Annotated in this window: 45 protein-coding genes and 1 tRNA gene (2 of these 46 cut by a window edge); 15 read left to right on the plus strand and 31 right to left on the minus strand. The window is 43.2% G+C overall.

The genetic code is table 11. From position 1 onward, the window contains the following. From I2I33_RS09800 to I2I33_RS09845, 10 genes are all read right to left on the minus strand, one after another. A protein-coding gene (locus tag I2I33_RS09800) for a Gldg family protein (protein WP_087420158.1) crosses the window boundary here: on the minus strand, positions 1-1,302 show its 5' portion. Its footprint begins 987 nt before the window's first position; only the first 1,302 of its 2,289 coding nucleotides appear in the window; the start codon lies at positions 1,300-1,302; its stop codon lies off the left edge, out of view. Between the two features lie 12 nt (positions 1,303-1,314). Further along, positions 1,315-2,247: an ABC transporter ATP-binding protein gene (locus tag I2I33_RS09805; RefSeq protein ID WP_087420157.1), complete on the minus strand. Its 933-nt coding sequence runs from the start codon at positions 2,245-2,247 to the stop codon at positions 1,315-1,317. Positions 2,248-2,487: 240 nt separating this feature from the next. Next, complete coding sequence (locus I2I33_RS09810) at positions 2,488-2,742, minus strand: TIGR03905 family TSCPD domain-containing protein (protein ID WP_087420631.1); 255 nt, start codon at positions 2,740-2,742, stop codon at positions 2,488-2,490. Between the two features lie 130 nt (positions 2,743-2,872). Beyond that, positions 2,873-6,058: a prolyl oligopeptidase family serine peptidase gene (locus I2I33_RS09815; protein WP_087420156.1), complete on the minus strand. Its 3,186-nt coding sequence runs from the start codon at positions 6,056-6,058 to the stop codon at positions 2,873-2,875. Between the two features lie 4 nt (positions 6,059-6,062). Then, positions 6,063-8,393 carry a zinc-dependent metalloprotease gene (locus tag I2I33_RS09820; RefSeq protein ID WP_195666797.1) on the minus strand — a complete coding sequence of 777 codons (2,331 nt, stop codon included), beginning with the start codon at positions 8,391-8,393 and terminating at the stop codon, positions 6,063-6,065. Between the two features lie 11 nt (positions 8,394-8,404). Next, the gene (locus I2I33_RS09825; RefSeq protein WP_087420154.1) at positions 8,405-10,822 is read right to left on the minus strand and encodes a zinc-dependent metalloprotease; all 2,418 of its coding nucleotides are present in this window, start codon (positions 10,820-10,822) and stop codon (positions 8,405-8,407) included. Position 10,823: 1 nt separating this feature from the next. Beyond that, entirely contained in the window at positions 10,824-11,789 is a 966-nt protein-coding gene (locus tag I2I33_RS09830; RefSeq protein WP_087420153.1) for a putative zinc-binding metallopeptidase, read from the minus strand. A 2-nt stretch (positions 11,790-11,791) separates the two neighbouring features. After that, entirely contained in the window at positions 11,792-13,255 is a 1,464-nt protein-coding gene (locus I2I33_RS09835; protein ID WP_087420152.1) for a RagB/SusD family nutrient uptake outer membrane protein, read from the minus strand. A gap of 11 nt (positions 13,256-13,266) precedes the next feature. Beyond that, positions 13,267-16,839, minus strand: a complete 3,573-nt coding sequence (locus I2I33_RS09840; RefSeq protein WP_087420151.1) for a SusC/RagA family TonB-linked outer membrane protein — start codon at positions 16,837-16,839, stop codon at positions 13,267-13,269. 73 nt (positions 16,840-16,912) lie between these two features. After that, positions 16,913-18,025, minus strand: coding sequence for a FecR family protein (locus tag I2I33_RS09845; protein ID WP_195666798.1), 1,113 nt, complete (start codon positions 18,023-18,025; stop codon positions 16,913-16,915). A 449-nt stretch (positions 18,026-18,474) separates the two neighbouring features. Here I2I33_RS09845 and I2I33_RS09850 point away from each other — a divergent pair, with 449 nt between their 5' ends. Then, entirely contained in the window at positions 18,475-20,298 is a 1,824-nt protein-coding gene (locus tag I2I33_RS09850; protein ID WP_007840013.1) for a reverse transcriptase domain-containing protein, read from the plus strand. A gap of 99 nt (positions 20,299-20,397) precedes the next feature. Here I2I33_RS09850 and I2I33_RS09855 read toward each other — a convergent pair whose 3' ends face one another. The 6 genes from I2I33_RS09855 to I2I33_RS09880 form a co-directional block, all read right to left on the minus strand. Next, positions 20,398-20,577 carry a hypothetical protein gene (locus tag I2I33_RS09855; RefSeq protein WP_229128257.1) on the minus strand — a complete coding sequence of 60 codons (180 nt, stop codon included), beginning with the start codon at positions 20,575-20,577 and terminating at the stop codon, positions 20,398-20,400. A 79-nt stretch (positions 20,578-20,656) separates the two neighbouring features. Beyond that, positions 20,657-21,208, minus strand: a complete 552-nt coding sequence (locus I2I33_RS09860; RefSeq protein ID WP_087420149.1) for an RNA polymerase sigma factor — start codon at positions 21,206-21,208, stop codon at positions 20,657-20,659. Between the two features lie 340 nt (positions 21,209-21,548). Then, positions 21,549-22,481 (minus strand): ribonuclease Z, encoded by a 933-nt coding sequence (locus I2I33_RS09865; RefSeq protein ID WP_087420148.1) that lies wholly within the window; start codon positions 22,479-22,481, stop codon positions 21,549-21,551. 3 nt (positions 22,482-22,484) lie between these two features. Continuing rightward, positions 22,485-24,326, minus strand: a complete 1,842-nt coding sequence (rpsA, locus tag I2I33_RS09870; RefSeq protein ID WP_124318081.1) for a 30S ribosomal protein S1 — start codon at positions 24,324-24,326, stop codon at positions 22,485-22,487. 181 nt (positions 24,327-24,507) lie between these two features. Further along, on the minus strand, positions 24,508-25,515 hold the full coding sequence (locus tag I2I33_RS09875; protein WP_087420147.1) for an LruC domain-containing protein: 1,008 nt from the start codon (positions 25,513-25,515) through the stop codon (positions 24,508-24,510). Between the two features lie 205 nt (positions 25,516-25,720). Further along, positions 25,721-25,793: transfer RNA gene (locus I2I33_RS09880), tRNA-Met, on the minus strand. A gap of 199 nt (positions 25,794-25,992) precedes the next feature. On the opposite strand from I2I33_RS09880, the gene I2I33_RS09885 reads away from it, so the two are divergent. Then, complete coding sequence (locus I2I33_RS09885; RefSeq protein WP_229128258.1) at positions 25,993-27,381, plus strand: DUF5723 family protein; 1,389 nt, start codon at positions 25,993-25,995, stop codon at positions 27,379-27,381. Positions 27,382-27,440: 59 nt separating this feature from the next. On the opposite strand, the gene I2I33_RS09890 is transcribed toward I2I33_RS09885, so the two are convergent. The 3 genes from I2I33_RS09890 to I2I33_RS09900 form a co-directional block, all read right to left on the minus strand. Beyond that, complete coding sequence (locus I2I33_RS09890) at positions 27,441-30,626, minus strand: UvrD-helicase domain-containing protein (RefSeq protein ID WP_087420146.1); 3,186 nt, start codon at positions 30,624-30,626, stop codon at positions 27,441-27,443. 158 nt (positions 30,627-30,784) lie between these two features. After that, positions 30,785-31,942, minus strand: a complete 1,158-nt coding sequence (locus I2I33_RS09895) for an iron-containing alcohol dehydrogenase (RefSeq protein ID WP_087420145.1) — start codon at positions 31,940-31,942, stop codon at positions 30,785-30,787. Positions 31,943-31,955: 13 nt separating this feature from the next. After that, entirely contained in the window at positions 31,956-32,939 is a 984-nt protein-coding gene (locus I2I33_RS09900; protein WP_087420144.1) for a DUF6340 family protein, read from the minus strand. Positions 32,940-33,215: 276 nt separating this feature from the next. Here I2I33_RS09900 and I2I33_RS09905 point away from each other — a divergent pair, with 276 nt between their 5' ends. Together I2I33_RS09905 and I2I33_RS09910 are read left to right on the plus strand one after the other, a co-directional pair. Next, a complete protein-coding gene (locus I2I33_RS09905; protein ID WP_087420143.1) occupies positions 33,216-34,130 on the plus strand; it encodes a helix-turn-helix domain-containing protein in 915 nt (304 codons plus the stop codon). Then, on the plus strand, positions 34,127-35,752 hold the full coding sequence (locus I2I33_RS09910; protein WP_087420142.1) for an ATP-binding protein: 1,626 nt from the start codon (positions 34,127-34,129) through the stop codon (positions 35,750-35,752). The genes I2I33_RS09905 and I2I33_RS09910 overlap by 4 nt, the downstream gene beginning before the upstream one ends. Before the next feature lie 59 nt (positions 35,753-35,811). Here the strand turns inward: I2I33_RS09910 and fabG are convergent, their stop codons facing one another. Beyond that, positions 35,812-36,558, minus strand: coding sequence for a 3-oxoacyl-[acyl-carrier-protein] reductase (gene fabG / locus I2I33_RS09915; protein ID WP_087420141.1), 747 nt, complete (start codon positions 36,556-36,558; stop codon positions 35,812-35,814). Between the two features lie 285 nt (positions 36,559-36,843). Between fabG and I2I33_RS09920 the strand changes: the two genes are divergently transcribed. The 5 genes from I2I33_RS09920 to I2I33_RS09940 all read left to right on the plus strand — a co-directional run bounded on the left by I2I33_RS09920 (position 36,844) and on the right by I2I33_RS09940 (position 41,296). Further along, entirely contained in the window at positions 36,844-37,293 is a 450-nt protein-coding gene (locus I2I33_RS09920) for a hypothetical protein (protein ID WP_087420140.1), read from the plus strand. Between the two features lie 114 nt (positions 37,294-37,407). Further along, a complete protein-coding gene (gene rhuM, locus I2I33_RS09925) occupies positions 37,408-38,451 on the plus strand; it encodes a virulence protein RhuM/Fic/DOC family protein (protein ID WP_087420139.1) in 1,044 nt (347 codons plus the stop codon). Positions 38,452-38,454: 3 nt separating this feature from the next. Then, positions 38,455-38,919, plus strand: coding sequence for a hypothetical protein (locus tag I2I33_RS09930; protein ID WP_087420138.1), 465 nt, complete (start codon positions 38,455-38,457; stop codon positions 38,917-38,919). Between the two features lie 129 nt (positions 38,920-39,048). Further along, positions 39,049-40,050, plus strand: a complete 1,002-nt coding sequence (gene pta, locus I2I33_RS09935; RefSeq protein ID WP_087420137.1) for a phosphate acetyltransferase — start codon at positions 39,049-39,051, stop codon at positions 40,048-40,050. A gap of 46 nt (positions 40,051-40,096) precedes the next feature. Continuing rightward, positions 40,097-41,296 (plus strand): acetate/propionate family kinase, encoded by a 1,200-nt coding sequence (locus I2I33_RS09940; RefSeq protein WP_087420136.1) that lies wholly within the window; start codon positions 40,097-40,099, stop codon positions 41,294-41,296. A gap of 69 nt (positions 41,297-41,365) precedes the next feature. Here the strand turns inward: I2I33_RS09940 and I2I33_RS09945 are convergent, their stop codons facing one another. After that, positions 41,366-42,526: a DEAD/DEAH box helicase gene (locus I2I33_RS09945; protein ID WP_087420135.1), complete on the minus strand. Its 1,161-nt coding sequence runs from the start codon at positions 42,524-42,526 to the stop codon at positions 41,366-41,368. 349 nt (positions 42,527-42,875) lie between these two features. On the opposite strand from I2I33_RS09945, the gene I2I33_RS09950 reads away from it, so the two are divergent. From I2I33_RS09950 to I2I33_RS09965, 4 genes are all read left to right on the plus strand, one after another. Continuing rightward, a complete protein-coding gene (locus tag I2I33_RS09950) occupies positions 42,876-44,300 on the plus strand; it encodes an MFS transporter (RefSeq protein ID WP_087420134.1) in 1,425 nt (474 codons plus the stop codon). 109 nt (positions 44,301-44,409) lie between these two features. Next, complete coding sequence (locus I2I33_RS09955; RefSeq protein WP_087420133.1) at positions 44,410-45,000, plus strand: LemA family protein; 591 nt, start codon at positions 44,410-44,412, stop codon at positions 44,998-45,000. Between the two features lie 220 nt (positions 45,001-45,220). Beyond that, complete coding sequence (locus tag I2I33_RS09960) at positions 45,221-45,655, plus strand: TPM domain-containing protein (protein ID WP_087420132.1); 435 nt, start codon at positions 45,221-45,223, stop codon at positions 45,653-45,655. Between the two features lie 57 nt (positions 45,656-45,712). Beyond that, positions 45,713-46,486 carry a TPM domain-containing protein gene (locus I2I33_RS09965; protein ID WP_087420131.1) on the plus strand — a complete coding sequence of 258 codons (774 nt, stop codon included), beginning with the start codon at positions 45,713-45,715 and terminating at the stop codon, positions 46,484-46,486. Positions 46,487-46,497: 11 nt separating this feature from the next. Here the strand turns inward: I2I33_RS09965 and I2I33_RS09970 are convergent, their stop codons facing one another. Beyond that, positions 46,498-46,962, minus strand: a complete 465-nt coding sequence (locus I2I33_RS09970) for a YqaA family protein (protein WP_087420130.1) — start codon at positions 46,960-46,962, stop codon at positions 46,498-46,500. Between the two features lie 3 nt (positions 46,963-46,965). After that, entirely contained in the window at positions 46,966-48,030 is a 1,065-nt protein-coding gene (locus I2I33_RS09975) for a DUF2157 domain-containing protein (RefSeq protein ID WP_087420129.1), read from the minus strand. A 96-nt stretch (positions 48,031-48,126) separates the two neighbouring features. Between I2I33_RS09975 and I2I33_RS09980 the strand changes: the two genes are divergently transcribed. Next, positions 48,127-49,266: a M20 family metallopeptidase gene (locus tag I2I33_RS09980; RefSeq protein WP_087420128.1), complete on the plus strand. Its 1,140-nt coding sequence runs from the start codon at positions 48,127-48,129 to the stop codon at positions 49,264-49,266. A 444-nt stretch (positions 49,267-49,710) separates the two neighbouring features. Here the strand turns inward: I2I33_RS09980 and I2I33_RS09985 are convergent, their stop codons facing one another. Both I2I33_RS09985 and I2I33_RS09990 read right to left on the minus strand, forming a co-directional pair. Then, positions 49,711-50,892 carry a clostripain-related cysteine peptidase gene (locus I2I33_RS09985; RefSeq protein ID WP_087420127.1) on the minus strand — a complete coding sequence of 394 codons (1,182 nt, stop codon included), beginning with the start codon at positions 50,890-50,892 and terminating at the stop codon, positions 49,711-49,713. Positions 50,893-51,033: 141 nt separating this feature from the next. Beyond that, positions 51,034-51,576: a Crp/Fnr family transcriptional regulator gene (locus I2I33_RS09990; RefSeq protein ID WP_087420126.1), complete on the minus strand. Its 543-nt coding sequence runs from the start codon at positions 51,574-51,576 to the stop codon at positions 51,034-51,036. Positions 51,577-51,685: 109 nt separating this feature from the next. Here I2I33_RS09990 and I2I33_RS09995 point away from each other — a divergent pair, with 109 nt between their 5' ends. Further along, positions 51,686-52,006, plus strand: a complete 321-nt coding sequence (locus I2I33_RS09995) for a DMT family transporter (RefSeq protein WP_195666800.1) — start codon at positions 51,686-51,688, stop codon at positions 52,004-52,006. Here the strand turns inward: I2I33_RS09995 and I2I33_RS10000 are convergent, their stop codons facing one another. The 6 genes from I2I33_RS10000 to bioA form a co-directional block, all read right to left on the minus strand. After that, positions 52,007-53,815 (minus strand): peptidase U32 family protein, encoded by a 1,809-nt coding sequence (locus I2I33_RS10000; RefSeq protein ID WP_087420124.1) that lies wholly within the window; start codon positions 53,813-53,815, stop codon positions 52,007-52,009. It lies immediately after the preceding gene. Continuing rightward, on the minus strand, positions 53,812-54,501 hold the full coding sequence (bioD, locus tag I2I33_RS10005) for a dethiobiotin synthase (RefSeq protein WP_087420123.1): 690 nt from the start codon (positions 54,499-54,501) through the stop codon (positions 53,812-53,814). The genes I2I33_RS10000 and bioD overlap by 4 nt, the downstream gene beginning before the upstream one ends. 167 nt (positions 54,502-54,668) lie before the next feature. Further along, positions 54,669-55,427 carry a malonyl-ACP O-methyltransferase BioC gene (bioC, locus tag I2I33_RS10010; RefSeq protein ID WP_087420122.1) on the minus strand — a complete coding sequence of 253 codons (759 nt, stop codon included), beginning with the start codon at positions 55,425-55,427 and terminating at the stop codon, positions 54,669-54,671. Then, complete coding sequence (locus I2I33_RS10015; RefSeq protein WP_087420121.1) at positions 55,418-56,068, minus strand: DUF452 family protein; 651 nt, start codon at positions 56,066-56,068, stop codon at positions 55,418-55,420. The genes bioC and I2I33_RS10015 overlap by 10 nt, the downstream gene beginning before the upstream one ends. 151 nt (positions 56,069-56,219) lie before the next feature. Next, on the minus strand, positions 56,220-57,377 hold the full coding sequence (locus tag I2I33_RS10020) for an aminotransferase class I/II-fold pyridoxal phosphate-dependent enzyme (RefSeq protein ID WP_087420120.1): 1,158 nt from the start codon (positions 57,375-57,377) through the stop codon (positions 56,220-56,222). Positions 57,378-57,435: 58 nt separating this feature from the next. Next, a protein-coding gene (bioA, locus tag I2I33_RS10025) for an adenosylmethionine--8-amino-7-oxononanoate transaminase (protein WP_087420119.1) crosses the window boundary here: on the minus strand, positions 57,436-57,671 show its end. Its footprint extends 1,048 nt past the window's final position; only the last 236 of its 1,284 coding nucleotides appear in the window; its start codon lies beyond the right edge, outside the window — the gene reads right to left on this strand; it ends in the stop codon at positions 57,436-57,438.

Raw genomic sequence — 57,671 nt, forward strand, 5'->3', positions numbered from 1 at the left:
TTCTCCCGGTGAATCTTTCCAACCTCCTTGGAAGTAGAAACGCAAATATGCCTTCTGTCCATTCTCCCGTTCAATGACCCGAATAGTCTTATTTCCCTCGGCACTCAAATCTTCAATCTTCCGCATCTCTTCCGGGGATAAGAATATCGAGAAGGGCACACCGTAGCTTTCACTAATTTGCTTCGCCCGCTCCTCGTCGCTCATATCAGGATACTGTTCATCCAGTTCCGTATTATTCGCATTATCATAGAAATAAACATATCTGATTTTCAGATCCGGCTTAAAACGTGCATAAGGACGGAAAGTTTCTTTATCGAAATTAATATGATTGGGCAAAGTACTCCAAAAATCCTTATCCAATAAGTTCGTGTAAGTCGTGATCTTCACCTTTCCATCCAGTAATGCCACGATCTCCTGACTACTTTTACTCAATGAATTACTCTTGGTACGGGTAGAATCATGATATGCCATCAATGCCGGGCGGGAACTCATGTACCCCAACATAATCGACACCAAAAACACGCCCAGATAAATTCCCCAGCGAGTAGTCCAGCTCCGTTTCTGTACCCGATTGATGAGCCGATAAACCGTCCATGTCAAAAACAGGAAAATCACGATCAGGAAATACAACACATCCTCGCTACAAATCAACCCGTAAATAAATTCTTCCGTCCGTCCCCGTATAGACAACCAGTAAGTAATATCCCGCACAAACTCGTAATCCTGCCACACGCCACCCACGTAATTAAACATGGCCAAAATAAACAACGTCCCGAAAGCCGCCATCACTTGATAAGAAGTCAAACTGGACACGAACAAACCAATCGCCGCATATGCACACAGCAACAGGTAAAGCCCCAACATTCCCGTCAACACGTAAGGAAAATCTATATTTTGAATCGTACATACCCCAAAAAGTACGTAAAACAACAAAATACCCATCATGGCCAACCCGAATATCATCAATGCCAAGTATTTACCCAACACGATTTCGGCATTACGCAAAGGAGCCGATTGCAGCAACTTGATCGTCCCGCCACTCAAATCCCGGCTAATCATGTTCATCGTGAGCAAGGGAATATAAAAATACAGGGTTCCCTGTACATTCCCGAAAAGTTGCCCGAAAATACTAGTCACTCTCCACGATTCGTATCCCATGGCCTGCCGAACTACAATATCTTCCAGCATCCCGGACATAATCATCCCAACCTGGTAAGCAAACACCACCAAAAGCAACCAAGCAATTGGTGAATAAAACAAAGACTGTAACTCCGTCTTCGCTATCTTGAATATCATTTTCATAAGCTCTCCTTTTTAGCGGTTCTTACTCTTGGCCGACAATTCGGCAAACACGCTATCCATGGAACTCTTCTCCATACGTATCTCCAACAATTGCCAATTCCGGGTCACACTCGCCTCCACGATCTGGGTAATCGCCTCCCGGGAATCCGAAAAGTTTACCCGGTAATCCATGCCTCCCATACTCACCGCATCCTCCACACCGGAGAGCATCTTCAACTCGTCCACTGGCGGGGCCGATGCCAGACTCACGAATATCGTGTTCGGTACAATATAATTATCAAACTCTTCCACCGTTCCGGCAAAAACGACTTGCCCTTCCTCTATCATCCGGATATAATCACACGTAGCCTGTACTTCCGACAAGATATGCGTGGAGAGAATCACCGTACGTTCCTCGGCAATCTCTTTAATCAAATGCCGAATCTCCACGATCTGATTCGGGTCCAGCCCGTTGGTCGGCTCATCCAGCACGACAAATGCCGGGTTGTGAATAATCGCTTGGGCTATCCCCAAACGTTGCTGATACCCTCCCGATAGATTGCGAACCAACCGTTTGCGGAAATGGCTTAACCCGCATCGTCCCATCACCACCTTAATCGCCTCGGTCACTTCTCCCGTGGGAATACGACGAATATTAGCCGTGAAAGCCAAAAATTCCTCCACGGTCAAATCATTATACAAGGGTGGTTTCTGGGGTAAAAAACCGATATAGCGCTTAGCCTCCACCGGGTTCTCTCTCATACTTACTCCCTTGATGAAAACCTCCCCTTCCGTCTGTTTCAACACCCCGCACATAATGTTCATCGTTGTCGATTTACCCGCCCCGTTAGAACCTAATAAACCGTAAATACCGTTTTCCGTTATCTCAAAATTAATATCCCGAATCGCCCATTGTACACTGTAACGATGAGATAAATGCTCTACCTTAACAATTGATTCTTCCATAAAGTATAGTTTTGAATAAATATTACCACACGTTTTACTTACACTTTATAGAATACCTGAAATAGAAAACGGTACTATTTTCTACCCTTATTTATCCCTGTTTAGGGCTTAGGCTATGCACATCCAAGACATCCAAAAAAGATAAAGACGACACAACTCGGCTGTATCTCAGCTTTGTGTCGTCTTTATCTCTATTTTGTTCAACGTTCTGCCAATTATATCGGTAGAAACACGGTTAAATTACGCCATATTCTCCAAGGCTTGGGCCAACTGATCAGGACATGAAGTTGACTTTCGTCCGCAGCATATTCCCCGCAACCGACGGATGGCCTCATCTTTTTTCATTCCTTTCAACAAGGCCGCCACCCCTTGCGTATTCCCGGCACATCCCTTCTTGAAACCGACTTCCACGATCACATCGTCTTCCAACACAATATGAATCTCTTTCGAACAAACCTCTGCCGAGGGAGTATATGTAATTTCTTTTCTTGCCATAATGACCATCTGAATTTGACGCTGCAAAGATAGAATTATTTCAAGAACCTCTCTTTCCCACGATATTAAAAAAGGAGAAATCCGCTTTACCGGAAATCTCCTTTCACACTTACACGATTCGTATTACAATTTATTCAGCCAGTAAATATTTCGTGAAATAATCCCTTTTCTTCTTTTCGAAATAAGATTTATAAGGTCCTTCAAAAGCATGGCCTTGATTCGGTAAGATCAACAAATCGAAATCCTTTCCTTGCAAAATCAACTCGTTCACCACCCGATACGTGTTAGCCGGATGCACGTTATTATCCACCTCTCCTGTCACCAGAAGTAAACGACCTTTCAAGTATTTTGCCAGTTTCTGATTCGTTTTCACGGTAAACTTATAATCGTCCCCGATTCCTTGATAAGTCTCTCCCCACGTACGATTATAAATACGATTATCGTGATTACCCGATGAGGCCACAGCCACTTTGTAAAAATCAGGATAAGTACAGATTGCAGCAAAAGCCATCATACCACCCCCCGAGTGTCCGAAAATACCTACCCGATTCGTATCAATAAAAGAATATTTACGTCCCAATTGTTCCAATCCCGCCTTGTCATCCGCTAACGCATAATCCCGTAAATTCCCGTACCCGTAGGTAGCGTACGCTTTGTCCCGGAAGGGAGAACCGCCCCGATGTCCGAAACACACCACGATAATCCCCCTTTGTGCCAAAGCCGTATTATTATAACGATCCAGCACGGTAAAATCCGTCCACACGGTTTCCGTTTGTGGCCCCGGATATACTTGCGACACGATCGGATATTTCTTGCTAGGATCAAAATCATAAGGTTTCCACATAATTCCGTAAAGATCCGTTTTCCCGTCAGCCGCCTTCACGGTAAACTGTTCCGGGTACTTCCAACCATACGCCAACAAATGAGAAACGTCCGCTTTTTCCAAAACAGTCAGCAAGCGCCCGTTTATATCACGTACGGAAATTTGTGGTATCGTATCTATACGGGAAAAATTATCCACGATCAGACCTCCTCCCAGATGAACAAACGTGCTATGTGTTGCATTTTCAGGGGTTAACAAGGTCAATCGTTTTCCATTAAAACCCACACGATACAAATAAGTATAATTCGGGTTTCTCCCCTTTTCCTTACCGAACCCGTACAGATAAATCTGTTTTTTCACCGTGTCAATCTTCATTATGCGTCCCGCTGTCCATTCCCCGGAAGTCACCGAATTCAGCAACTTGCCATTACCATCATAGTGATAATAATGTCCCCATCCAGAACGATCGGACCACAAAAGAATATCCTTTCCTCCATTCAACACCCGGCAACTAAATAACTCTTCATTCAGATATGGTTTACTCACTTCATGCAAAATCACCTTTACTTCCCCTGTTTTCGCATCAACCGAGCATAATTCAAATTCATTTCGGGTCCCCTTTTTACGGATGAAAAAGACCCGATCCTGTACATCTGCCACTTTCAGCACTTCCAATAGTTGCCCCCGCCATTTCACCACATCCACCTTTTTAAACATCCCCGTCTTCACGTTCCCGATAAACAACTCCTGTTTTAAAACAGCGGTATCTCCCGGTAATTCGTATTTGTACTCGCTGACTGTCGGTGCCGGTTCCCGAAGTGAATACACCAGAGGAAACATCCGGATATTTCGTTTATCTTCTCTTGTAAGATAAAAAGTCCCGTCATCCGACAACCATTCGGTATTTGCCGTTTCAAACTCGTAATCTTTATCCCCGTCAAAAGTCAGTTGTACCTGTTTTTTTTGCTCTTTATCTTCCAACCAAAGATTATACTCTTTCACGATTAACTCGTATCTCAGATCGGGAGACACCCCATACGGACGAATAGAAGGATATTTCTTGCGTTCAGAAGGAATCAAAGCCCTATTCTTGGCATCAAACACGAATATCTTTCCCCCAACCTCTAATTTAGCTACCAACCCGTTATCATCAAATTCCGGGTTATAATATATTCTCTCTTCTTCCCCCGGCAATATCTCCCGGACCAAACTATCTATAATTCGGTAGTTATATACTTCTCGTTTCCCCTCCTTCGGGTCATAGGCATAATACGCTCTCTCGCCCGGTTGTTTCTCGTAAGAGTACCAAAACAATGGTTTCGTCGGGTGAAAGAAAGGTACAATCATCGTGGAACCAATCTTATCCTTCAGATTCTGCACGTCATATTTCTCGCCCACGTATGCCTCATCCGGATTAAGTAAGGTCTTTAAATAGTTGGCCAAATTAGAGGTTGAACCACCTTGAACCACCTTTCGGGCAATTTCCAATAACTGTTCATGATATACCCCGTTATAGGAAGGGAACCATCCCATCCCACCGAACATGATTTGTTGATTTTCATTGCTAAAATCGGCAACATGATCTTCCAGAAGTCCCCGAACCGTCAAGGAATCATTTAATGCAACCGCTTTCGCCACGTCCATCATAACTACGTAATCATTCTGACAAGGCAGAGGAATTGCCGAAATCCGTTGCCGATAGTACACGAAATCATCCGGATTACGTTCAAAATCCCGAAAATACCAACCTTGTAACACCCATTCCGTCATATCCCGGTAGAGAGCTGTAATTCGTTCATATACTTTTTCTTCTCCTTGTACCCTCACGAAATCCTGCCAATGCTCAAGCAAGTACCGCATATTCGCACTATTGATTCCGCCCAGAGTCCGATCCGCAAACAAGAACCAGTTCTCCGGTTGTAAACGTTCTTCTGGCGAAATTTTATCGAAATACTCCTTCCCCAATCTAAGGCTTTCCCCTTTCTCAAGCAACTGCAATTTCAACTGCACGTACTCCCGTAAAAAATCATTGGAATACTTGCCCGTGGCGTAAGTATCATCCATTGATTTCACCCGGTTATCAGGTTTCATCCCCTTTCTAATTTCGGCCATAAACACATCAGCCGATTTTCCCCCGACAAACTTATAAAGCAACTCACCCTTACCATTCAAAAGTAGGAAAGAAGGATAGGCTCCGATTTTGTACTTATCCGCATATTGCTTCCCATCTTCCGACAGCATATCCAATTTAACATTTACAAAATTGGAATTAAAAAAGTCGGCAACACTATCCAACGTGAAAACCAATGCCGCCATTGTCTTACAAGGGCCGCAATATTCCGTGTAACAATCCACGAAAGCCATTTTTCCCGCGGCAGTAGCCTTATTTAAAGCATCCTGCAAAGTGGACTTTTCAAACTCGATTTCCCTGTTTTGTGACTCTGCCTGACAGTATGCCAACAGTCCTACAAGCAAAAATAAAATCTTTCTCATATCCTTATTGTTTATCAAAATACTCTCGGTTCATTCGCATCAGCATCACCCGGTAATTTTCCCGAGTAAGGGAATCTTGGTGAGTTTCACTCAATTCCTTCACTTTTCTCGCCAGTTCCACGAAATAGGCATGAAGAACTCCCGCAGACTCGTTTCCCAAGCCAAAAGAGATGTTATTCTGTGCCATTGTTCGGGCAAAATCCGAAATGAAATAAGCCTGTATTCCTTGTTTATAGGTAGTAACAGCCTTCCGGGTATCGAAATTTTCAAAAATAACCCGATCAACATAAGCGAATAATTCTTTCGCCGTGAACGCTTTCTCCCCGTATGCACTTTCTGCCGCCACGAGGGAAGTGATGACTTTCGGATCTATAAAATGTTGCGTGATCTTCTCGGCCAATCCTACCATCATGTGGTTTATATCGTATGTCCCCGCTTGTTGCATCTCTTTGGAATGAACCCACTCCGGACGTTGTGTCAAAATTTCTGTCTCTAAATATTGTAAAGCCTTTTCCTGAAGTTCTCTCGGGACATAAATAACCGGAGATTCATTCACTCCTTTTATGACCGGACGAATAGAACGACCTCCCACCAATTTCACAATCTGAGTCAGATAAGTCTGGTATAGTGCAAGCGTTTTCAGCGAGAAATCGGATACACTTTTCCATGTATTCTGATCTTTCGGTAACTGGTTCATCCATTCTCCCAGTTGAGGATAAATCTCCCGTACCGATTCGATGCCTTTCACACTTGCCGACAAAATATCATTTGACAAGAAACCGTCTTGAGCATAGGGGTCCCATTTATCCTCCGGGGCATAGAAAGCCGCCCGCATGGAAGGTAAGGCATCACTATTGCCATAAGCATAGTTAATCGCATCATAATCATACACGGAAACACGAGGGAAAAGATTCTTGACACTTACCCGGTCACCCGGTTGAGCGAGATAATTAAATACCATACCGGAAGTAATTGATGCCGATATTCCATATTTATTCAACCATTTCTCGGAACGAATATTGTCCGGGGTAAAAACGGTATTTCCGGCTTTATTAGGTTTCATTCCCAATACCTTGGCCAAAATCGATGCCAGTTGAACGGTCAACACATCTTGACGTACCCCCAAACTATGAAGATCCTTCCGGATTCTCCCGTCCAGCCACCCACATTGCAAGAAATAAGTACCTAACAATTCATCTGCCATGGCATCCATCACGTTAATTCGGGCACATAATATTTCACCATTCACAGGATTGGTAATCATGGAAGAATTAACATCGCTAAAAGCATTTCCCCAACGGAAAAGAATCGTCCGGTAAGTCAAGGCTGCATCTTTCGCCTCCGAACTATAACGGAAGACATTCTTCCATCCGGCACTCTCGAATGCTTTTTCCCATTGTTGCATGGCCTTCTTAATACTCTCAACAAAAGGAGCCGGGGTGATCGGATCGATGTACACGCAAATCTGATTTTCCGGTTCAATAGTCAAACCTTTCTTCTGTTTTCTCAACTCCTTCACGGGAGCCGAAAGATGCCACCTCTGTATATACTCTTTTTTACGGGCCACGTATCTCTTGGTATCATATTCGGTAATCCCAATTGTTTCAAAACCATAAGCCGGATGGTTGGCTTTCAAGGTCACGGAATGTTCTGGCAGTTGCTGAATAACCATTTCCAATGTAAAAGTAGAGGCGACATCCGATCCCTGTTGCATTTGAGGATTCGCATAATAATCCGACTGGGTACGTGTCACAGAGAAGACTACCCCTTGATCCAAGATCCGGAAACCGTCAATTCCAGAAAGATTAGGATCCGGATGGCTTAATAAACTATAAGAACTCACTTTAAATAACCCACTTCCGGGATTATTCAATTCGTTCGTCAACTCGATAATCACCGACTGCTTATTTTCTCCCCAAGCCACTATCGGCAAGGTAAAATCTACTGGTACAAGTCCTGATTTTCGAATCGCATTCGCCATGCAATAATCTGTTGAATCCGCAGCAACATCCGTAACCCGGTTACGAATCACTTGAACCCGATTGTTTTTCCCGATCGAAAACCGGACAACTCCAGAGGCCTCGGAAAGAAAAGCCGAATATCCCCGCACCACTTGTGTCGTGATCAAAACCTCTTTTTCCATTCCTTCCATCGGAATCTCCAGGTAATATTTATCTCCTAAACGATAAACCGTGTAAAAACCGTTATCTATTTGTAAATCTTTCTGTTCCTTAAACTGACTGAATGTCATCGGTTCTGCATTATTTTGCGCAACAACCGGACGAAACATCAATAAAGTTACTATCAGTAACAAACATACATTCAATACTTTCATTCCTAATATATTTAGTTCAATTCAATCAATGATTTATTCTTTCCGCTCTCCCACAGAGTAATAAAATTATAAAGTGTTTTGTAGTGACTGACCGTCAACGCATCCTGTCCCTCCTCCGAAGCGGTCAACGCATATTGTTTTATTTTCGAAACCAGTTGCTTGATACGAACCCCAACCCCATTTAATAAAGTCGTTGGATTCTCCCCGTTCACGACAAGATCCTGCACGAATCCCTTTTGCAATGCCTTGTCATACCGAGATAATTCTCCATTCCGGCCCTTTTCTTCAAAGAGAGTCACGTACATACGATCCAGCAACTCGTCAATGGTCAAACCATCCGGGTTTAATTGCCGATTTTTATGTAATATCGTATACTTTAATAACATTTTAGTTATCACCTTATTGGCCGGTTCTTGTTCATAATATTCGAAATTAATTCCGGTCTTTTCCATCAAATTAGGCCGAAAAAGCCATTCCGGTTCCCGACACACGTATTCTTCCAAGAAAGCAAGTGCCTCCTCTTCCTTTTCCTTAGGTACAGGTTGATACACCATTAAACTTTCTTCCTCCCTCGTCGGGTTATCCGTGTAACTACCACCCACGTAACGAATCACGTGGTTCACATAATTCTGGTACTGACTCAACACTGAAAGATAGCGTCTTCGTAAAGCGTAATAATCCGGATCACTCGTTTTCGTCCATTCTTCCAGATGCTCCATGATATATTTCAAATTTTTCATTCCCAAGCGATTCGCCTTGATGATGTCATCCCCGCTATCTTCAGATTGTACCCGGGGATCACTATAATCCGTTTCCACGATATAGAACATCTTCGGGTCCTTCCGCTTTGCATCCACCCAAGCACGTAACTTCAAATCGTTTTCCACCAGATTATTTGTCTCCTGAAAACAACGATACCCCCATTCTATCGCGAACTCGTCGTATATCCCGATACGAGGCAATAAATCTTGCGGTTCCAAACCATCTTCCGGTTGTGCCAGATAATTAAAACGTTGATAATCCATAATGGAAGTTCCCAAGCCATGTTCACGGATAAAAGCTTTGCTACGCAAACTATCCACCGGATAGGCCGTACTACCGATAAAATTATGCCGAAGTCCTAACGTATGTCCCACTTCATGAGTCAACACGGTTGCCGCCAGTTCTCCCATTACCTCATGGCTTAGAGGGTATTCTCTTGCACGGGAATCAACCGCTCCACACATCACGAAATACCAACGTTGTAACAAATCCAGAACCGAATGAAATATCGCAATATGCGAGGTAATAATTTCCCCGGATCGAGGGTCAAACACCATCGGACCGTAAGCATTCGGGATCGGGGAGGCTTTGTACGATACTAACGGATAACGAATATCACCTTCACTATATTCAGGGTCTTCTTCCGGCGAGGGGGCTAACTTTCCGTAAATCGCATTCTTGAATCCGGCTTTCTCGAAAGCACCCTGCCACGCATTTACCGCTTTTATAAAATAAGGCACCAAATATTCCGGAGTTGCCCGATCAATATAGAAAACAATCGGCTTCACGGGTTCCACAAGTTCTCCCCGCAAATATTTCTCCATATCCTCCGGTTTCGGCTCCAAACGCCAGCGGGTTGCAAATGCCACTTTTTCCATCTGGTCATTCCGTTTCGTCATCCCATCCAACACGAAGGTAAAATACCCCACCCGATCATCAAACATTCTTTGTCTCATCGGTTTCTCTGGTAAAAGATACCATGACGCCCCCACCTCCCAAAGAGAAGAAGTGTACCCGCCATCCTTCACTTCCCCGTCAACAGCATAACCACGCATGGAACGGAAGTTTATATTTTCCGGGAATGCTTTTACATCCAAAGCATAGGACTGCTCCTGCTGATAACCGCCTAATTTCAAGGCAACCTTCGCTCCTTTCAAGGAGAACAAATCGCAATCACTCAGAAACAAATCGGTAATATCTACCAAATAACTATCGGCAGATTTGGCTTTAATCTCCAAAGAATACATCACGGGAGATATCACATTTTTAATATAATCATCATACAAGGCGGGAGTATCTCCCAGGTAAAATACCTGGGGAGATACAATTTCAATTCTATCCTGATTCTTGATAAAACGAATCAACCGATCATACACGGAGTCCCCGCCATACCCAAAACGAGCATCCGTACTCCGCTCTTTCTGTGCCGTTCCCTTTATGATCGTTACGGCCACCAGAATATCCCGTTCAAGTTTATCATCTGGTACTTCCAGATAATATCTTCCATCCTGCACATAAACATGAAAGAACCCAGCATCTTTCGGGGTATCTTTATGAATAAATTCATCTATAGACACCTCTTTCTCATCCTCTTTCTGAATCACACGATTCCCAGCCCCGCTACTTAATACGTACAGGGAAAACAATATAATCAACAAATATTTCATACTAACGATTTAATTCATTGCCTATTTTTTGCAAATCCATGTTATAATTCTCGATAAAATAATCCCGCACCATATCATACCGCTTTTTCAAAAGACCGTTTACATCTTTTGCCGGATTCAAGATACCATCCCAATTCTTTTCTGTATAATCCCAATCACTATTATATTCCGGAATCCGGGTCAAAAACTCCTCTGAACAGGTAACCATCATTAGCAAAAAACTCTTCCAATCATTTTCTACTGTCACATTATAACTTACAGAACGTGGAACACCTAACTTCCACAAATTCGATGCACTCATATAGCTAATACCATCTGTTTTATAATTTGTAACATCCTCAAATTCTTCTGTTGGTACTGTTTTCTTTCTTCCAATCATACTTTCTACAAAAGTGTAACTCATTTTCCTTCGAAATTCCAATGAATCCACTTTTGTCATCCCCATCACGGCCTCACTACCATAAGACACACATATATTGTCATAATTGTACCACGCCTTTACTTTTTTCCCTTTATAGGTCTGTTTAACAGGTATAGAGGAAAAATCCCACTCCATATACACAGAATCAATATCAGAACAAAGCATAATTTTTACGGGTAAAAATTCTTTCAGGAATTCATCAGAATAAGAAGCGAACCACGCTTTTTGAATCAAATCCACTTGTTGCCCCACATACTCCTCTTCAGCCGGGATTATAATATATCCTTGACTTCCATTGTCTCCTAAACTCCCGTTCATCCATCCGGAGGGAGTCCAGTAAGTATCCTTATCCGTATATTTGTATAACAAACAACTACCATATTGATTATAAATATCCACGATCACATCATCATAATCATGTGTTCCTTGAGGAACCGAATAACTAGAAGTGATTTCCGAAGGTTTCAACTCCTTTTCATTGTAGCAAGAAACGACAAATACTAATTGTAGTAACAGTATTATATAGAGAGATTTATTCCATTTCATAATTATCTGGGATTTTGTTTTAATTTATAATTCCGTTCTATTGCATCGTATGGAATAGGTAGAGCGTATAACAAAGAATTATTCTCCAACACATACTCACGTTCTACCCCTCCGCTATCAATGTATTTATGGGTAACAGACAAGCCAAAACGTTTTATATCAAACCAGCGAAATCCTTCTTCCACACACAATTCCAATCTACGTTCTTTCAGACAAAAGTCTAATAGATCTTGAGCATCCGTTATTTCTTCCGCTACATATGTCCCGGTAGCATACCTAGTTTCTCTCAATGTATTCAAATCATTTAATGCTTGTACTCGATCATTTCCATCCCCTTTCACCTGGAAACGACGGGTTAGTGCTTCGGCCCTGTTTAAATAAGCTTCCGCCATACGAATACCATGATCGCCACCATAGGAAGAGTTGTGCCCTATTTTATTACCATAAGTTCCTTTCACAAGCTGTGAACTAAAATAAACATTACTTCTCAAATCATCTGGGGCATACTGCCCTAATAGTTCAGTTGAGATACTCCAAGGAACTGTTTCTTGATATCCTACTGTCACAAAGTAAATGGCACTTTGAGCCCGAAAGGATTTACTCCCATAACACCAAACAACCTCAGAACTCACATCACTATCATAAATACTTTTATCTGTTCCAGAAAATATTGACAAACGAGAAAGCATCGGACCTTCTTCTATTGCTTTTCCGGCATATTGAATAGCCTTGTCCCAATCCTCTTCACCACCACGGAACAAATAAAAACGGGAAAGCAGCACATAAGCGGCAATATCTCCAACTCGGTACACGCTCTCCGGTGTATAGTTCTCTTCCAATAATAAAGTTGCCTCCAAAAGATCTTTCTCTATTTGGTTATATAACACTTTCAAAGAAGGTCGTTCTGGGAACTCATCTGTCAAATCCATTGTTAACATCAGAGGTACACCTAATGTTACCTCCGGATTTACTCCCGAAACATTATAGGCTTGGCAATAAATCATCGCTAATTTCAAATGATAATACCCGCGCAATAACATTGCCTGCCCCAATAATGCATTCTTTTCCTGCTCCGTTCCGGACACCTCGGAAACGTAGTCAATAATCACATTACATCCTTTAATCTTCTCGTAATAAATCTTCCACGAATTAACATCATCCCCCGGGAATACTTCCCCACCATCAAACATCATTGGGTTAAACGTAAATATCGGAGTCCCGTTTTCATGTTGCGTTCCATATTTATCATTCAACAATCCGTTACATTGTATTTCATCTGTCAATAACATCAAATAATTATCCGATGCAAACTGATAAGGATAAGCTTCCTTGTACATTACTGAGCGTAAATCTTCTATTGAAGATGGTTTTATCAAATCCTGACTCGATTCCTTAAAAAAATCATGACATGAAGAACAGATAAATAGTATCCCCCACAACCATATGTAAAATGAATTCTTTTTCATAATCAGATCAATTAAAAGGTTACATTAAGATTAAATGAATAGGAACTAGTTATCGGTTGCGCACCTGTAGCAACCTCCGGGTCCCGTCCTTTAAAATCCTTACTGGCAATGGTAAAAGGATTAGATATACTTGCCCCCACACTAACATATTTTACCCATAAAAGTTTTGCCAATCGTTCCGGGAAAGAATAACTTAAAGAAATACTATTACACTTTAAAGAAGAGGCATTTACAACTCTTGCATTACTATAATTATACATCTCATAGACATTCGTATATGTTTTCGTATCTGGAAGTAAAATATTTACCACATTTTTATCCGGTAATCCAGGAAATTTTGCATTTGTATCACCCGGTCGCCAACGTTTATTCAATTCGGAAGATAAATTCTCATACTCGGAAGGAAGAGTCTGAGACCCGTAAGCCTCCATCAAAAATTTCTTACCCCCTACCTGCAAATAAAAACTGGTTGACAAGGATAATTGTTTGTATCTGAACGACATGGTTAATCCTCCCGTGAAATCCGGATCCAGTTTTCCAACATACTTCATGTAAGCCGTAGGATCATTTAACGCATCACTACCATCGTGTACATCCAAATTGATAATCGGATAACCGGTCGCCTGATCAATCCCATCACAATCAAACGCCCAAAAGGCTGAGACAGGGTAACCTTTCTTATAATAGTTACCACCAATAGCTGTTTTCCAAGAGAGATTCTGCACCCCCACTTTCGTGATTTCATTATTGTTCTTAGAAGTGTTCACTCCCATATCCCAAGTAAAATTTGCTGTCCGTACCGGTGTAAAACTTACACTTAATTCCCAACCTGAGTTTTCCATACTACCTCCATTCACAGGCATATTCTCAATACCATATTCTCGAGGAACCAGCAAGGAGGTAATCATATCCTTTCCTTTCTTCATGTAATACTCAAAACCGACTCGAATCTTGTTTTGAAATAGTCCCATATCTACCCCATAATTGTAAGAGGAGGTTTTTTCCCAACGTAAATCCTCATAGGGTAGAGAACTAATCTCTAGCAAATCATCTCCTGTATTTGAGTCCGTTAATCCGTTAGTAGTTGTCGGAACCTTCACAATCAAAGAGGGACTATAATTGGTTGCCATATTCCTTTGGTAACCATAACTAAAACGGAAACTCAAATCAGATACAATATTCTGTTTACTAAACCAAGCCTCCCGAGCTACATTCCAACGAAGTCCCCCGGCCCATACCGGATTAAAATTCTCATTAGCATAGCGTCCAAAACGATTGGATGCATCTAATCGGACACTAAAATTCACTACATATTTTCCGTCATAAGCATAATTCATAGTCAAATAAGCCCCCAACTGATTCGTTTTCCGGTCCGTAATTTTACGAGTAAATTCTTTCATCAGATCATTCGCATATTCTGTTTTACTAACCGGATTGATCAATACAGTAGGTACTTGTGCAAACGACTTTCCTCTATATTTCAAATATCCGTATGCAGTGGAAGAAAAACCGGTATTTTTCGCACTACTCAATTCTATCCCTAACATCGTCGTTAAAGCATGTACCCCATTAAATACTTTATCGTAAGAAAGCGAATTTCTCCAATTCCAAGATACCGATTTATTTTCATCCTGACTATACTCCCCACCAACAGGAAGCGGTGAATTTTTATATTCTGCATCAACAGCTTTATATGCACCATAATCATATCTTCGTTTTTTAGCTATATACTCAGTCCGTTCCGTTACCCAGGATTCTCCAATAACAGAGGCAATATTCACGCTTCCCAACATCTGAAATTTCAAAGATTCTGTGAAATCATAATTCAAATTCAGATTCGTATTCAAAGACAAATTCTTATTAGAAGTTCCAGATTCATCCCTTTCGTTGATAATATTAAATAAATAACCACTCTCCTTTTGATAGTAAGACAAATCTCCATCATCTTCGTAAGCAGCAATAGATCTATTGGTTTTCGTGGCATATTCATAAGGACTAACAATTGTAAATCCTTTCGTCGTAGCATGAGAACCGGATAAAGTAAATGAAGCCCTAAACTTTTTTGTCACTGTCATATCCAATCCTACGTTCGCACTGTAAGACTCAGAATCATTTCCAACCGCAGTACCTTTCGTAGAATTATATGACAAAGAGGTGTAATACCGTACATCTTCACTCCCCCCGGAAACCGAAAGTGAATGATTATGACTAAATGGATTACGGAAAAGAATATCGAACCAATCAGTATTTGTAGTCTCCAACTTAGCCACACGTTGCTCAAACTCTTCTCCGGAAATCTCTTTATTCAGATATTGGTTCAAAACTCCCGCATAACCGATATTATTATTCGTCCAAGAAGCTGTTAAACCCCTTTGAAAAATTTCTCGGGATACTTCTACCCTTTCTTTGGAATTCATCAATTCTAATTTATCATAAGTAACCTGTTCTGCCACATTCAAAGAAGCAGAATAAGAAATTGAAGCGGCTCCCGTTTTTCCTCGTTTTGTCTTAATAACAATTACACCATTAGCTGCCCGAACCCCATAAATTGCAGTAGAAGAAGCATCTTTCAATACTGTAATACTCTCGATATCACTAGGATTCAACCACGAAATTGAACTACCTACAAAATTCCGGATATAATCAAAGTTATCTGAATTAATTTCTCCTACACTATTAAAGGTTTGCGCATCAAACGGGAGTGGGTCTTCTTGAATAATCCCATCCACGACCCAAATCGGCTCCTGGCTACCTAACAACGTCGAAGTTCCCCGAACTCTTGTTTTTTGCCGTACCCCGACCAGTCCACTTGTATTTGTGATAACAACACCCGGTAATCGCCCTTGTAATGCCTGTTCCAACGTATTAGTTCCACTGAAATGCAAATCTTCTGCTTTAATAGAAGAAACAGAACCAGCCATTCTGGTCTTATCAAATTCCTGGTAGCCTGTCACAACAACCTCTCCCAACTGAGTCACGTCCTCCTTCATAACAACCGTGTATTCCAACTTATCTTTTTCAAGTTTCAGATACTCGGTCTGCATACCAATAAAACTGACAATCAAAGTATCCACACCTTGAGGAACCCGAATTGAAAAATTTCCTTTGGAATCCGTCACGGTTCCGATGGTCATTCCCTTTAATAACACGGTTACTCCCGGAAGTGGTTCTTTCTTTGAATCAATAACTTTTCCCTTAACAATGACAAACTTGTCATGATCATTTTCAACCTTCCGTTTGATCACCACGATCTCATCCTTCACGTCATACGTGAAACCTTCCTTCTCTAGCACTCTCCTCAACACGGATTCCCAATTCTCCCCGTTTGCAGTCACGGAAATCGGTTTCGCATCTTTAAACAGTAATGAATTATACAGAAAATTCAATCCTGTCTTTTGTTTCATCACTTCCACGAACCTCTCTAATTTCACTTCTTGCAAATTCAAAGAAATAGTGTCTCGCACGGCTTTCGCTCCATATCCCGACAAGCTACCCAATGTCAAGATAAGCGTTAAACTCATCACGTGAAAAAAGCTTCTACATTTTACAAGCCTTTTCCACCTCAAGAATGGATTTTTTTTCATAGATTTGTAAATTACTTGTTAAATGAGATAATGGACATCGAACCTGAGAAATTTGTAGTCCGTTATCTCGTTTTTATTTAAATAGGATCACTTGATTTCCTTCCACCCGATACTTCATATCCCCGGTACGAGTCAAAGCATCGAAAAATACATTTATATCATCATAACGTTTCAAATTGCCCGTAAATGGCAAATCAACCAAACTCTTATCTTGGAAATCCACGGATATGTTATACCATCTTTCCAAAGTTTTCATAATCTCTCCCAAACTCTTCTCCTTGAACACGTAAATTCCATCTTTCCATCCCACGAACTCTTCAACATCCACCTTCTGTTTCATCATTTTCCCATCTTTAGAAGTTACTACCTGTTCTCCCGGTAAAATAACAACAGGCTTCCCCCCCTCTCTCTCAACGCTCACTTTGCCCCTTACCAAAGTTGTATAACTTTCCGGTTCACTCGCATAAGCACTTATTCCAAAGGCTGTTCCCAACACCCGTACATCTCCAAAAGAAGTTTTCACGATAAAAGGTTTTTCGTTTTTTGCCACATCAAAAAATGCCTCACCCTCCAAAACCACTTCCCGACGATCACCGACAAAAGCTACCGGATATTTCAACTTTGTCTCCGCATTTACCCATACCTTCGTCCCGTCATCTAGTTTAATCATACATTCACCACCCCGGGGAACCTCAAGTTTATTATAAACAACCTCTGTCGTTTTTTCTTCACTTTTGTGATAAACAATCTCCCCATTCCTATATTCAATATTCATCCCCTTCTCCTGCAATATTTGTGCGGTTATTTCCTCAACGTGAACCTCCGTTCCATCCGCTAACGTCAATGTAGCTTTTTTCTCCCCAGCCGGAATAATCTTCGAGGCAACCGGAAGTGGAGCGACATTTTCTTTCTTCCCAAAAGTCATCCATAATGTAACACCCAATGCTAACACCCACACGGCGGCAACCACAGCAACCCAACGTACGATTCTGATTCGTCCGGAATGTCCCCTTCTTTCCTTAAACTCACGATAAGCTTTTTTGGAAGAATACTTCGTGCGCCCGTAAAGGGAATTTGACGAATGTCGCTTTGGCAAGCGACTGGGCAAGTGTTTAAAATGCCCATTAACAACCGCTAACCGGAGGGGAAAACCCCACAAGGGAACATAGCACGCTGGTAAAGCCATAAGTCAGCCAACTGTCAGGCTGCGACCGAATGGCAAGTTAAAATGATAGATATGAGGATAAAGCCTGTATTGGTTGAACGATAGTCTGAGCAGTCGTATCCTTGGACAATGACGGAAGACAGTTGAATAATTCTTCGGAATTATGCCGTCATGTTGCGGTACTACACTGATGAGAGGTAGCAGGAGTAGCATAAACTTACCGCAAGGCAACTACCATAAGTAGTAAAGGACGAAAGTCGTATCCGACAATCTATCAAGCCAAATAGTCGTCAAATTTCTAAACGGGGATTGCCTAAACCGGAAAGCCAGTTGTAGGGCTATGGGGTCTGCCCCTGAATATCCGGCATGGCAACGGAGCTTCCATAGTAGTCTGAGCAGGGTAACGCCCTGTACATGGCGAAAGGGAGCAGCTAATTAAGTTTAACAATTTAAAGGAAGATGTGAGAGACATGAGAAATCCAGAAAATGTGTTGAACAGTCTGAGTAAACACAGCGGTAACTTGAACTATAAGTTTGAGCGGCTGTATAGAGTGCTGTTTAACGAAGAAATGTTTTATGTAGCCTATCAGAATATTTACAGCAAGACAGGCAACATGACGGCAGGAGCTGATGGTAAAACCATTGACGGAATGAGCATTGACCGAGTTGAACAATTGATTGATAGTCTAAAAAATGAGACTTATCAGCCTAACCCGTCCAAAAGGACGTATATACCTAAGAAAAACGGGAAAAAACGTCCGCTTGGCATACCCTCTTTTGATGATAAGCTGGTACAGGAAGTAGTTAGAATGATACTTGAAGCAATCTATGAAGGTAGTTTTGAACATACTTCACATGGGTTTCGTCCCAAACGAAGTTGTCATACTGCTCTTATAGATATACAAAAGACATTCACTGCCGTGAAATGGTTTATTGAAGGCGATATTAAAGGATTCTTCGACAATATCAATCATGACGTATTGATTAATATTCTTCGGGAACGTATCGCTGACGAAAGATTTTTGCGGCTTATCAGAAAGTTCCTGAATGCCGGATATGTGGAAGACTGGGTATTTCATAGAACGTACAGTGGAACTCCGCAAGGCGGGATTATCAGCCCAATACTGGCTAATATCTACCTTGACAAGTTCGACAAGTACATCAAGGAATACATCAATCGGTTTAATAAAGGGAAAACGAGAAAAGGCGATGCTCGATACAAGCTATACGAACAGCGGAGATACCGACTGGCAAAGAAACTAAAGAATGAGAAAGATGTAAAGGTAAGGGAACAGATGACCGCTGAAATTAAGCGGCTACGAGAAGAACGGAACAACTATCCGGCACGTAATGAAATGGACAGCAGTATCAAACGGTTAAAATATGTGAGATACGCAGATGATTTTCTGATTGGAATTACCGGTAGTCTGGAAGACTGTAAAACAGTAAAAGAGGATATTAAGAACTATTTGAACGAAACTCTTAAACTGGAACTGTCAGACGAAAAGACGCTGATAACCAATGCGCAAAAACCAGCGAAATTTCTCGGATATGACGTATTTATCCGCAGGAGTAATGATTTACGCAAGGATAAGTTCGGTAGAACGGTTAGGGCATTCGGACACAAGCCTGTCTTGTATCTGAATTTTGAAACGATGCGGAAGAAACTCTTTGATTATAAGGTCGCAAGAATAGCGGTTGTCAATGGTAAAGAGGTTTGGAAATCTATCGTCAGAACGTACATGCTGAACTTGGATGACTTGGAAATAGTCAGTCAGTTCAATGCCGAAATCCGAGGGTTCTATAATTACTACTCAATAGCCAATAATAGCTATGTCATCAATTCTTTCTATCACATTATGTCATACAGCATGTATAAGGTATTTGCGAACAAATACAAATCATCTGTAAAGAAAATACTTCTGAAATATAAAAAGAATAAGGTTTTCCAAGTGGCATATGAAAATAGTAAGGGTAAGACACTTTATCAATCATTCTATCATGATGGTTTCAAACGCAAAAAGGTTGCAGGTAATATTTACTGTGACACTATTCCACGGACAGTTTCTATAACAGGTGGACGTAACAGCCTTATGGAAAGGCTGAAACTCCAAGTCTGCGAATTATGCGGTGCTACCGATAAACTCGAAATGCATCACGTTCGCAAACTTAAAGACTTGAAAGGTAAATCCGACTGGGAAAAGAGAATGATAGCCCGAAGACGAAAAACTTTGGCTGTCTGCTCAAAGTGTCATGCAAAGATAGACCCTGACCGAAGAATCAGACTGAATTAATTAGTGGAGAGCCGGATACAGGGAGACTTGTAAGTCCGGTTCGGAGGCGAGTACTCGGAAACCTATCATAGAAATATGACAAGGCGCTGGGTGCTTAGCCTACTCGTATTCCATAAATTGCTTTTTCAAATAACCACGATCACTCAACTCCTTGTATACATCTTGTAAGGATTGGTCATCCAGCAATTGATCCAATTCCTTTTGCTCCTTATCACTTAAATCTTTTATCAACGACTTTTTGATCAAAGACGCATCATCATATATGTTTTTCTTTTTCATCATCTGTTATCTTCCACATTGTATACTCATAATACACAACTCCCGATTTCAGATGACACGAAAAGACTCTTTTTTTCAATTAAATTAAAAATAAACACACGGAATCTTGCAGTTTTGAACGTAAAGATTTGAATCCTCGACTTTTATGAGTCTTGACTGTATTTACACTTATCCCCAATTTTTCTGCAATTTCATCCCATGAATACCCTTCAATACTCATTAGAATAACCTTCTTCTGTTCCGAAGGTAACGCTTCAATATACACGTACAACTGCCGGGTTACTTCCTCCCGAACCGTTTGAGCATACACATCATCAGCCGTAAAATCACTTTCTGCTCCTATTGAGTTCAATATCGTATCATGAATCTGGTTATTCCGCACAAACACCAACGCATTATTATAGCAAGCCCGATACAGGTAACGAGTCAAATCTTGCATGGAAGCAAATCTTTTGTCAGACCTCCAGATGGCAATAAAAACCTCCTGCACCAAATCCTCAGTACTCTCGGAGCCTTTCAATATCCGATTCACGTATGCACACAATGCCGCATAATAATGATCGTAAAGACTTGCCCAAGCCTTTTCGTTCTTGCGATTTACCCCGGATAAAATCAACTCCTCATCTATCATTTCATCTAAATTTTCATCACCCAAAAAGCAAATATACGAAATAAGATTAAAAATCAAACATAAATAATAACCTCACGGCTTTACTTCCCCCCATATTAAACTAGCCCTACGCCCTAGTCTCCCATCACTCAAGCATATCTCACCCTATAACAAATATACTTCACCCCTTACCCCGAATCCAAACAAAATCGTCTCAAATATCTATTTTATCGAGGATAAATGCAACATGAATACAGGATGAATGCTCCGTGGTCTAAATGAACTATCAATTAAATGTAAAAGGAATCATACTAAAGACTAGACAAGCCTTAGCCCAAAAGCTAGGTAAGTCATGACAACATTACCCCCGTTTCACCGCAGGTAATTCGAATACCGCCCCATCATAACACAAATCCGTATTTGGAAAAATCTCCCGTGCTTGTTCCAGTAAAGGGGTCGGATCGGGATAACGGGACGAAAAATGTCCCAGCAGAAGGTGTTTTGCTTCGGCAAGCATTGCCATTCGCGCTGCTTGTCCTGCAGTACTGTGAAAAGTTTCTTTGGCCAATCCTTCAAACTCGTTCCCGTAAGTTGATTCGTGATAGAGTAAATCAACACCTTGTACGTATTCGGCAAAAGATTCTCGGAAAAGCGTGTCCGTCATGTAAGCATAAGAACGAGGAGCTGGCGGAGCCGTTGTTAAACGACTATTCGCAATCACTTCCCCCTCAGGCGTGATAAAATCCTCTCCCTTCTTCAAACGGTGCATAAAAGCCACCGGAACACGGAAAGCATCAGTCATCTCCCGCTTAATATTTCTCTCCTTCTCTTTCTCGGCAAATAGAAATCCCGTAACAGGAGCCTCGTAACGGTGTTTTAGTGGGAAAGCATGAACCGTCATCATACGGTCCTCGTATATTAAACCAGGTTCACGGTCTAGGTAATGAAATATCAATGGGTAATTCAGCCGAGAGTTCATCACTTTCAGCTGGAACTCGATGATCTCTTCCAAACGCTTGTCTGAATAGATATGTAATTCAGCCCGACGGTTCTGTAATGAAAAACTGGATAATAGACCAATTAGTCCGAAAAAATGATCCCCGTGTAAATGGGAAATAAAAATATGATTGATCTTATTGTATGGCACTTTAAAGCGTCTCAACTGTTGTTGAGTACCCTCGCCACAGTCAATAAGAAAGTACCGCTCAAGTACATTGAGTACCTGAGCGGCAGCATTTCTTTGAAGCGTGGGTACGGCAGAACCGCACCCTAATATAGTCAATTCGAATTTCACAAATTAATTGTTCTTTTCTTCCTCTTCTTTAGCTTCCATTTGGTCTTTCAAAGCAGCCAACTCGGTGATGTCACCTAACGTTGTTTTTTCCAATTTTTCTTTCACTTTCTTCACTGCTTTTTTAGTAGCGCTAGCCTCATCTTTCTTCTTGGCATTATCAACAGCCTTTTGCTCGTCTTCGAAAATACGAGAGTGAGAAAGAATGATTCTCTTGGCACCCTTGTTGAACTCGATCACCTTGAACGGTAATTTCTCGTCAACCTTAGCCTGAGTTCCGTCTTCTTTTACCAAATGGCGAGGAGTAGCAAATCCTTCTACACCGTAAGGTAATGCGATAACAGCACCCTTGTCGAAGATTTCAGTGATCGTTCCTTCGTGGATAGAATCAACAGTGAAGATCGTTTCGAATACATCCCACGGATTCTCTTCCAATTGTTTGTGACCTAAGCTCAATCTTCTGTTGTCCTTGTCGATTTCAAGAACTACAACATCGATCTCAGCACCAATTTGAGTGAATTCTGCCGGATGTTTTACTTTCTTCGTCCAAGACAAATCAGAGATGTGGATCAATCCGTCAACTCCTTCTTCGATCTCCACGAATACACCGAAGTTCGTGAAGTTACGCACGATAGCTTTGTGTTTCGTGCCAACAGCATATTTCTCTTCGATATTTTGCCACGGGTCGTTTTTCAATTGCTTGATACCCAAAGACATCTTTCTTTCATCACGATCCAAGGTAAGAACAACAGCCTCTACTTCGTCTCCCACTTTCATGAAGTCCTGAGCTGAACGCAAGTGTTGAGACCATGACATTTCAGATACGTGGATCAAGCCTTCTACACCCGGAGCGATCTCAACGAAAGCACCGTAATCAGCCATAACTACTACTTTACCTTTCACGCGGTCACCCACTTTCAAGTCTGCGCTCAAAGCATCCCACGGGTGCGGAGTCAATTGTTTCAAACCAAGAGCGATACGTTTTTTCTCGTCATCGAAGTCAAGAATAACAACGTTCAACTTCTGATCCAACTCAACGATTTCGTTCGGGTGATTTACGCGACCCCAAGAAAGGTCAGTGATGTGAATCAATCCGTCTACGCCACCCAAGTCAATGAATACTCCGTAAGAGGTGATATTTTTAACAGTACCTTCAAGTACCTGTCCTTTTTCCAATTTAGAGATGATATCTTTCTTCTGTTGTTCCAATTCAGCCTCGATAAGAGCTTTGTGAGATACAACAACGTTTTTGAATTCTTGGTTGATCTTAACCACTTTGAATTCCATGGTCTTGCCAACATAGATATCATAATCACGAATCGGCTTAACATCGATTTGAGAACCCGGTAAGAATGCCTCGATACCGAATACATCAACGATCATACCACCCTTCGTGCGACATTTAACGTAACCCTTGATAATTTCGTCGTTCTCCAACGCCGCATTAACACGATCCCAGCTACGTAAAGCTCTTGCTTTTTTGTGAGAAAGAGTCAACTGACCTTTCTTGTCTTCTTGAGTCTCAACGTAAACTTCTACTTTATCTCCCACTTTTAATTCCGGATCGTAACGGAATTCGTTCAATGAAATGATACCGTCTGACTTGTAACCGATGTTTACAACGACTTCTCTCTTGTTCATTGAGATAACAGTACCTTCAACAACTTCTTTCTCTACTACAGATGAAAGAGTCTCGGCGTATCTGTTAGCCAATTCTTCTTTTTCAGATGCGGGGATTACATCATCATTTGCATAAGCTTCCCAGTCAAAATTCTCGTCAGCCTCAGCGCTTGTTGTTGCCACGGGAGCAACTTTCTTGGTTTCTTCTTGTGCAAGTTCTACTTGCATTTCTTTTTGTTCTTCTGCCATAATAAATAATAAATGCTTATCTCCTAATAAATTAGACATTATGTTTTTATAACACGGGCGCAAAAGTACAAATAAATATCAACCCACCAAACAAAATGCACTGAAAAATAACGAGAAAAGGAATAAAAAAACGGGGAAAACTCCCCGTTCTAACCTACTATTATAGTTTCACGTTATACAACGAATTCGGACAATATATCAGTCCCTCTTTTCCCATCGGTTCACCTTTCCCTATGGCGTCATAAAAACCTTCTTTGGGAGTTCGGAAAATAGAAATATCTCCTGTTTTCATATAGCCGTCGAAATCATAAATATCAGATATATTCACAAGCTCTTGGGGATATAGAAACCAGTCAACTCCACAACGCTCCCCTTTCTCGTTACAATAGGTATACTCATCATAGATTCTAGTGAATATCAATCCATAAGGTCTTCCTTCTTGATTAAGACATATCGGGTTATTCGTAATAGCATATAATCTTGTCCCGCCATCTACTTCAATGAACCAATTCACGGCACATCTAAGATCATTACTCTGTTTCGCCAACTCTTTCTGGTATTTATATTTACCATTATTAATAATCACCTTTTCTTTGCCGGAAAAAGTATTGATAAATCCCTCTCTCCCCTCAAACAATTCTTTCCGACAATCTTCGGCCACGATTACCTCGTTCACACTCGAAATATTACCATCCATTTTCTCGAATCCCAGCTTAATTTTCTTGGAAGATCCTAAAGCAACTGGCTGAACGGATATCGTGTAATTATTTTCCCGAATACTCCAGTTCACGTGTATGATCAAATCATTATAGTCATAATCTCCTTCCCGACTATCCTCAAAAGCCACGACCTGCCAAGTATTTAACACACCTTGATAATAATTATTCTCATTCTCTACATTTTCAATCGTGATCGGACTATTTTCAGATGCCCGACCCAATTTAGACGCCCAGAAAGTAGGGATCGAAATTGTTGTTGAATAAGTACAAATTGCCAAGGTATCATCATATAACTTGACAATCGAGGCATACCCCTCCGGAACGATGACCTCCATATCCTCGTATGGTTTCAACAGATTCAGATCTGCCTCCGGAGCTTTATACACGTCTTTACCTCTACATGATAAAAACAGTGAAATACAACTCAAAATATACACCACCTTTTTCATACATAAAGAATTATTTATTTTTACAAAGGTATGACTATTCATCCACACAACAAAGAAAATAGCGTATTTTATACATTCCAAAATACAACTATATAGCAAATACAACAACTATTCATTCTCTATCTATTGTCTCACGTGAAAAACGTGTTAGTTTCATATGCTGAATAAAAAAAGAAAGGATCGACTTTCATCGATCCTCATTTTGTAGCGGGAGCCTGACTCGAACAGACGACCTTTGGGTTATGAGCCCAACGAGCTACCAACTGCTCCATCCCGCAATATAAGCAGAACTTCTTTCGTTTTGCGAGTGCAAAGATAGAGTATCTATTTTACATTTCCAAATATCAGATGATAAATTATGCTTTCACTACATTAAAATGAAACAAATAATTAATAATAATCCTTGTCTATTCTAAAATAAAATGACAATTTTGTGTCGTAATAAATATCAAATCAGATTTATAAACGACACTATTTATGAAAAAAAGTTTTACCTTTTTGAAAGTTAGCTGTGTGGCTATACTTTTGTCTATTATGGGAATTTCTGAGGGGCTTGCACAAGGACTTAGAACTTCTTATTTCATGGACAACGTTCCGGCCAGACTTAAAATGAACCCTGCCTTGCAACCCGCCAGAGGATATTTTAATATCCCGGCTATCGGTGCCATCGGATTATCTGCTTCTTCCAACAAATTGAGTATCGATGATTTTATCGACATTATCGAAAACGAGAATGACTTTTTGAATAGCGACAAATTCATCAGTCGTCTGGACAACAAGAACACGATGAATATCGACTTGACGGTGGACATTATTTCTTTCGGTTTTTACAGCGGGAAAGGATTCTGGACCGTAAATTTGGGTGCCCGGTCCATCATTAGTGCCTCCATCCCGAAGAAGATGTTCGAATTTGCCCGTTACGCTAATATTGATCCGGATTCATTCGAAGAACTTAACACACAATACGACATTCGGGATATGGAACTCCACGCAGATATTTTCACTGAAATAGGATTGGGATATTCACGTCCGGTAACAAAGGATTTGACTGTCGGGGGACGTGTGAAAGTTTTGGTTGGACTAGGTAATCTAGACGCTAAAATTGACCAAATCTACGCAAATGTAAATACCAGCGATATTTCAAGCTATCAATCGTGGAAAGTAAAAACCAAAGGACGTTTGGAAACTTCCATGAAAGGATTAGAATTTGGGTATAGTTCAGATGGTGGATATATTGATGATATTGATTTCGATTCGCCCGGTGTATCCGGTTATGGATTCGGCATCGACTTAGGGGCAAGTTATAATTTTCTTGGTTGTATTAATGTATCAGCTGCCATTCTCGACTTGGGATTCATTAGCTGGTCAAAATCATCCACCACGATTGCCACGACTGACAGTGAACACGATTACGGTGATTTCGTGAATATAGACCCAGAACATCTTGAAAATTACGAGGCTGGAGACGTGTTCGACTTCGACTTGATCCAATTCCAAACGGAAGAGAAAACCAAAAGCCGGAGTACCAGTCTTCGTTCAACCTTGAACCTCGGAGCAGAATATACCCTTTTGAATAACAAGCTCGGATTCGGTCTGTTGTCCTCTACTCAATTCACCCAGCCTAAAGCTTACTCCGAATTGACACTTTCAGCAAACTACCGTCCGAGAAACTGGTTCGGGGCAACATTAAGTTACTCTTTCTTACATAGTGACTTTGAAACGCTGGGAATAGGCTTGAAATTAGGCCCTGTTTTCATCGGTTCAGACTATTTGATGACCAAATCAGCAGGTGACGCCAACCGGGTAAATGCCTACTTAGGTGTTAGTGTTCCTCTTGGCAAAAAAAGATTAGACTATCGTAGATAATAAATCTCCGGATATAAAAATGGGAAGTTTCAAATGCAAACTTCCCATTTTTTATGTCCTCACACAGACACTACTTTTCCCAAGGGAACATACCAAATATAACCTGCCACATCGGTATAGCCCATCTGTCGTAATGTTTTACAATAAAAACCAACCTGCCGGATATACGATTTCTCTTCTTTCTGACCGAATTTATAATCCACAACAATGGCTTTTTTTCCATCAACCATAACCCGGTCCGGACGAGCTTTTCCCGAGTTACAGAAAAGTATATCCCGTTCATTAATAATCTTATATCGACCATCAAACCATGCCGAATGGACTGGGTTATTCAAATAAGACACCACCTGCTCCCGGTAATTCTCCCTTTCCACCAAGGTAAGTAAACCGGAATGATACATATCATTTACCGCCCGATCTACATCATCCACCGTCTCGATACGGCGGAATATCTCATGTAACATCTTCCCCTCGTCAACGGCAGAAATCTCTATTGTCTCCGGGTCCGTGTAATCTTCATATTTATACCGGACACTCACCCGCTCGTTCAATTCATAAATCGGATATTCCGCCAGACTTAATGTATGATCGTCTTCTATTTTTTCCTTACCGTCTATCAACTGTTTCTCCCCGATGATCAAGCTCGAATTCTCGGAATTCCATTCCGGTATCCCGCTTGCCTCCAAAACTTGAAAGAAAAAAGCACCAATATCTGACGGTTTCCCTTCTTTCGTTATCTTGGGTGCGTAAGGCAGAACATACAACTCCCGTTCCGCCCGCGTGAACGCCACGTAAAGCAGATTCAAGTTGTCGACATAAGCCTTCACGTGCTCACTGAGGTAATCCTCCCGGAAATGACTATCTGCCAGTTTAGAGGAATAGTTCAATGGTGCATACTCCAAATCCCTAAACCCCTCCTCTCGATTCTGACACCATATCCGGCGCCCGTGACGGGTATCATCAAGATCCCAGGCACAGAAAGGAATAATAACCGTTTTAAATTCCAACCCTTTGGATTTATGTATCGTAAGAATTCGCACGGCATCCACTTCTTCCGAAGTAGATAACACTTTTTTATCCTTTTCCTTCTCCCACCATTCAAGGAAAATAGGAACACTGTTCGTGTTGTTTTTCTCGTAATCAAAGAGAATATCTTGGAAAGCGATCAAGTAAGGCAATTCTTCCATCCTAGCCCGTAAACCGAAAGCCTCGATAATCGTCTCCGTGATCTCGAACAAGGAACTAAATGTCAGTTTCTCCGGCTCCCGTAAAAACGGCAAGTCGATCGTGTCAAGAAAACTCTCGTCCGTACTACCGGCTTTGAAAAGAACATCTTCCCGTGAAGTATCTTCACCCCTGACAAAAGTTCGGTAATTATAAAGCAACACCGTTCGATTCACCGCATCATACGGTTCCACCATGTAACGTAGCACGTTAACAATTAATTCCACGTAAGGCGACGAGGAAACGTATAGCGAATCATTAGATATAAAAGGTATCGGAAAAGGAATATTCTCCCGCTTGTTATATTCTATCAAGTAATCAGCCACGAAAGCACCTTCCTTACCGTTACGCACAAGAATCACACAGTCTTTCAGCTCTCCACCCCGGTACATCGTATCATTGACAACATCCACGACAGAGTTCATGATCTCCGCATCACTCCCCTCTTCTTGTTTTTCCCCACAGAAACGGATCTCCACGTACCCACTTCCTGAACGGCTCACAAGTTGCTCCGGCCGGGAATAGGCTTCTGTGATCGAACGGGAATAAACACTCTCTTCTCCACATTCATTGTCATACAACTCCTTTAATTGCCGTGCAGCCAGGATAAAGAACCGATTATTGAATTCCACGACCTCCTTGTAACTCCGCCAATTATGCTCTAGAATCACGTTATCTGTACCGAAAGTAGCCAAATCACGCTCTACCCCTTCCGCCAACAAACGCCAGTCCCCGTTACGCCATCGATAGATGCTTTGTTTCACGTCCCCCACGATCATAGCCCTTCCTCCCTCGGAAAGCGTGTTCACAACAAGTGGCAGGAAGTTCCCCCATTGCATGGTCGAGGTGTCTTGAAACTCGTCAATCATGATATGCTTGTAGAAATTCCCTGTTTTCTCGAACAGGAAAGAAGTATCATTCCCGGCAATCAGCATATTAAGTAAACGGGTGGTGTCACTCAGTAACATGAGCCCTTTTTCGTCACAATAATCTCTCACCTCCCCGTACAAGTCATTCAGAATCCCCAATTGGTAAAGATTCTTCGAGAGCAAAACCGCAGACACGTAATCCCGAAAATTCTCGTCATAATACTCGACACTTTCCCGCAAGTTCGTATTCAGTTCCGGGTAGATATGCTCAATCAATGTCCGGATCGACGGATCATGCTTTTTGGTCACCCATTCATCCGGATTATCTATTGCTTTTCGGGCAGAATCGGGAATCTTATCCAGACTCTTATCCCGCAATTTGTAAAAATAATTTATAAAACTTCGTTTCCCTCCTTTAAAATCTTCCGCGTGCAATCCATTCTCCTCGATATTCCGGCAAGCAGACAGACCGAACATCTCCATGCGATCCTCGAAACGGGAGATCACACCTTGCAAGAACATCTTATAACCTTTCAGGAATCCTCGATCGTTAAACTTGTCCCTCACATCCTTGTCGAAGAGCATATAACTCTCTCCAAACAACTCCTTCCCCAGCTCCGCGATCTTACTCTTCACGCTCCACGATTTGGCATCCTCCACGCTATCACTCATCAACTCGGTAATCCACGCCCTTAGCTCCTTATCCTTATTCATGCGTTGCATCACTTGATCCACGGCTCGCTGTAATACGTAGTCACTATCCAACTCGACATTATAACCGGGAAATATCCCCAGTTCACGGGTAAACGCTTTGATTACCCGTTGAAAAAAACGATCAATTGTCGTCACGGATAACCGCCCGTAATCGTGCAGAATCAAAGTACGTAACACTCCGGCCCGTTCCCTTACCTGATCGTCTGTCAATTTCAGCGTCCGTTTAAGTTCCTCCCGGTAATCACTCTTCTGACCTTCCGCCAGCTTGTTCAATTCCCGCACGATACGGGATTTCATTTCTTCCGTGGCCTTATTGGTAAAGGTCACCGCAAGCACATTTTTATACTCAGAAGAAACATTGAAAACGATCTTGAAATATTCCATCGTTAAAGCAAACGTCTTCCCCGCACCGGCTGAGGCCCGATATACACGCAACATAGGCAATTGAAAATTGAAAATTGAAAATTGAAAATTAGAGGGATTAATCCAGAACTAAAAGTCGATTTTCAATTTCTGTAAACAAAATAAAATGGAGAATTGAATTTGAAAAAAGACACTTTTGCCATTTTCAATTTTCAATTCTCCATTTTCAATTATTAAAGTCTTGAAGTTAATATCGCTCTCACATTATCCACGTTCACATCATCGATACCACCTAGAGCAAAATCCCCCCGTTCACGGAAACGCTTTTCAATACGGTCGATCGTGTCGATACCCACGCCATAATCAGACAGGCGGGTCTTCACGCCCAATTCATTGAAAAATTGTTCCGTACGGGCAATCGCTTGATCGGCAGCATCGGGCTGATCTGTGTCAATATTCCACACACGTGCGGCATATTGCAACAATTTTTCACGACGTTTAATTTTCGTGGCATTCATCACTCCCGGTAAAACAATCGCCAGCGTGATCCCATGATCCAACCCGTTGAAAGCGGTCAATTCATGACCGATATGGTGAGTTGACCAGTCTTGCGATACCCCGCAGGCAATCAAACCGTTCAACCCCATCGTGGCTGCCCACATGAAGTTGGCCCGATCTTCATAATTCGGTTTCTCGGCATGAATCAACTTCGGTCCCAACTCAATCAAAGTCTTCAAGATTGATTCAGAGAAACGATCTTGAATCTCAGCTTGTTCCGGGAAAGTATAATATTGTTCCATGACATGCACGAAAGTGTCAACCACCCCGTTAGCCACTTGTTTCATGGGCAATGAATAAGTCACCATCGGGTCCAGTACAGAGAATTTCGGGAACACGTGGCGAGAATTGAACGCCAGTTTTTCCAAAGTGGACTGGCGAGTGATCACACCGCCACTATTCATTTCCGATCCTGTAGCCGGAAGGGTCAGTACAGCTCCCAACGGAAGTGCCGCGTTCACCCGTGCGCCTTTTGCCACGATGTCCCAAGGTTCATTCCCCTCGAAACAAGTTGCGGCAGCAATAAATTTCGTCCCGTCAATCACGGAACCTCCTCCTACAGCTAGAAGAAACCCCACGTTTTCCTGTTTTGCCAATTCCACGGCCCGCATCAAAGTCTCGTATTTCGGGTTCGGCTCGATACCCCCGAACTCTACAATATCAAACCCTTGCAACGCATCCATCACCTGTTCGTAGACACCGTTTTTCTTGATGCTTCCACCACCGTAGGTCATCATAACTTTCATCCCTTTCGGAATCCATTTTGCGATCTCGGCAATTTTTCCTTTCCCGAAAAGAATTTTCACGGGATTGTAATAATCGAAATTTCTCATGCTTTAAAATCGTTTATAACTGTTCCATAATTTTGGTTTCATCCTTGATACGTTTCTCTAAACGCTTTATGTAATCCGTAATATATACGGACAAATTGTCATTGATGTTATTTGCTTGTAATGTTTTCAAAGCCGCCTCCAATAAAGCTTTCGCTGACGAAAAGTTACCATCTTTTTCATAGAACCATGCCAAGTTCACCGCGGCACGAGCCGCTACTCTGGGCTTCAGGTTCAAGGCCGCATTCCATATCCGCTGAGCCTCTTCATCATTCTCGTTCTCAAAATGATAGTAACCGAGATTCAACAGACGGTTATTCGTGTAAATCCTACGTTGTTCGGGTTTCCATGTCGGCGTCAAACGTTCCGCGTACTTCACCCCGTTATTGTAGAAAAAATTACATATTATATCATAATTATTTCCCTCGAACAGCGTCTCGTCCACATCGTCCAATTTATGAGTAGTTGCGGAATCCACCACAACACCATCCGGGTCATATAAACGCACGAAAAGATTGGTATCAAGCATCAACCGACTCGCACCATCCAACCCGAACTTACAATATTCCACCGAGAGAACGTATGTTTGTCCGGATATCTTTTCCAATGCGGCAATACCTGCCGGGGAAATCGGTGCAGGAGTATACCCATCCGGAATATATCCCGTGTTCAATCCCAACCCTTTAACCAGTAAAATAGGTTGTACCCCGTTACGTAACCCGTCACGCACCCCATTATAGAAATGATTGACAACCTCGTCCCGCCGTAACCGCAAACTAGCATACAACTGGTACGCGGAGAGAGAATCCGACTCATGCACCAATTTCCGGTCGATAAACAAAATTTGTGCATTCTTGTTTCCGATATTCAGCTCTCCCGGATGCAACACGTCTATATTCAGCACTTTGTAACTACTACATGAGGCTAATAAGCCCACAGTCAAGAACGCCCCGACTATTTTTAGCCCGGCTTTCATCTTATATTTTACACGCCTTTCCATGAAATTACTTGTTTGTTTTATTTTGAGTTTACAAAAAGTGAGCCACAATCACGGCCTGACTTTTCGGCAACCATTCAAATATGATGTTTTAAAAGTAGAAATATTCCGGGAAATAACCAAACGGTCATCGAGAAAAAAGAACTTCCCGGATAAAGCGTATGAATCGTCAATAAATTATTAGTTTCCTTTAGGACGGTATAAATAAACTAAACGTCGGAATACCGTTGGATATATAGTAGATTATTCATTCCTTTGCCTAACTATTTAGATGGAAAAATGAAAGAATCCACGACTATCAACATCAAGGAACTCGCCCGGCGGGTATCCCCGGATTATACCTCGGAAAGTCTAATCATTTATAACCACGTGACCAATGAAAAAGCATTCATTGGAGAAGAAATCAAGAAACAGGGGATCATCGTGACAGAAACCTGTTCTTTCTCGCTTTGCACCCGGGGAGAAACAGAAATCATGATCAACACCCAAAACTATCGTATTAAAAAGAATCACTTGATTGTCGTGCTACCCAAACAAGTCATCAAACCGATTCATACAACACCGGATTACGAAGCGAGGATTATTTTCATTTCGCCAGACTATTTTAAAGAGAAATGTCAAGAAATGATTCCCTTGCGGTTCAAAATGCAATATCATCCGGTAGTCGGACTCAATGAGGATGAAATTAAACTATTGGAATCATATTATTCATTGCTATCTAGGAAAACAGATAAACTGAATCCTCATTTTTCTGAACTAGCCGTACATAAACTAGCACATGCTTTATTTTACGATCTCTACAATTTCGTTTACCGTCATATGCAAGATAAAAATTTCGAGTTATCACACCCCGATAGCATATTCAACCGTTTCATCACCCTCGTTGAAGAATATCACCTCAAAGAACGTGACATTATTTTCTATGCGAACAAATTATGCCTGACTCCTAAATACCTATCATCAGTCATTCATGTTGCAAGTGGAAAATTTGCCGGGGAATGGATCGACTATTACGTGATCACGCTGGCAAAATCCCTACTTGTTTCAAGTACCAAAACCATACAAGAAATCGGTTATAGTCTGAATTTTTCCTCTCCACCCACCTTCACGAAATTCTTTAAACGTATCATGAAGATGTCTCCGCGGGAATACAAGAACAATCAATTAAACAACACAACACGCAAAATATCATGATTGACCAGATAAATTTATTCACTGGCGATGCGTCTATTCGATACAGTATAATATTAAACATTATTCTATTGGCCGCTATCGTCATTCTCTCCCTCGTTTTCTACTTGATAGCACGAAAACGGAAACACGAAAGACTGGTAAAGGAAAAGCAATTAGACACGCAACAAAAGTTCGCTCGTGAACTTCTTGATTCCGTACCGGCTGGATTTATACTATTAGCCCCGAATGGAAGTATCAAACAAGTAAATCATCAGGCCGCAGCCGAACTAGGAGTACAGAAACAAGACATAAAGAATAAAAACATTCGGGAAGTATTTTCAATTTCCCATGAGAATATCAATATTCTGGACGAACTCTTAGGGCGCCTGCAAAAAGACGAGCAGGAAGTTACGCTCCCACCTGACACGTTCATTTACGGGACCATCAACACGACCTCTTTTCTAGCGAAAGGTTATTTCAAAAATGTTATCGTAGAAAAAGGCTCAAATTGTATCATATTCACGTTTCGCAACGTCGTGACGGAACTTACCCAAGAATACGTGTTAAACATGGCTTTACGTCGCACGAAGATATTCCCCTGGTCATATGACACGAAATGTAATCTGATGACTATTGATCCCCGTTATTTCGAACATCTTGACATTCCGGCCGGGGATTGTACGCTGACAAACGAACAATTTGCCCAACTGGTACATCCCGATGACATAGCCGGAGTACTCGAAGCCCTCACACTCCAAGCCCAAGGGAATTTTATCGAAGATCCTGTGAGCTACCGTCTTCATCGGGGAGACGGAAAATGGGAATGGTTCGAGGCTCAATCTTCTTATCTCGGACAAGGAACACAAATTCCTTTCCGGCTCGTTGGCGTCTGCATGAGTACACAGGAACACAAAAAAATTGAAGAAGAATTAACCAAAGCCCGAGACAAAGCACAACAAAGCGATAAACTTAAAAGTGCATTCCTCGCCAACATGAGTCATGAAATTCGGACACCATTAAATGCCATTGTCGGCTTTTCCAATTTACTGGTTGATGGAGATATGGCCTTCAAGAAAGAGGAAATCAAAGAATTTTTATCACTGATCCACTTGAATTGCGAACAGCTACTGGCACTTATATCCGACATACTCGATCTCTCAAAAATAGAATCCAACACGATGGTTTTCAACATAACAGAACAACCGCTTACGCCTTTATTACAAAATATCCTACGAGCCCAACAAATAAACGTCCCGCAAGAGGTAGAATTACTTCTGGACCTTCCTGCAACCGACACGATCATCACGACCGATCCCCTACGCTTAAAACAAGTCATTAACAACTTGATCAACAATGCTATCAAGTTCACCTCCAAAGGAACAGTCACACTCGGTTACAAGCAGAATAACGATCAGGTTTCCATTTTCGTGAAAGACACAGGTACCGGAATTGACGAAGATAAGATAAACCGTATTTTCGAACGTTTCTACAAGGGTGACAATTTTGTTCAAGGAACAGGACTAGGCTTAGCAATCAGCCATACAATCATAGAGCATCTAAAAGGGACAATCACGGTAACCTCCAAAGTTGGAGAAGGCTCCTGTTTCACAATTCAACATCCGGTAAAAAAAATGGGGTATTGAATTTCAATACCCCTACCGTCTCCATCTACGACAATTATAACCAAACTTTTAGGCGGATATTACATATTCATTCCCCCACAAACGTGGATTGTCTGACCTGTCACGTAAGCAGACAAATCAGAAGCCAAGAATACGCATACCTTTGCAATATCTTCCGGAGTACCGCCTCTCTTCAATGGAATTTTAGCAGCCCACTCCTTACGCACGTCCTCGGACAATTGTGCGGTCATATCGGTAATGATAAATCCCGGAGCAACAGCGTTAGCACGAATATTACGAGAGCCAAGTTCTTTGGCCACGCTCTTCGTGAATCCGATAATCCCGGCTTTCGATGCAGCATAGTTTGCTTGTCCGGCATTACCACTCACTCCTACCACGGAACTCATGCTAATAATGGAACCCGATTTCTGACGTAACATAACGGCAGACACGGCTTTCGTGAAATTAAACACAGATTTCAAATTCACGTTGATCACGGCATCCCATTGTTCTTCACTCATACGCATTAACAAGGTGTCTTTCGTGATACCAGCATTATTTACAAGTATATCTACACGTCCGAATTCTTTAACAATCTCATCCACGGTAGCATTCGTAGCTGCGAAATCAGCAGCATTGGAAGCAAACATTTTAGCTTTCACACCCAAAGCGGCAATTTCTTTTTCGGTTTCCTGAGCTATTTCATCATATCTTAAATCGGTGAAAGCGATGTTCGCTCCTTGACGGGCAAATTCCAATGCCACAGCCTTTCCGATTCCTCTTGATGCCCCCGTGATAATGGCGGTCTTTCCTTCTAATAACTTCATAATTACAGTTTTATTTAAACCTAAATTTAAACCGGAACCACTTGTCAAGTGATCCCGCGGCGGGAAAATCCCACCCGATCAAGCGACAAAGTTAGTGATTTAATTCAAACCAAGAAATTATTTTCACTTCGAAAGCATGCCCCCCTTCCACAAAGCGAATCAATTACAGCCATATAAAGCATTACCACGGGAAATAATTGTTTATTCTCCTAAAAAGCATTACACTTGTAGTTACAAGATACACCTCAGGCATTTTATATTACACGCAACCAATAACAATACAACATGAAAAACAAGAACCGACTAAAAACATTACTTTTCTCCCTACTAGCAATTCTATTTACAGGATGCGATTACTGGTGTCAAGACGAGTATCACGTGATTAACAACACGGATGACACGCTCCAGATCATCGTGAATTACGACACGCTCCGGCTATATGGGAATTGGAGAACCGAAGAAAACATGGACACTCGATTGGACGACACCACTCATGTCGTCTACCCCCACACCAAAATAGTAGTGGAAGAAGGATCTGAACTATGCGGCAAATATTATAAACCAGATGATTACAGGTTTGAAGACAATGACCTTCAATTCTGGGGAAAATGGATTCAACATATCTATGCCAATGCAACTCCCGTGGAATACTCCTACTGGAATCCGGAAAAATGGACATTTAAATCCAAACGAAGATTAAGAAAATATGAACTCATCTTTGACAAACACGAATAAAGGGCATAGAACAAGCTTATTTAATCATGGCAGCCTTATTTTGTAATGACTAAAAAGAAAACGAAACGTTTGGAACATTTATTGATATATTAGATTACTAAAATATAGCAAAATATGGGACAAGAAATTCAACTTAACGAACAAGAATACCCACCAACATACACGGCCGATTTTAATCCAACTTTAAATGATATTATCATTTATCAAACAGAAGATGGAGAAATCAAGCTAGATGTAAAGCTGGACAAAGAAACTGTTTGGTTAACACAGGTACAAATGGGCGAATTGTTCCAAAAAGACAGAACAGTCATTGGACGACATATTAATAATATATATAAAGAGGGTGAATTAAAAAAACATATCACATGTGCAAAATTTGCACATGTGGGTTCTGATGGTGACCAAAAATATGAGACTGCACTTTACAACCTTGATGTTATCATATCCGTTGGTTACCGTGTAAAATCAAAACGCGGTACCCAATTTCGTATCTGGGCAAATAAAATATTAAAGGACTATCTAATCAAAGGATATGCTATCAATCAGAAAATACAGTTAGAACGTTATCAAGAACTGAAAGAAATGGTTCATATTCTTGGTCATACAATCAAAAACCAAGAACAGTTAACATCCGATCAATCTAAAGGATTACTAGCTGTCATAACCGATTATGTTTATGCCCTTGATACGTTGGATAAATATGATTATCAGCAACTGACAATAGAAGAAACAACAAAAAATGACAAGTTTCACGCAACCTATGAAAATGCAATGGAAGCCATTCAACTTTTAAAAGGTAAATTCGGTGAAAGTAACTTATTTGCACATGAAAAAGACCAGTCATTCAAAAGTTCAATTTCAACCATTTATCAAACATTCGATGGCATTGAACTATATCCAAGCGTAGAAGAAAAAGCTGCAATGTTGCTCTATCTTGTAACAAAAAATCATTCCTTCAGCGACGGGAATAAACGGATCGCTGCCATGTTATTCCTTTGGTTCATGGAAAATAATGGAATCTTGTATCGTTCCAATGGAGAAAAAAGGATTGCGGATAATACCCTAGTAGCTCTTACGCTGATGATAGCAGAAAGCCACACGGAAGAAAAAGATAGTATGGTCAAAGTCGTCGTAAATTTAATCAATCAAAATAATTAATATATGGAACAAGAAATTCAACTCAACGAACACAACAAACAAGAATATCCACCGATGCACACAGCGGAACACCTACTAAATTCTCAGATGGTCAAATACTTCCATTGTGAACGTTCTTTCTCCGCCCATATAGAAAAAAAGAAATCCAAATGTGATTACCACTTCAAAACGGCACCTTCTGCCGAAGACATTGCCACCGTGGAGCAAGCGGTAAACGACATTATACAACAAAACATCAACGTGGAAGAAATTTTCTACCCGATCGATCAGGTGCCGGCAGGCATCAACCTTACCCGCCTTCCTGAACCGGGTATAAAGACCGTGCGGGTAATTCGTATCGGGGATTACGATCAATGCGCCTGCATCGGACTTCATGTCACCAACACGGCCGAGATCGGCACGTTCCGCATCATCTCGTTCGATTTCAATGATGGAGTATTGCGTATTCGTTTCAAGCTCGGAAAATGAAATAAGAGTAAATAATAAACTTTTCCCCGAAAATGAACTTTTTTGTAATGTCTGCATTACAAATTGATTATTTATTTCTACTTTTGCGCTAACGATTGCGAGTAACTATATATTTAAAATAAAAATATCATGAATCTCCTTGAACAAATCAAAGAAAATGCGAAGAAGTGCAACAAACGGATTGTACTTCCGGAAGGAACAGAAGAACGTACGTTGAAAGCAGCCGACATCTTGATAGCTGAAGGTATTGCTCAAATCATCTTGATCGGTAATCCGGCTGAAATTAAAGCGTTGGCCGAGAAATTCGAATTGAAAAATATCGGTAAAGCCACAATCATCGATCCCGAAAATCACGAGAAGAAAGAAGCGTATGCAGACCTTTTGGTTGAACTTCGCAAGAGTAAAGGTATGACAAAAGAACAAGCTTTGAAACTCGTTCTTGACCCGCTATACCTTGCCACTTTGATGATCAAGAGCGGGGATGCCGATGGTGAAGTTGCCGGGGCAAAAAATGCTACCGGAGACGTGTTACGTCCCGCGTTACAGATCGTGAAAACCTTACCGGGTATGTCTGTTGTATCAGGAGCATTCTTGTTATTAACCAACAAACCGGAATATGGAGAAAACGGCCTAATCGTATGTGCCGACTGTGCCGTACTGCCTAACCCGACCGCGGAAGAATTGGCCCAGATCGCCGTGGCTACTGCCGGAACAGCCAGAGCTATCGCTAAAATCGAACCGAGAGTTGCCATGTTAAGTTTCTCCACCAAAGGATCAGCTAAAAACGAACTGGTTGACAAAGTAGTGAAAGCAACGGAACTCGCCAAACAAATGGCTCCCGACGTGATGATCGACGGTGAAATGCAAGCCGATGCGGCCCTCGTGGCATCGGTAGGTGCCAGCAAAGCCCCGGGCAGTCCCGTGGCCGGTAAAGCTAACGTGTTGATATTCCCGAGTCTTGAAGTTGGAAACATCAGCTATAAACTCGTGCAACGTATTGCAGGAATTGAAGCAGTGGGTCCCGTCCTCCAAGGAATGGCAGCCCCGATTAACGACCTGTCAAGAGGTTGTTCCGTAAGCGACATCGTGAACCTTGTTGCCATCACGGTAAATCAGGCAGCGGCAAAATAGACTTTTATAGACTCAACAAGTATTACCATTTTCAAATTAAATTATAATGAACGTATTAGTTTTAAACTGCGGTAGCTCCTCTATTAAATATCAATTACTTGACATGGCAGGAGAACCGACGTTACTCGCTAAAGGATTGGTGGAAAAGATCGGTTTACCCGTGGGAAGTTTCACTCACAAACCGGAAGGAAAAGATAAATACGTGGTAGAAGAACCTATCGCGGACCATACAGCCGGGATCGATCTGATCTTGAAAGCTCTGGTTGACCCGAAACATGGGGTAATCAAGGCCTTGACGGACATTAATGCCGTGGGACACCGCGTAGCTCATGGAGGTGAATTCTTTGCTAAGAGCGCCCGTGTTGACGAGGATGCCAAGAAAAAGATCGCCGCTTGCTGCGAGTTAGCTCCACTTCACAATCCCGCAAACTTGAAAGGAATCGAGACCATGGAGAAACTGTTACCGGGTATACCACAAGTAGCAGTATTTGACACGTCATTCCACCAAACTCTTCCGAAAGAAGCATATATCTACGGGCTCCCGTACAAATACTACGAGGATTATCGTATCCGTCGTTACGGATTCCACGGAACCTCTCACAAGTTCGTGGCTGAAAAAGCATGTAAAATACTGGGATGGAATATTGAGGAGAAAAAAATCATCACTTGCCACTTGGGTAATGGTTCATCCATAACCGCCATCAACAAAGGTAAATCCGTTGACACCTCCATGGGTTTCACTCCCAATGCCGGTGTGATCATGGGAACCCGTACGGGAGACCTTGACTTGGGAGCATTATTGTATATCTGCGAGAAAGAAGGTTTAAACGCGGCACAGGCAAACGACCTCGTAAATAAGAAATCAGGATTGCAAGGAGTATCTGAAGTTTCTTCCGATTGTCGTGACTTACAGGCTGCAGCTGAATCCGGAAACGACAAGGCTCGCCTCGCCCTTGATATTCTTGCTTATGACGTGAAGAAATACGTGGGTAGCTATGCTGCCGCCCTAAACGGAGCGGATTTGATCGTCTTCACCGGGGGTATCGGGGAAAATGACAGTGAAGTACGTGAACAAGTATGTACCAACATGGAATACATGGGTATTCACTTTGATGTTGCCGCCAATAAAGGCGTTCGCGGACAAGACAAAGTACTGTCTACCGCCGATTCCAAAGTAATCGTGATGAGCATCACCACGGACGAAGAATTGGTTATCGCGACGGACACCATGAATCTAGTGAAATAAGCTATTATTTTTATATAAAAAAAGAACGATCTGCATCACAGATCGTTCTTTTTTATATACGTTCAGTCATCATGCTTGAAAAGACAACCGATTGATTTTCTTGCCAGTTAGAACTTGGATTTCCCGAATCTTAGACTGTTCCTCTTCCGAACAGAACGTCACCGCTGTACCGAAATGTCCCGCACGCCCGGTGCGCCCGATACGATGTACGTATGTTTCAGCCACATCAGGCAGATCATAATTTATGACAATCTCCAACTCCTGAATATCAATTCCTCGAGCTGCAATGTCAGTGGCCACCATCACCCGGATAGCTCCTGCCTTAAAGTTCGACAGTGCTCGCTGGCGTTGTCCTTGTGATTTATCCCCGTGAATCGCCTCACTCTTGATGCCGGACTTCTTCAACAAGCGTGATATATTATCCGCCCCATGCTTGGTACGTGAAAAAACAAGCACCGACTTTTTCTCTTGTTTCAACAAGGAAACAAGAAGTTTCTTCTTTTCCGGTTTCTCCACGAAATAGACACATTGTTCCACCGTGTCAACGGCAGAAGAAACCGGGGTTACCTCCACCCTCGTCGGGTTTGAAAGAATACTTCTCGACAAATTCACTATATCCTTAGGCATCGTTGCAGAGAAGAACAGCGTCTGCCGCTTTGTCGGCAGCATGGGTAACAAACGTCGTATATCCGCGATAAATCCCATATCCAGCATCCTGTCAGCTTCATCCAGAACAAAATGCGTAATCGATGAAAGATTCACGTATCCCTGCCGGATCAAATCGAGCAAACGTCCCGGTGTGGCAACAAGAATATCTACTCCTGCCTGTAACAGATCCGTCTGCGGTCCTTGTTTCACTCCGCCGAATATAATCGCGTGCCTAATCCCCGTGTACTTCCCGTAATCCGTGATATTCTCTCCGATCTGGATAGCCAATTCACGGGTTGGCGTCAGGATTAAAGCCTTAATAACCCGTCTTTTCACAAGACGTCCTTTATTGCCTCGTGTTTCCGAACTTTTTTCCTCCGAACGATCAGCCAGTAAATGTTGCAGGATCGGTATAGCGAACGTCGCTGTCTTACCGGTTCCGGTCTGGGCAATTCCCAGCATATCGCCACCACTAAGAGCCACAGGTATACCCTTCTCTTGTATCGGGGTGGGCTTTTCATATCCTTTTTCACAGATAGCCTTTAAAATAGGCTCTGCAATTTCTAATTCTCTAAATGTCATAATAAATAATTGTTACGTTTAAAATTGCCTCCAGCCATTTTCGATTCGTACATATAAACCTACTCGGGCAAAGAAACTGTCTGAACAAAGAAAGCTTACAAAGGTCAATTCAACGATGGAAAGAGCCGAACGGAATATGTCCGGGAAATACAAAGAAGATAAAGATCAAAATGAACTCACAATGTTTCACGGTACAAAGATAGTTAATATAATTCAGTTTACACCATATTTCTTGGAATAATTGCAAAACCCTTATCTCAATAGCTTATTTCTCAGAAAAAAGAACGTTTACTTCCTTTCATCTGTCGAATTCGTTATATTTGCCAATCAATCACTAAAAACGTAAAAGATGGGTGTGTTTCGTAAATTTCCCCGCACCTTTTGGGTGGCTAATACTATTGAATTATTTGAACGCTGGGCATGGTATGGTTTCTTCATGCTTTTTGCCAATTACCTCACGGGATCATCCGACATGGGTGGTCTGGAATTCACGCAAAGTCAAAAAGGAATCTTGATGGGTGTGGGAACGGGAATACTCTACTTCCTGCCCGTCTTGACTGGGGCCATAGCTGATCGCTACGGTTATAAAAAAGTACTGGCCCTCGCTTTCGTGATCTACACGTCCGCCTTCGTCCTCCTACCCATGTTCTCCACGTTCACGGGAGCATTCCTCATGTACCTTTACTTGGCTCTGGGTGCCGCCCTGTTCAAACCGATCATCTCGGCCACAATTGCCAAGACCACAACGGATGAAACAGCCTCCATCGGGTTCGGCATCTACTACATGATGGTTAACATAGGCGCTTTCTTCGGACCGATGGTCACCCTTTTGTTCAAAGGATCGTCCAACCTCGTGTTCTATGTATCGGCAGGTATTATCGCACTGAACTTCGTGCTACTTCTTTTCTACAAGGAACCCCACCGGGGAGTCGTGCAACAGACTTCTCTCACTCGCACCTTCGGGGATATATTCCGGAATATGTTCAGTATCGTGAAAGACTTGAAATTCGTGGTATTCCTGCTCATCGTGGCCGGATTCTGGACCATGTACAACCAACTCTTCTTCACCCTACCCGTCTTTATCTCGCAATGGATAGACACGAGCGTGTTGTACCATTTTTTTGAAAAGTATATCCCTTTCATCAGCACCAACTACAGTCCGGCTCCGGGAGTTATGGATGCTGAATTCGTGACGAATTTCGACGCCCTCTACATTATTATTTTCCAGATTATCGTGTCAAGTGTCGTGATGCGCATGAAACCCCTTAAATCCATGATTTCGGGATTCCTTATCTGCTCCATCGGAATGGCCCTCACCCTATTCTCACAAAACGTGGTGTTCACGCTTGTGGCGATACTGATCTTCTCGCTGGGAGAAATGGCCGGATCTCCGAAAATCACGGAATATATCGGCCGGATTGCCCCACACGACAAAAAGGCTCTCTACATGGGGTACTCCTTTATCCCCGTCTTCATTGGTAACGTTTTTGCCGGAATTATCTCCGGTGTAGTTTATCAAAATATGGCGGATAAAGTGATGATCACTCGTCAGTTTGTTGCCGAAAAAGGCCTCCATTTACCGGACGGTTTGTCAAATAACGCCTATTTCGAGCATGTAGCCCAACAAGTCAACCTCACCCCTCACGAGTTAACCAACCTACTATGGAACGAGTATTCCCCCTCCAACATATGGATGGTAATACTGGCTATCGGACTAGGCACTACCTTGTTGCTTTACATTTACGACCGGGTGATAAATAAAACTAAAAGATAAAAACTAAAGGATAAAAGTTTAAAATCTAAAATCTTAACATCCTCATTCTGCAGCGGACAATCAATAAAGCATTATATTTGTACTCGTAACACTAAAATAAAAGCAAAACATGAAAAAGAGTTATATTGTAATAGGAGTAATTATCGTCATCGTGATTGGAATCTTCATGTGGTTCAAAGGAAGTTACAATCAGATGGTAACCCGGAGTGAGAACGTATCCTCCCAATGGTCGAACGTGGAAAATCAATACCAACGTCGTCTGGACCTAATCCCGAACCTCGTGAACACGGTGAAAGGCTACGCGGAGCATGAACAGAACACGTTGACCCAAGTTGTGGAGGCCCGTGCAAAAGCCACGCAAATGCGGGTAAACTTTGATCAACTGGACGAGCAAACCATCCAGAAATTCAATAATATGCAAGGCGAACTTTCCTCTGCCCTCTCCCGTTTGATGGCGATCTCCGAGCAATACCCGGACTTGAAAGCCAATGAGAACTTCCGTGACTTGCAAGCCCAACTGGAAGGAACAGAAAACCGAATTGCCGTTGAAAGACGCAAATTCAACGAGGAAGTGAAAGGTTATAACGCCTACATTCGTTCATTCCCCAAAAACATCATCGCCGGGATGTTCGGTTTCCTCCCGAAACCTTACTTTGAGGCTGCCGCCGGTGCAGAAAAAGCTCCGGAAGTTAAATTTTAAACAACTACCCCCACCGGCTCCCCCTGTGTAAGGTGGAGAGACGGACTCAAGGAACGCTATAATGCTACAATATAGCGCATCCTCCCCCTGTGTAAGGGGGAGTTAGAGGGGGTAGTTGAAAAGATAAAAACTAAAAGTTAAAAGATAAAAATAGAAAATCAAAAAGCGTTGGCCTCGTGCGGCTGGAATCTAAAATTTAAAATCTAAAATTCATCAGCTTATGTCTCCCGAAAAAGCTTTTACCCAACAACAAAAAGACGCCATGGTAGCCGCTATCAAGCAAGCGGAAAAAGACACGTCCGGGGAAATCCGGGTACATATCGAAAACCGTAGTAAAATAGACGTACTTGACCGGGCTGCCGACGTTTTTGCCCACTTAAACATGCACAAAACGGCACAAAGAAACGGGGTACTGATCTACGTGGCCCTGCTTGACCATAAATCCGCAATCTTGGGAGATGCCGGGATTAACGCCAAAGTACCTGCGGACTTTTGGGATTCAATCATGAAAAACATGGTTGCAAAATTCAAGGAAGGCAAGATCACGGAAGGTATCTGCGAGGCTGTCATCTCTGCCGGGGAACAACTGAAAGCGTACTTCCCCTACCAGGCTGACGACGTGAACGAACTTCCCGACGAAATTTCCTTTCAGTAAAGGAATACCACAGGTTTGTACGAACAACCTGTTTTCTAATTTGTAACTTATAGCAAAATGATAAAAAGACTCTTCATATTATTCGCCGTCATTGCGGGAACCCTGCTCTCCGTTCATGCTCAGGATATTCCGGAACCCATGACCCCGAAACGCATCGTGAACGACTTCACGGAATTATTCAGCACCCAAGAACGGGCAGCGCTGGAAAAGAAACTAGTAAACTTCAACAATAACTCCTCCACCCAAATCGCCGTGGTCACCGTACCTTCACTCAACGGGTACGACATCAACGACTACGCTGCCCGTCTCGGGGAAAAATGGGGTATCGGACAAAAGGGAAAAGACAACGGTATCGTCATTCTGATTAAACCCAAATCCGGAAGAGAAAAAGGAGAAGTGGCCATTTCCGTCGGTTACGGGTTGGAAGGTGTCGTTCCGGACGTGACGGCCTCCCGCATCATCCGTAATGAAATCATTCCCGCTTTTCAGGCAGACAACTACTACAAAGGTATTGACAAAGCCACAGACGTGCTGATCGACTTGTCAAAAGGCGAATACACCGCGGACGAGTACAAAAAAAAGAATGAAGGCAGTCCCTTCGACATCGTGATCGGGTTCATTGTTTTCGTGATCATCCTGTCACTCATATTCCGGAAACGGGGCGGCGGTGGTTACTCACCCGGTCACACCTCCGGTCGCGGCGGATTCTTCATCTTCCCCATGGGTGGCGGCAGTAGCGGTGGATTCGGAGGATTCAGCAGTGGTGGCGGGTCATTTGGTGGATTCGGCGGTGGTTCATTCGGTGGCGGTGGTTCCAGTGGTAGCTGGTAACGATCACCGGATCAACTGATCCACTCGATAAAACGATCAGCGTACTTGATATACAGTAACACCCACACCAGAAAGCGGGCAAAACGCCCCACGAGCATATAGAAAGCGGACATCTTCGGACGGACACGATAAAATCCGAGGGCAATGGCAAACAGATCTCCCACGATCGGCAACCACGTGAAAAGAGCAAGCCAAACACCGTAACGATCCACGTGTCCTTTCTGTTGCTCCAGCTTTTCCCGTTTCACCTTGAACCAGCGTTCAATCCAGTCCCAGCGTCCCAGCCACCCGATCCAGTACGAGGTCAATCCTCCCAGCCAGTTACCTACCGTGGCTATCGCCAAGCATCCCCACACGTTTCCTCCTAACGCCAACACGCCTACCAACAACACGTCGGCACTCATCGGGATCACCGTCGACGCCAGAAAAGAACCGATAAACAACCCCCAATATCCTAAACTTACCAGTGTATCCATAACTTAATTTATATCATCATTCGGTTTCTTCGGGTCACGCAGAAATTCCAAGTTCCATACCCTCTCTGCTTTACGCCCCAACAACCAGAAAGATACAGCCAGTATAAAAAAGAACAACCCGGCATGCATGACATCCCACAGCAGGGAGAAATACAACGTGTAAATACCCAACAGAAAAAAAGTGATCCCGAACCCACGGGCAACGGCATCATCCCGTTTCAAACCTACAAATATAGCCACTACCGAACCGAAAAGGATCAGCAAATTCCAAGCCCACAACTCCACCTGTTTCGTGGAATACCAGCGAATCCAGCTTTCCGAATTCCCGAATATGGAAAGAAACCACAACGAGATAAACAGGTAAAGCATTCCCACCACGTATGTAGAGTAATCAAAAGTCGTGAACCACTTCTTTCCGGCCAGCAAAAAACGACACGCTACCAGCAATCCCCCGAAAGCCACGTAACGCTGCGGGTAATTCAGGCCTAGAAAATGATTGCCCCAGTCACTCAGATACCCTGTCTCGGCCCCGTACCACGCTCCCAGCGACAACAAGGCAAACACCCACACCTGCACCGACGAAAAGTAAAAGCCCAGCACGGCATAAATCACCGCCGCCAGCAGGAAAAGCAATGAAAAATGCCCGCTCCCGTTATCCATAGCCGCCCCCAAGTAACCGACCGAGACGGCCGTCAGCAACACGCCCAAAAAAAGAATCGTCTCGTTACTGAAAACCTTGTAAGGCATCCGTTTCCGTCGTCGCCAACCCCAGTAATACACCAAGGCTGCTCCCACGGCAAACACGCCGCTGGCCAAAGAATAAGAAGAAAGAAACAATCTTTCAAGCAAATCCATGATCAAATGATCCGCCAACACCGACACCACGGCGATCACCCCGCACACGATGGCAATCCAAAACGAGTACTTCGCCAACTCCTTCCACTCGAAAGAACGCACCGTATAACTTCCCTTCAACCGATCCGCCGTACTCACGTCAATCGTGCCGTCCGCCTCCCATCGCTCGATCACCCGTTTCAACAAATCCCCTTGCGACTTATTTAACTTCATGCCTGCTTTCTTTTATAATTCGACGTAAAGATAGAAAATAAATGTAACCACACGAATAATTAATTATTTTACCTTCGCGGTGTAAATTGAAAAGCTATGCAAGAAGATACTTTTTATCAAATACGCCGCAAACTGCATCAACACCCCGAACTCTCGGGCCACGAAGCACGGACGGCCCGTTTCGTCGAGGATAAATTACAGGTATTCCACCCGACCAAAGTCATTCGCCACGTGGGCGGCCACGGGCTGCTCGTTGAATACTTCTTTTCAGAAAACGGCCCCACTGTCCTGTTCCGGGCAGATATGGATGCCGTCGCTGTACAGGAACCGGACGATATACCCCACCATTCACAAACCCCGGGAGTGGCGCACAAGTGCGGTCACGATGGCCACACGACCATACTGCTCCGGTTTGCTCAAATGTTGTCGGAACACCCGTTAACAAAAGGACGCATACTGCTCCTTTTCCAACCGGCAGAAGAGAACGGTACAGGCTCAAAAGCCGTGCTGGACACGAAAGTGTTGGACTATTACCAGATCGACAAGGCATTTTCCCTACACAACATACCGGGCTACCCGTTGCACGCCATTCTCTGCAAGGAAGGCAGTTTCACGTGTGCCGTGGTGAGCGTTTCCATCACGCTCACGGGAAAAACCTCACACGCTGCCGAACCACAGAAGGGAATCAGCCCTATTCCCGCCATGCTCACGATTGTTGATGAGTTATCACGCTGGAATAACACCGATATGCAATCCGACAACTACTTTCTCTCTACCATAGTAGAAATACACGTCGGGGAAGAAGCATACGGCGTGTCGGCAGGAAATGGTGTGATCCGGGCCACGCTTCGAGCCAAAACCGACAAACTGCTACACCAACACGCCGAGCAACTAAAAAATCTGGTAGCCACCGAGTGCGAACGTACTCCCGGCTTGCAACACGAGATGGAATGGTTGGAACCGTTTTCTGCCAATGAAAACGACCCGCAGTCCGTAAGCCTGGTAAAAAGTGCGGCTATTCGCAATAATTTACCATACTTAGAATTACAGACACCATTCAGCTGGGGCGAAGACTTCGGCTTATTCACACAGCAATATAAAGGAGCCATGTTCGGTCTGGGTTCCGGGGAAAACTGCGCCCCGCTCCACTCCCCGCAGTATGACTTCCCAGACGAAGTGATTGAAACAGGAGCAACCCTGTTTTACACGATCGCCGAAGAAAATCAGGGACTATGATGTAGGCGTGTCTCTCTATACTTGTGCCGTAGTCTCGTTAGTAGGTTAACGATAGGTTAACGATAGGTCAACGATAGGTTAACTACACGAACCGTATTTTTTTAATTGATCTCTTCCTGAAATATACATGAGATATTAAGGAGAGTACGGCACAACATTTCTACAAGTCACTGGCAATAACGAGGGGGGTAACATCCCCTTCCACGGGGGTATCCATCCCCGTTACCTGATGATTGAGTGATTATTAGGTGACAATTAGGCGCTATCGCCGCCTACTCGCCCGCTTATCGCCCGATCATAGCCGCCATTTTAACAGATGACAATTAAAAATAACATGATTGAAAACCCCGTCCTATAGCCCCGTAACAAGGCCATATACAAGCAAGAACAAGATTTCAGGCCATTAGATCCCGAAGAAAACCACTGGATTAGGGATAATCTCACTTATTCCGTTACCGCATCATAGACACCTGACCAGGAAAATCCCCAATAAGCGTTTGTCTCGGTAGGCCATATACTGAGTGGTATGTAAGTTGCAATCCCGCTAAATTTTTCCTCCGGTATTGATATATAATAAAATGGATTCGTTACATTTTTATAGATAACAACCTGATTATCCAAAAAATCACGATACTCCTTGTAAAGTCCTTCTCTTCCCTCAGTCATATACTTCATATATTCTCCCAAGTCAAAAAATCTATCATACTTGGAGTATTCCACCATAGGATAACAATAAACAGCTTTCTGATATATATCAGCCACGTAATCCTTCTTCCCTTGCAAGATCTCACGAGTAAGATCAAATAAATGCTCCATCCCATCCATCTTTATTAAAGCAATCGTACCAAACCGATTAGTGGCATTATACGTGTTATAATAATCCCAAAATTCATCACATACTTTCACCAAATCCTTTTCCAAATTCTTCCCCTTCCCCCAGAAATAAGGCATCACCCGGTTATAAGGGAAACCCGGTGCCGGAAGTTCAGCCGGAGAGGCAATCACGTATTTAGCCTTGTCCCGCAAATCATAAAGCACTTCAATGGAAGACATCAGACAAGCATCGAACAGGATAAATTCCAGATTCTCCTTATTGAAAGGAATTGCCTTTGCCATATCTCGTGTATCCATTTGGCTTGGCCCGGTATAGTCCGTGCCGAAACTCCGGGTCAGCACCGGCTCTGCATATAACATCCGATTACTCCGACCAAATCCCCCTGAAGGAATCCACCCTGAAGCATGTGAACCAAGAATTAAACCATACGAATCTGATGGGTATAAATCCTGCATCTCATTCAATATCTTTTTCAGAACTTCCGGATCCGCAGAATCCATCTCCTCATACGTTTTTAGTACTTGTTTCTCCACCTCTTTTCCTTTAAATCGGAACGTGTAAAGCTCCGGTGCAGCATTGGGAGCATCAAAATAGATCACGATATTCGCGTTATAACTCTTCTTCCAAGCGGACATCATGGAACTGATATTCTTTTGCATATGCCCCGAAAGATTATTATCTCCTGCCAAGTAAACCATCAACGTCCTTGTCTTCTGTGGTTCCACGTTATCTTTCTCGCAGGACACGAGGAAAAAGAAAAGAATCACACCGATATATTGAATAATTCGCATAACTTCCTTACAATAATTACATAAACTTGTGCAAGATAGTAAAAATCACTGATATATTCCCATTTTATCAAGCCTTTCTTTCATGGTTGACAAAATCATACACGGAAAAAACGGGACAGTTTCAGTTCGTGAAACTTTTCGTTACTTCGTTCTGTTTTTAGTGATCGCCCGAATCCGACTCAGATGTTCCGAGGAAATCCCCAAGAAAGACGCAATATGCTGCAACTGCACCCGCCGCAGTATCTCCGGTTTTTCCCGCAATAACTGTATATACCTATCGGCTGCAGGTTCCGAGAGGTTGGCAATCAGATGGTGTTCTGTCCTCACAAATTCCCGCTCAATCAATCGCCTTGCCCAGTTACAAATAACAATATCGTTACAATACAAATCCTGTAAATCCTTCCCACTCACCCGGTAGAGTTCCGAATCTTCCAAAAGCACCATAGTCTCGTAACCTTTCTCCCCGTACACGTATCCCCTGGCAGATATAATCACATCTCCCTCCTGTCCGAACCAGATCGTGACCTCCCGGCCATCAGCCTCAACAAATGCCCTCGCGATCCCCCGCTTGATAAAGTAGATATTTCTCTCCAACTTCTCGTTGTTGAACAAAACATACCCTTTCGGGTAACTCACTTCCGTCAGGTAGGGTTTCAAGCGTTCCAACACGTTTTCATCAATCATACAAGATACTATTATTATAAAAACAAATATACAGACTTCTTGATAATTATCAAGTATTTTCCCTCCCGGTCGCCCTAACTTTGTCCCGTAACACTTAATAAATACAACTATGCAATGGATTTTACTGGTATGTGCCGGATTATTGGAAATCGGCTGGCCCCTCGGCTTTAAACTTGCCGGATTACACGAGAAATACTTCTACCACTTCATCGCCCTTTCCGTGGTCTCTATGGGGCTGAGCGGATTCCTGCTCTATCTGGCACAAAAGAGCATCCCCATCGGCACGGCATACGTCATCTGGACCGGAATCGGTGCAGTCGGTACCGTGCTATTGGGAATTTTCTTTTTCCATGACTTGACGAACATATATCGTCTCCTTTTCGTGTTCCTGATCCTGACGGGAGTTGTCGGGCTGAAACTAGTGCATTAATTAAATAGATAACACCTTCATGAAACAGTTCTTACAATCGAATTCAAGCCGGAACCGTCCCAAATTGTTGGAAAGATACAACGGAAATTTCAACGCCTTATCCTTCCCCGTCTTACGGCACATCCCCAGCTCGAACAACAGGCAATAGCGGGTAGTCATTACTTCCCGGCCACTCCGCCTGTTTTCCTTCTCGAATCCCGGTTCAACCGTCTCCACACCATGCTCCCGATAGAACTCTGTCGCGAGACGGTTCACCACATTCAGCCGCCAGTCGGCACTCCCGGTATACTTCACATCCCGGTTCAAAGGCTCCTGCACCCACCTCTCCCGTTGCTCCTCCCGTTCCCGACTCAAGGCATCCAGCAATTGCCGACGATAGCCATTCACCACGGAAGAAGGAATGAAAAGCACCGTTTCATCGTGATATTCCACCTCGCAACAATCGTACTCCGTATCCCCGCTTTTCCGCAATTGCCCCACCACACGTTCCATCTGCACAGGATTCGTGGCCACCTCGAACGTCTCGTCACTCCGTACCATCACAGAAACCCCATTCTCGTCCGTGGCTACCAATACCAGCCGGGCATCCTCCGCATACACGTCAACCTTCACTTTAATCTTCCGCACAGAAGTCCCTTTAGCAAGACGTGTTACAAACTCGTGGTCATAATTCCGGTACAACAACGTTCCCGGTTTCACGTTCAATCTCTCGTTACAAGTCAGACGATTTCCCTCGGCCGTGTTCACCTTCACACCCCGCAATTCCCGGCCATCAAAGTAACACAACCCATCAGCGTTATGCACGGGTTCCAGCAACTCCACCCACATCTGATTTCCCTTCACTTGCTTCACCATAGCCACCTTCTTCCCCATCGACTTCGGGGAATCCATGTTCACCATACCCGTTTTCCTCTGCACGAAGAAGTAGTCCGTGTATCCCCGGTTAAAACTCCGCTCAGGATCGGCCTCGAAACCGGTCTTCACGTATCCGGCACCCACTCGTGCCAAATCCTCATTACGAGCCACAATTTCATCCAGACGACCGGAATAATAATTCGTGACATTTGCCACATAATCCGCCTCCTTCAACCGTCCCTCGATCTTGAAAGAATCAATGCCTACTTCAACCAACTCCGACAAATGAGCCGATAAGTTCAAATCCTTCAGCGAAAGTACATACTTATCCTTCAGCACCACCTTTCCCGCATCATCCTCCACCGTCCACTGCATCCGGCAGGCTTGGGCACACTCGCCCCGGTTAGCCGATCGTTTCGTCAAGTAATGTGACATATAGCATTGTCCGCTTAAACTGACACACAAGGCCCCGTGAACGAAATACTCCAGCTCGGCTTTCACTTCCCGGCGAATCTCCCGTAATTGTTCCAGTGACAATTCCCGCGCCAACACGATACGTTGGAACCCTAACCGATCGAGAAACTTGATACGCTCCAGATCATAATTATGCATCTGTGTGCTGGCGTGCAACGCTATCGGTGGCAAATCCAACTTCAGTATGGCCGGGTCCTGCACGATAATAGCATCCACACCGATCCGGTACAGGCTGTGAATCAATCGTTCTACCTCCGGCAACTCCTCGTCATAAAGAATCGTGTTCAGCGTGACAAATACCCGGCAATAAAACCGATGTGCATAGCATACGGCCTTCTCAATGTCCTCCAGACTGTTCCCTACCGCTTTCCGGGCACCGAAAGCCGGACCGCCGATATACACAGCATCCGCACCGTTATTGATAGCGGCAATCGCCACATCAACATTCTTTGCCGGGGAAAGTAGTTCCACTCTTCTCATCTTCTACCCTCCAACGCACTGACATCCACGTCCGGATAATCGGTTCCGTGTACCACGGGAACCTCAATCAACGCTGTCGACGGGAAATATTGTTCCAAGTAATGTTTGAATATCGTAATCGAATCATTCGTGATCCACTCACTATCATTCGGGAAACGATTGTACACGAGACACGCCACCTTAATTCCCCGCATACGGCAAAGCTCTAGGCTCATCAGCGTGTGGTTAATACTTCCCAGTTTGGAAGACGCCACGAGAATCAAAGGATAATCATGCTCCTGAATATAATCTATCGTGAAATAATCCCTAGTAACAGGCACGTACAGTCCCCCGGCTCCCTCCAGCAACACCATATCGTACAAAGCATCCAGTTTACGGGTTGAAACCGTAATCCGCTCCATGTCCAGCGTCACCTTATCAATCTCCGCCGCCAAATGAGGCGAGGCCGGATACGTCATCACGTAAGGACACGTCGTCCCGTCCTTATCCACAGGTTGCGGTTCGATTCCCATAATCTCCCGGTGTTTCAGAATATCCTCTGATATACCGACCCATCCCGTCTGTATAAACTTCTGGGTAATCACGTTTACCCCTCTCTTTCTCAAAGAGCGAGCCAGTAACCCGGTCACCACCGACTTTCCGGCATCTGTATCTATTCCACTTACAAAATATACCACCTTATTGATTTTAGATTTAATGATTTTAGATCCTACTAATTTCTTGATTTAGTGATTTCCGATTTAGTGATTCCCACCCTCTACGCGACGCTCTTTTTAATCACCTAATCATTGAATCGGCAATCACTGAATCTTTCCACTCTCCACTTTTAGTTTTTAGCTTTTAACTTTTAGCTTCATTTCCTCCTGCACACAAAATAAAGCGGATGGTAAGTTAGGGCAACCTTTCCGTCAATGGCAAAGCGGGCGTTATAGTCCTTGATAAAGGCATCCACCCGTCCTTTCGTCCAGATTGTCGAATCACCCGAAACATTCACCCCCGTCTTTTTCAGATGTTGGAGTACCGCTAACGGGGTATCAAATTCAAGCATATGAAATTCTTCCTCTATCAATTCGATTTCGAAGTAAGGTTTCAGCATCTTTTCCAGTTCTTCCTTATTCCGATAATCAAGCCCGCCCCCCGTGGTCAGTCGAATTTCACGCAAGTTAAATTTCCCAAAGGTACTGAACACCAACACTCCCCTTTGCTCCAATCGCTTGGATAATTTCTTGAACGTTTCTTCCGGAGTCGTAAACCACTGAAAAGTGGACGCAGAAGCAATCAGATCAAAACTAAGGGGCAAAAACAACTTCTCCACATCCCCCGGGAAACAATGCTTCAGCGGCACATGATTAACCGTCGCCGCGTGATAACACAACTCCTCCACCAGATCGTTCAAGTACAACCCGTCACTCGGAAAAGTTCGTTGCAGTTGCGAGGTCAACAAACCCGTACCGCAACCGATCTCCAATATCTTCTCCGGCACACGCTCCACGGATGACAAAATCATGGGAACCATCCGATCAACGACCATTTTCTGCACTCGCGCATTGTCATTGTAACTGACCCGACTCCGCCTAAAACGCTGTTCTACCTCTTCTTTATTTATTTCCATATCTTTTCCCAATTATCTAACACGTAAAACGGGTAATGTCCCCCCGGTAGCGTAATAATCTCGACACGATTCCCCCACCAATTCCGTTGATTTTCCACCGGGAAGATAACATCCTCCTCGGAAACATAGACCCGGTCCCAGTGCATTTCGGGCATTTCCCGTGCCGACTGCTCCCGGATAAGTCGCAATTCGTCCCTTTGCTCATCAATAGCCCTGCAAGGCCTGTTTTCCTCGAAACGTTCCATTTCTTCCTTCCCGGAAAGCATACGGGCAAAGAACTTGTCTCTTCCTTGTTCGGTCATACCTCGTTCCGTCAGCAAATATATCTTAGGATGAATCCCGTAATGCTCATCCACCGGGCGTTCTGTCCCGTTGATAGCCACCCGGCAGGAAACAGGAATATTCCAACGGCTCAATAACACCGATGCTGCCCACACACCCATCGACCAAGCCACGACCCGGACACTCTCGTACCCCTCAACCTCCGGTGCATCCTCCCCGGAAATATCCCGGTAATCGTAGAACAAAAGCAAATCACCCATCCTCCTCACGTGTTGCACAGTACGTTCATCCATACCCCAACCGCAAAAAAATAACGTGAGCACCCGGTTTCCCTCTTTAGTAATCCATTTCCTTTTCATAATACTTAATTGGGTTCATAAAGTTCGTAAGGTTTATAAAGTTCATAAAGTGACGGGTGTCCTTCGGACAATATTTACCGGCAGCCCCAGCTGCCCAACAAAGCGCCCCGCAGGGGTCCACTACTTTATAAACCTTATAAACTTTATGAACTCATAAACTAACCTCTATAAACTCCATCAAACAATCATAATCCTCCTCCGGAATCGCTGCATTCAACGAGAACCGGATACGAGCCTCGTTCTTCGGCACGGTCGGGTATCTCACAGGCAACACGAAAAAACCGTTATCTTGGAACAACTCGGACATATAAACACTATTCTCGTTACTTCCACACAAGAAAGGCACGATATGAGAATCTCCCCGGGTCTCGAATCCCCGGTTTGCCAGTGTCGCTCGCAGTCGTTCGGCGATGCCTGTCAGTTTCATGCGATAAGAGTAAAAATCCGGCATCCGGTTAAGGATAAAACGTGTCCATGCCACGTTTACCGGAGGCAATGCCGTGGTGAAAATCAAACTGCGCTGCGTGTTCACCAAGAAATCCCGAAACATCTCGTCACAAACCACGAAAGCCCCGTAAGATGCAAATGCCTTCCCGAAAGTACCTACGATAAAATCAATATCATCCATGCAGCCCTGCTCCTCGCAACATCCCAGCCCGTTCGTACCTCGAACCCCGACAGCGTGCGCCTCATCCACGTACAGGAACGTATCGTATTCCCTCTTCAGATCACACAACTCCTGCAAGTCTGCCACGTCGCCATCCATGCTGAAGATTGACTCCGTCACGATAAACACGTTCTCGTACTCCTCCCGATGATTAAACAGGATTTCCCGTAAATGCTCGTAATCTAAATGACGGTAACGCAACATCTCGGCCTCGCTCAACCGCAAGCCGTCGATAATACTGGCGTGTACCAGCTTATCTGCCACGATCAAGTCCCGTTTCCCTGCTAATGCGGGTAATATTCCGATATTTGCATGATAACCGGAATTTAACACCAAGGCGGCCTCCTTCCCGTACAAATCGCTCAAATCATTCTCCAACAGGCCATAATACTCGTGATTTCCCGATAGCAAGCGGGATGACACGGCACTATACGACAACAATTTCACGTCCGTCTCCTTACGAAAATCCTCGTATAACGCCGGGTTCGACGCCAACCCCAAATAATCGTTTGACGAGAGATTCAACATCTCCCGTCCGTTATAATGTATCAGGAAACCGTTATGCTGCACGTCTCGCAGCACCCGGTAATTCCCTGATTCCTTTATCTTGTTCAGTTTATTAATATATCGTTCTTTATTCATAGTGTTTTGCCTTCGGCAATGTTACAAGTTAGCAAGTTACAAGTCCTTGCATTTTCAATTACTTCAAGTACGAAATCACGTGCAACAAGGCGGATGTCAGCCTTTGCAGTTCCCAATCACGGATGATGAAAGGCGGCATGACATACACCAGCTTACCGAACGGACGCACCCACACGCCCTCTTTCACGAAAGCGGCTTGAATCAGCCCCATGTTCACGGGTTCCTTCATCTCCACCACGCCGATAGCGCCCAACACCCGCACGTCCGCCACGTTCGGGAATTCCCGAGCCGGGG

The sequence above is a fragment of the Butyricimonas sp. BSD2780061689_150309_C8 genome, from assembly GCF_015560935.1.
Taxonomy (GTDB): Bacteria; Bacteroidota; Bacteroidia; order Bacteroidales; family Marinifilaceae; genus Butyricimonas; species Butyricimonas paravirosa.

What these genes read in the sequence shown, in the direction of transcription:
- I2I33_RS09920 (WP_087420140.1), top strand. Translation starts at nt 36,844, where the DNA reads ATGAAAAACAAGAACCGACTAAAAACATTACTTTTCTCCCTACTAGCA.
- I2I33_RS09990 (WP_087420126.1), bottom strand. Translation starts at nt 51,576, where the DNA reads ATGATTGATGAAAACGTGTTGGAACGCTTGAAACCCTACCTGACGGAA.
- I2I33_RS09970 (WP_087420130.1), bottom strand. Translation starts at nt 46,962, where the DNA reads ATGGATACACTGGTAAGTTTAGGATATTGGGGGTTGTTTATCGGTTCT.
- I2I33_RS09945 (WP_087420135.1), bottom strand. Translation starts at nt 42,526, where the DNA reads ATGACATTTAGAGAATTAGAAATTGCAGAGCCTATTTTAAAGGCTATC.
- I2I33_RS09955 (WP_087420133.1), top strand. Translation starts at nt 44,410, where the DNA reads ATGAAAAAGAGTTATATTGTAATAGGAGTAATTATCGTCATCGTGATT.
- I2I33_RS09890 (WP_087420146.1), bottom strand. Translation starts at nt 30,626, where the DNA reads ATGTTGCGTGTATATCGGGCCTCAGCCGGTGCGGGGAAGACGTTTGCT.
- I2I33_RS09910 (WP_087420142.1), top strand. Translation starts at nt 34,127, where the DNA reads ATGATTGACCAGATAAATTTATTCACTGGCGATGCGTCTATTCGATAC.
- fabG (WP_087420141.1), bottom strand. Translation starts at nt 36,558, where the DNA reads ATGAAGTTATTAGAAGGAAAGACCGCCATTATCACGGGGGCATCAAGA.
- I2I33_RS10000 (WP_087420124.1), bottom strand. Translation starts at nt 53,815, where the DNA reads ATGAGAAGAGTGGAACTACTTTCCCCGGCAAAGAATGTTGATGTGGCG.
- I2I33_RS09900 (WP_087420144.1), bottom strand. Translation starts at nt 32,939, where the DNA reads ATGGAAAGGCGTGTAAAATATAAGATGAAAGCCGGGCTAAAAATAGTC.
- I2I33_RS09845 (WP_195666798.1), bottom strand. Translation starts at nt 18,025, where the DNA reads ATGGCTTTACCAGCGTGCTATGTTCCCTTGTGGGGTTTTCCCCTCCGG.
- I2I33_RS09835 (WP_087420152.1), bottom strand. Translation starts at nt 13,255, where the DNA reads ATGAAAAAGAATTCATTTTACATATGGTTGTGGGGGATACTATTTATC.
- I2I33_RS09930 (WP_087420138.1), top strand. Translation starts at nt 38,455, where the DNA reads ATGGAACAAGAAATTCAACTCAACGAACACAACAAACAAGAATATCCA.
- I2I33_RS09960 (WP_087420132.1), top strand. Translation starts at nt 45,221, where the DNA reads ATGTCTCCCGAAAAAGCTTTTACCCAACAACAAAAAGACGCCATGGTA.
- I2I33_RS09860 (WP_087420149.1), bottom strand. Translation starts at nt 21,208, where the DNA reads ATGATAGATGAGGAGTTGATTTTATCCGGGGTAAATCGCAAGAACGAA.
- I2I33_RS09840 (WP_087420151.1), bottom strand. Translation starts at nt 16,839, where the DNA reads ATGAAAAAAAATCCATTCTTGAGGTGGAAAAGGCTTGTAAAATGTAGA.
- I2I33_RS09815 (WP_087420156.1), bottom strand. Translation starts at nt 6,058, where the DNA reads ATGAGAAAGATTTTATTTTTGCTTGTAGGACTGTTGGCATACTGTCAG.
- I2I33_RS09850 (WP_007840013.1), top strand. Translation starts at nt 18,475, where the DNA reads ATGAGAAATCCAGAAAATGTGTTGAACAGTCTGAGTAAACACAGCGGT.
- I2I33_RS09905 (WP_087420143.1), top strand. Translation starts at nt 33,216, where the DNA reads ATGAAAGAATCCACGACTATCAACATCAAGGAACTCGCCCGGCGGGTA.
- rhuM (WP_087420139.1), top strand. Translation starts at nt 37,408, where the DNA reads ATGGGACAAGAAATTCAACTTAACGAACAAGAATACCCACCAACATAC.
- I2I33_RS09825 (WP_087420154.1), bottom strand. Translation starts at nt 10,822, where the DNA reads ATGAAATATTTGTTGATTATATTGTTTTCCCTGTACGTATTAAGTAGC.
- I2I33_RS09830 (WP_087420153.1), bottom strand. Translation starts at nt 11,789, where the DNA reads ATGAAATGGAATAAATCTCTCTATATAATACTGTTACTACAATTAGTA.
- I2I33_RS09965 (WP_087420131.1), top strand. Translation starts at nt 45,713, where the DNA reads ATGATAAAAAGACTCTTCATATTATTCGCCGTCATTGCGGGAACCCTG.
- I2I33_RS09980 (WP_087420128.1), top strand. Translation starts at nt 48,127, where the DNA reads ATGCAAGAAGATACTTTTTATCAAATACGCCGCAAACTGCATCAACAC.
- I2I33_RS10015 (WP_087420121.1), bottom strand. Translation starts at nt 56,068, where the DNA reads ATGAAAAGGAAATGGATTACTAAAGAGGGAAACCGGGTGCTCACGTTA.
- rpsA (WP_124318081.1), bottom strand. Translation starts at nt 24,326, where the DNA reads ATGCAAGTAGAACTTGCACAAGAAGAAACCAAGAAAGTTGCTCCCGTG.
- I2I33_RS09940 (WP_087420136.1), top strand. Translation starts at nt 40,097, where the DNA reads ATGAACGTATTAGTTTTAAACTGCGGTAGCTCCTCTATTAAATATCAA.
- I2I33_RS09975 (WP_087420129.1), bottom strand. Translation starts at nt 48,030, where the DNA reads ATGAAGTTAAATAAGTCGCAAGGGGATTTGTTGAAACGGGTGATCGAG.
- I2I33_RS09885 (WP_229128258.1), top strand. Translation starts at nt 25,993, where the DNA reads ATGAAAAAAAGTTTTACCTTTTTGAAAGTTAGCTGTGTGGCTATACTT.
- I2I33_RS09820 (WP_195666797.1), bottom strand. Translation starts at nt 8,393, where the DNA reads ATGAAAGTATTGAATGTATGTTTGTTACTGATAGTAACTTTATTGATG.
- I2I33_RS09805 (WP_087420157.1), bottom strand. Translation starts at nt 2,247, where the DNA reads ATGGAAGAATCAATTGTTAAGGTAGAGCATTTATCTCATCGTTACAGT.
- pta (WP_087420137.1), top strand. Translation starts at nt 39,049, where the DNA reads ATGAATCTCCTTGAACAAATCAAAGAAAATGCGAAGAAGTGCAACAAA.
- I2I33_RS09985 (WP_087420127.1), bottom strand. Translation starts at nt 50,892, where the DNA reads ATGCGAATTATTCAATATATCGGTGTGATTCTTTTCTTTTTCCTCGTG.
- I2I33_RS09950 (WP_087420134.1), top strand. Translation starts at nt 42,876, where the DNA reads ATGGGTGTGTTTCGTAAATTTCCCCGCACCTTTTGGGTGGCTAATACT.
- I2I33_RS09895 (WP_087420145.1), bottom strand. Translation starts at nt 31,942, where the DNA reads ATGAGAAATTTCGATTATTACAATCCCGTGAAAATTCTTTTCGGGAAA.
- I2I33_RS09810 (WP_087420631.1), bottom strand. Translation starts at nt 2,742, where the DNA reads ATGGCAAGAAAAGAAATTACATATACTCCCTCGGCAGAGGTTTGTTCG.
- bioC (WP_087420122.1), bottom strand. Translation starts at nt 55,427, where the DNA reads ATGGAAATAAATAAAGAAGAGGTAGAACAGCGTTTTAGGCGGAGTCGG.
- I2I33_RS09855 (WP_229128257.1), bottom strand. Translation starts at nt 20,577, where the DNA reads ATGAAAAAGAAAAACATATATGATGATGCGTCTTTGATCAAAAAGTCG.
- I2I33_RS10020 (WP_087420120.1), bottom strand. Translation starts at nt 57,377, where the DNA reads ATGAATAAAGAACGATATATTAATAAACTGAACAAGATAAAGGAATCA.
- I2I33_RS09875 (WP_087420147.1), bottom strand. Translation starts at nt 25,515, where the DNA reads ATGAAAAAGGTGGTGTATATTTTGAGTTGTATTTCACTGTTTTTATCA.
- I2I33_RS09995 (WP_195666800.1), top strand. Translation starts at nt 51,686, where the DNA reads ATGCAATGGATTTTACTGGTATGTGCCGGATTATTGGAAATCGGCTGG.